48 protein-coding genes and 1 riboswitch are annotated in these 42,190 nt (G+C 64.5%); of the genes, 31 read left to right on the forward strand and 17 right to left on the reverse strand.

Going from position 1 to position 42,190, the window contains the following annotated elements; translation table 11 throughout:
- The first annotated feature begins 197 nt into the window (after positions 1-197).
- Positions 198-833 carry a lysoplasmalogenase family protein gene (locus CH251_RS16565; RefSeq protein ID WP_094614121.1) on the forward strand — a complete coding sequence of 212 codons (636 nt, stop codon included), beginning with the start codon at positions 198-200 and terminating at the stop codon, positions 831-833.
- Here CH251_RS16565 and CH251_RS16570 read toward each other — a convergent pair.
- On the reverse strand, positions 804-1,256 hold the full coding sequence (locus CH251_RS16570; protein WP_094614122.1) for a hypothetical protein: 453 nt from the start codon (positions 1,254-1,256) through the stop codon (positions 804-806). The genes CH251_RS16565 and CH251_RS16570 overlap by 30 nt on opposite strands.
- A gap of 89 nt (positions 1,257-1,345) precedes the next feature.
- On the opposite strand from CH251_RS16570, the gene CH251_RS16575 reads away from it, so the two are divergent.
- The 4 genes from CH251_RS16575 to CH251_RS16590 all read left to right on the forward strand — a co-directional run bounded on the left by CH251_RS16575 (position 1,346) and on the right by CH251_RS16590 (position 4,759).
- Positions 1,346-2,134, forward strand: a complete 789-nt coding sequence (locus CH251_RS16575; protein ID WP_218828310.1) for an SDR family oxidoreductase — start codon at positions 1,346-1,348, stop codon at positions 2,132-2,134.
- Between the two features lie 122 nt (positions 2,135-2,256).
- Positions 2,257-2,862, forward strand: coding sequence for a DUF6636 domain-containing protein (locus CH251_RS16580; protein ID WP_179273713.1), 606 nt, complete (start codon positions 2,257-2,259; stop codon positions 2,860-2,862).
- Positions 2,859-3,548 carry an RNA methyltransferase gene (locus CH251_RS16585; RefSeq protein ID WP_179273714.1) on the forward strand — a complete coding sequence of 230 codons (690 nt, stop codon included), beginning with the start codon at positions 2,859-2,861 and terminating at the stop codon, positions 3,546-3,548. Before CH251_RS16580 ends, CH251_RS16585 begins: the two co-directional genes overlap by 4 nt.
- A gap of 74 nt (positions 3,549-3,622) precedes the next feature.
- A complete protein-coding gene (locus CH251_RS16590; protein ID WP_094614124.1) occupies positions 3,623-4,759 on the forward strand; it encodes a glycoside hydrolase family 76 protein in 1,137 nt (378 codons plus the stop codon).
- 31 nt (positions 4,760-4,790) lie between these two features.
- Here the strand turns inward: CH251_RS16590 and CH251_RS16595 are convergent, their stop codons facing one another.
- Both CH251_RS16595 and CH251_RS16600 read right to left on the reverse strand, forming a co-directional pair.
- On the reverse strand, positions 4,791-5,486 hold the full coding sequence (locus CH251_RS16595) for a DedA family protein (RefSeq protein WP_094614159.1): 696 nt from the start codon (positions 5,484-5,486) through the stop codon (positions 4,791-4,793).
- 28 nt (positions 5,487-5,514) lie between these two features.
- Positions 5,515-6,219 carry a VTT domain-containing protein gene (locus CH251_RS16600; protein WP_094614125.1) on the reverse strand — a complete coding sequence of 235 codons (705 nt, stop codon included), beginning with the start codon at positions 6,217-6,219 and terminating at the stop codon, positions 5,515-5,517.
- 220 nt (positions 6,220-6,439) lie between these two features.
- Here CH251_RS16600 and fbaA point away from each other — a divergent pair, with 220 nt between their 5' ends.
- Positions 6,440-7,480, forward strand: a complete 1,041-nt coding sequence (gene fbaA, locus CH251_RS16605; protein WP_032380186.1) for a class II fructose-bisphosphate aldolase — start codon at positions 6,440-6,442, stop codon at positions 7,478-7,480.
- Positions 7,481-7,568: 88 nt separating this feature from the next.
- On the opposite strand, the gene CH251_RS16610 is transcribed toward fbaA, so the two are convergent.
- Complete coding sequence (locus CH251_RS16610) at positions 7,569-8,360, reverse strand: hypothetical protein (protein WP_143537950.1); 792 nt, start codon at positions 8,358-8,360, stop codon at positions 7,569-7,571.
- Positions 8,361-8,509: 149 nt separating this feature from the next.
- Between CH251_RS16610 and CH251_RS16615 the strand changes: the two genes are divergently transcribed.
- The 3 genes from CH251_RS16615 (at position 8,510) to CH251_RS16625 (ending at position 11,067) form a co-directional block, all read left to right on the forward strand.
- The gene (locus tag CH251_RS16615; RefSeq protein ID WP_032397398.1) at positions 8,510-8,926 is read left to right on the forward strand and encodes a DUF3151 domain-containing protein; all 417 of its coding nucleotides are present in this window, start codon (positions 8,510-8,512) and stop codon (positions 8,924-8,926) included.
- Positions 8,927-8,990: 64 nt separating this feature from the next.
- On the forward strand, positions 8,991-10,058 hold the full coding sequence (locus CH251_RS16620; RefSeq protein ID WP_094614127.1) for an aromatic acid exporter family protein: 1,068 nt from the start codon (positions 8,991-8,993) through the stop codon (positions 10,056-10,058).
- A gap of 79 nt (positions 10,059-10,137) precedes the next feature.
- Positions 10,138-11,067 carry a cation diffusion facilitator family transporter gene (locus CH251_RS16625; protein WP_094614128.1) on the forward strand — a complete coding sequence of 310 codons (930 nt, stop codon included), beginning with the start codon at positions 10,138-10,140 and terminating at the stop codon, positions 11,065-11,067.
- Here the strand turns inward: CH251_RS16625 and CH251_RS16630 are convergent.
- Positions 11,057-11,524: a pyridoxamine 5'-phosphate oxidase family protein gene (locus tag CH251_RS16630; RefSeq protein WP_179273716.1), complete on the reverse strand. Its 468-nt coding sequence runs from the start codon at positions 11,522-11,524 to the stop codon at positions 11,057-11,059. The genes CH251_RS16625 and CH251_RS16630 overlap by 11 nt on opposite strands.
- A gap of 53 nt (positions 11,525-11,577) precedes the next feature.
- On the opposite strand from CH251_RS16630, the gene CH251_RS16635 reads away from it, so the two are divergent.
- Entirely contained in the window at positions 11,578-12,519 is a 942-nt protein-coding gene (locus CH251_RS16635; RefSeq protein ID WP_094614129.1) for a YafY family protein, read from the forward strand.
- Between the two features lies 1 nt (position 12,520).
- Here the strand turns inward: CH251_RS16635 and CH251_RS16640 are convergent, their stop codons facing one another.
- Both CH251_RS16640 and CH251_RS16645 read right to left on the reverse strand, forming a co-directional pair.
- Positions 12,521-13,294 (reverse strand): site-2 protease family protein, encoded by a 774-nt coding sequence (locus CH251_RS16640; protein WP_094614130.1) that lies wholly within the window; start codon positions 13,292-13,294, stop codon positions 12,521-12,523.
- Positions 13,291-13,956 (reverse strand): hypothetical protein, encoded by a 666-nt coding sequence (locus CH251_RS16645; RefSeq protein ID WP_094614131.1) that lies wholly within the window; start codon positions 13,954-13,956, stop codon positions 13,291-13,293. Before CH251_RS16645 ends, CH251_RS16640 begins: the two co-directional genes overlap by 4 nt.
- A 202-nt stretch (positions 13,957-14,158) precedes the next feature.
- Here CH251_RS16645 and CH251_RS16650 point away from each other — a divergent pair, with 202 nt between their 5' ends.
- The 8 genes from CH251_RS16650 (at position 14,159) to CH251_RS16685 (ending at position 21,032) form a co-directional block, all read left to right on the forward strand.
- The gene (locus tag CH251_RS16650) at positions 14,159-15,448 is read left to right on the forward strand and encodes an adenylosuccinate synthase (protein WP_094614132.1); all 1,290 of its coding nucleotides are present in this window, start codon (positions 14,159-14,161) and stop codon (positions 15,446-15,448) included.
- A 420-nt stretch (positions 15,449-15,868) separates the two neighbouring features.
- On the forward strand, positions 15,869-16,465 hold the full coding sequence (locus CH251_RS16655; protein WP_094614133.1) for an alternate-type signal peptide domain-containing protein: 597 nt from the start codon (positions 15,869-15,871) through the stop codon (positions 16,463-16,465).
- Positions 16,466-16,525: 60 nt separating this feature from the next.
- A complete protein-coding gene (locus CH251_RS16660; protein WP_256979129.1) occupies positions 16,526-17,029 on the forward strand; it encodes a hypothetical protein in 504 nt (167 codons plus the stop codon).
- Positions 17,026-17,625, forward strand: a complete 600-nt coding sequence (locus CH251_RS16665; protein ID WP_094614135.1) for a signal peptidase I — start codon at positions 17,026-17,028, stop codon at positions 17,623-17,625. Before CH251_RS16660 ends, CH251_RS16665 begins: the two co-directional genes overlap by 4 nt.
- Positions 17,622-18,131 carry a hypothetical protein gene (locus tag CH251_RS16670; RefSeq protein WP_094614136.1) on the forward strand — a complete coding sequence of 170 codons (510 nt, stop codon included), beginning with the start codon at positions 17,622-17,624 and terminating at the stop codon, positions 18,129-18,131. The genes CH251_RS16665 and CH251_RS16670 overlap by 4 nt, the downstream gene beginning before the upstream one ends.
- Positions 18,131-18,775 carry a SipW-dependent-type signal peptide-containing protein gene (locus tag CH251_RS16675; protein ID WP_094614137.1) on the forward strand — a complete coding sequence of 215 codons (645 nt, stop codon included), beginning with the start codon at positions 18,131-18,133 and terminating at the stop codon, positions 18,773-18,775. The genes CH251_RS16670 and CH251_RS16675 overlap by 1 nt, the downstream gene beginning before the upstream one ends.
- A 3-nt stretch (positions 18,776-18,778) precedes the next feature.
- Entirely contained in the window at positions 18,779-20,503 is a 1,725-nt protein-coding gene (locus CH251_RS16680) for a signal peptidase I (RefSeq protein WP_256979130.1), read from the forward strand.
- An 88-nt stretch (positions 20,504-20,591) separates the two neighbouring features.
- Entirely contained in the window at positions 20,592-21,032 is a 441-nt protein-coding gene (locus CH251_RS16685) for an LGFP repeat-containing protein (protein WP_094614138.1), read from the forward strand.
- A 68-nt stretch (positions 21,033-21,100) separates the two neighbouring features.
- On the opposite strand, the gene CH251_RS16690 is transcribed toward CH251_RS16685, so the two are convergent.
- Positions 21,101-21,625 (reverse strand): methylated-DNA--[protein]-cysteine S-methyltransferase, encoded by a 525-nt coding sequence (locus CH251_RS16690; RefSeq protein ID WP_094614162.1) that lies wholly within the window; start codon positions 21,623-21,625, stop codon positions 21,101-21,103.
- A 91-nt stretch (positions 21,626-21,716) separates the two neighbouring features.
- Between CH251_RS16690 and CH251_RS16695 the strand changes: the two genes are divergently transcribed.
- A complete protein-coding gene (locus CH251_RS16695) occupies positions 21,717-23,198 on the forward strand; it encodes a PLP-dependent aminotransferase family protein (RefSeq protein ID WP_094614139.1) in 1,482 nt (493 codons plus the stop codon).
- An 84-nt stretch (positions 23,199-23,282) separates the two neighbouring features.
- Here CH251_RS16695 and CH251_RS16700 read toward each other — a convergent pair whose 3' ends face one another.
- A complete protein-coding gene (locus CH251_RS16700; protein WP_094614140.1) occupies positions 23,283-24,359 on the reverse strand; it encodes a CaiB/BaiF CoA-transferase family protein in 1,077 nt (358 codons plus the stop codon).
- Positions 24,360-24,453: 94 nt separating this feature from the next.
- Here CH251_RS16700 and purT point away from each other — a divergent pair, with 94 nt between their 5' ends.
- A complete protein-coding gene (purT, locus tag CH251_RS16705; RefSeq protein WP_094614141.1) occupies positions 24,454-25,650 on the forward strand; it encodes a formate-dependent phosphoribosylglycinamide formyltransferase in 1,197 nt (398 codons plus the stop codon).
- Between the two features lie 24 nt (positions 25,651-25,674).
- Positions 25,675-26,157, forward strand: coding sequence for a DUF456 domain-containing protein (locus CH251_RS16710; RefSeq protein WP_094614142.1), 483 nt, complete (start codon positions 25,675-25,677; stop codon positions 26,155-26,157).
- A gap of 13 nt (positions 26,158-26,170) precedes the next feature.
- On the opposite strand, the gene CH251_RS16715 is transcribed toward CH251_RS16710, so the two are convergent.
- Entirely contained in the window at positions 26,171-26,905 is a 735-nt protein-coding gene (locus CH251_RS16715) for an amidohydrolase (RefSeq protein WP_179273717.1), read from the reverse strand.
- 67 nt (positions 26,906-26,972) lie between these two features.
- Here CH251_RS16715 and CH251_RS16720 point away from each other — a divergent pair, with 67 nt between their 5' ends.
- A complete protein-coding gene (locus CH251_RS16720; protein WP_179273718.1) occupies positions 26,973-27,842 on the forward strand; it encodes an SMP-30/gluconolactonase/LRE family protein in 870 nt (289 codons plus the stop codon).
- Positions 27,843-27,909: 67 nt separating this feature from the next.
- Here the strand turns inward: CH251_RS16720 and CH251_RS16725 are convergent, their stop codons facing one another.
- Positions 27,910-29,295, reverse strand: a complete 1,386-nt coding sequence (locus CH251_RS16725; RefSeq protein WP_094614144.1) for an FAD-dependent oxidoreductase — start codon at positions 29,293-29,295, stop codon at positions 27,910-27,912.
- A 295-nt stretch (positions 29,296-29,590) separates the two neighbouring features.
- Between CH251_RS16725 and CH251_RS16730 the strand changes: the two genes are divergently transcribed.
- Genes CH251_RS16730 through CH251_RS16745 form a run of 4 tightly spaced genes read left to right on the forward strand, consistent with a single transcriptional unit; the run spans position 29,591 to position 32,683 of the window.
- Positions 29,591-30,451: a TauD/TfdA family dioxygenase gene (locus tag CH251_RS16730; protein WP_094614145.1), complete on the forward strand. Its 861-nt coding sequence runs from the start codon at positions 29,591-29,593 to the stop codon at positions 30,449-30,451.
- Positions 30,452-30,485: 34 nt separating this feature from the next.
- Complete coding sequence (locus CH251_RS16735; protein ID WP_094614146.1) at positions 30,486-31,013, forward strand: hypothetical protein; 528 nt, start codon at positions 30,486-30,488, stop codon at positions 31,011-31,013.
- A gap of 36 nt (positions 31,014-31,049) precedes the next feature.
- On the forward strand, positions 31,050-31,463 hold the full coding sequence (locus CH251_RS16740; protein WP_094614147.1) for a rhodanese-like domain-containing protein: 414 nt from the start codon (positions 31,050-31,052) through the stop codon (positions 31,461-31,463).
- A complete protein-coding gene (locus CH251_RS16745) occupies positions 31,460-32,683 on the forward strand; it encodes an O-succinylhomoserine sulfhydrylase (RefSeq protein WP_094614148.1) in 1,224 nt (407 codons plus the stop codon). The genes CH251_RS16740 and CH251_RS16745 overlap by 4 nt, the downstream gene beginning before the upstream one ends.
- A gap of 5 nt (positions 32,684-32,688) precedes the next feature.
- Here CH251_RS16745 and CH251_RS16750 read toward each other — a convergent pair whose 3' ends face one another.
- The 4 genes from CH251_RS16750 to CH251_RS16765 all read right to left on the reverse strand — a co-directional run bounded on the left by CH251_RS16750 (position 32,689) and on the right by CH251_RS16765 (position 35,996).
- Entirely contained in the window at positions 32,689-33,630 is a 942-nt protein-coding gene (locus CH251_RS16750) for a TauD/TfdA family dioxygenase (RefSeq protein ID WP_179273719.1), read from the reverse strand.
- 150 nt (positions 33,631-33,780) lie between these two features.
- A complete protein-coding gene (locus CH251_RS16755) occupies positions 33,781-34,854 on the reverse strand; it encodes an isochorismate synthase MenF (RefSeq protein ID WP_094614149.1) in 1,074 nt (357 codons plus the stop codon).
- Positions 34,854-35,612 carry an HAD-IIA family hydrolase gene (locus tag CH251_RS16760; protein WP_068053998.1) on the reverse strand — a complete coding sequence of 253 codons (759 nt, stop codon included), beginning with the start codon at positions 35,610-35,612 and terminating at the stop codon, positions 34,854-34,856. Before CH251_RS16760 ends, CH251_RS16755 begins: the two co-directional genes overlap by 1 nt.
- 63 nt (positions 35,613-35,675) lie before the next feature.
- Positions 35,676-35,996 (reverse strand): WhiB family transcriptional regulator, encoded by a 321-nt coding sequence (locus CH251_RS16765; protein ID WP_094614150.1) that lies wholly within the window; start codon positions 35,994-35,996, stop codon positions 35,676-35,678.
- A gap of 141 nt (positions 35,997-36,137) precedes the next feature.
- Positions 36,138-36,231, forward strand: a riboswitch (SAM riboswitch).
- A gap of 186 nt (positions 36,232-36,417) precedes the next feature.
- On the opposite strand from CH251_RS16765, the gene CH251_RS16770 reads away from it, so the two are divergent.
- Genes CH251_RS16770 through CH251_RS16790 form a run of 5 tightly spaced genes read left to right on the forward strand, consistent with a single transcriptional unit; the run spans position 36,418 to position 40,695 of the window.
- The gene (locus tag CH251_RS16770) at positions 36,418-37,314 is read left to right on the forward strand and encodes an amino acid ABC transporter permease (RefSeq protein ID WP_256979133.1); all 897 of its coding nucleotides are present in this window, start codon (positions 36,418-36,420) and stop codon (positions 37,312-37,314) included.
- Positions 37,311-38,108, forward strand: a complete 798-nt coding sequence (locus tag CH251_RS16775) for an amino acid ABC transporter ATP-binding protein (RefSeq protein WP_094614152.1) — start codon at positions 37,311-37,313, stop codon at positions 38,106-38,108. Before CH251_RS16770 ends, CH251_RS16775 begins: the two co-directional genes overlap by 4 nt.
- Positions 38,109-38,142: 34 nt before the next feature.
- Positions 38,143-39,120, forward strand: coding sequence for an ABC transporter substrate-binding protein (locus CH251_RS16780; RefSeq protein WP_094614153.1), 978 nt, complete (start codon positions 38,143-38,145; stop codon positions 39,118-39,120).
- A gap of 7 nt (positions 39,121-39,127) precedes the next feature.
- Positions 39,128-40,177, forward strand: coding sequence for an FAD-dependent oxidoreductase (locus CH251_RS16785; protein WP_094614154.1), 1,050 nt, complete (start codon positions 39,128-39,130; stop codon positions 40,175-40,177).
- Positions 40,174-40,695, forward strand: coding sequence for a GNAT family N-acetyltransferase (locus CH251_RS16790; protein WP_094614155.1), 522 nt, complete (start codon positions 40,174-40,176; stop codon positions 40,693-40,695). The genes CH251_RS16785 and CH251_RS16790 overlap by 4 nt, the downstream gene beginning before the upstream one ends.
- Positions 40,696-40,764: 69 nt before the next feature.
- On the opposite strand, the gene CH251_RS16795 is transcribed toward CH251_RS16790, so the two are convergent.
- On the reverse strand, positions 40,765-41,103 hold the full coding sequence (locus CH251_RS16795) for a TfoX/Sxy family protein (RefSeq protein ID WP_094614156.1): 339 nt from the start codon (positions 41,101-41,103) through the stop codon (positions 40,765-40,767).
- A gap of 162 nt (positions 41,104-41,265) precedes the next feature.
- Positions 41,266-42,190, reverse strand: a 925-nt coding sequence (locus CH251_RS16800; protein WP_256979131.1) for an HNH endonuclease signature motif containing protein, incomplete at its 5' end; no start/stop codon positions are given.

Below are 42,190 nucleotides of genomic sequence, written 5' to 3' on the forward strand. Positions count from 1 at the left end.
GGTTGGGGTGGCCTGCGAACGCGGAGCGGCCCGAACTGTCCTGCCCGGTGAGTTTGCGGCGCATGATGGTCCCCACTGCCTCGAAATGATCCGACCGACCTTTCCACGATGGCGACGCAACCTGCGAGTATCAAGCGATAGGGGTCAGCGTCACATGTGATGCTCACTGTGACGAGATTTTCGGGTGGAGGTCTGCGATGGTTGTCGGTCGGGTCAGGCGGGCTCGTGCGGCCGCGCTGGTGGCGGGTGCGGTGACCGTGGTCGGTGCCTGGACGGGGTCGATGCCGTTGCAGCGGATCGCCAAGCCTCTGATAGTCCCGGCACTGGCGAGCGGGCTCGATCCGACGCGAGATCGGGTGCTCTTGACGGGTCTCGCGGCCGCCACGGTCGGCGATGTGCTGCTGATCGACCCGGACGACGACTCCGCTCTGGAATGGGGTGCGCGTGCATTCGCCGTGATGCAGGGCAGCTATACGTACCTGCTGTTTCGCAGAGGTGCTCGGCCGGCACTGATCGACGCCGTTCCCCGGTACGCCGGATGGGCGGCCGCGGCGACGCAACTTGCCAGGCGTCAGCCCGCGGTGGCGTCGACCCTGATCGCGTACGGTGCGGTGCTCGCGACCACGTCGACCCTGTCTGCTCGTTCTGTTTCGCGCGGCGGCGATCGGCGGCTGATCATCGGCGGAATTCTGTTCACCGTCTCCGATGCGCTGATCTTGTTCAGACGACTGTTGCTCACCGACGACCGTCAGCGGCGGACCGCGGAGGCGATCATTCTGTCGACCTACGTCGCGGCGCAGGTCCTACTCGTCGAGGCCTTGGCTTCGGGGTAGCAGCAGCACCCGCTCGCGGTGGGCGGGGTCGACGCGAACGGCGATGACGGTGCCCGGCTCGAAGCGCGAGGTGTCCGAGCGGGGGATGTCGTAGACGATCTTGCCGAAGTAGCTGCTCGAGCCGGGCACTGTGAATTCGAGATCCAACTCGGCGGTGTTCTCGTCGATGCGTCGGATGGCATCCACTGTCGCCCACCCTTCCACGCCGTGTTCGATCAGCTCCTTCTGCTCGCGCGTCGGTCGTCCGGCGATCATCATGGCCAGGCCGAGAGCCGCGCCGAATCCGGCGACCAGGGCCGCCAGCTGGTACGGAAGCGTTCCGGGCGGAGTTCGGGGGTTCAGCCATCCGATCCAGATCGCCAGTACGAGTGCGTAGCCGATCGTCACCACGACGACTGATCGCACGATTCTCGCGTTGTTCACTACGGTGCTCCTGCGCCGCCGAAAGCGGCCGTTGGATATTCGACGATAGGGGGTTACCGGTAAGTAGGGTTACATGTACGGTGATCGATGTGACTCGACCAACTGTCTTCATCTCAGGCGCAGCTGCCGGTATCGGCCGCGCGACGGCTCTCAAATTCGCGGCCAATGGCTACCTCGTCGGTGCGTACGATATCGACGAGACCGGCTTGGCATCGCTCGGCAAGGAAGCTGCCTCGCTCAGCGGCCGCGTCGTCACCGGCATCTTGGATGTAACCAACTCCGACCAGTGGGAAACCCGGTTGAAGGAGTTCGTCGCCGAGGGCGACGGTCGACTCGACGTTCTGATCAACAACGCCGGAATTCTGGCCGCTGGTGCCTTCGAGGACATGCCGCTGTCGGTGCATCGTCGTCAGATCGACATCAACTTCAACGGCGTCATCTACGGCACCCTCGCGGCCTTCCCGTACCTCAAGGACACCGCAGGGGCGCAGGTCGTCAACTTGTGTTCCGCGTCGGCCATCTACGGTCAGCCCGAGTTGGTGACCTACGGCGCGACCAAGTTCGCGGTGCGAGGCGTCACCGAGGCGCTGGATCTCGAGTGGAGCAAGTACGACATCTCGGTCAAGGCCATGTGGCCGCTGTTCGTCCAAACGGCGATGACCCAGGGCGTGTCGACGGGCACCACGAGTTCGTTGGGTATCAAGCTCACCGTCAAAGATGTGTCCGACGCGATCTTCGACGCGACCCGTCCGGTCAAGCGTCGGTTGCACAAGGTGCATTTCCCGGTCGGCTTGCCGTCCAAGGCGCTCTCGCTCGGTTCGCGCTTCTCGCCCGCATGGCTCACGCGCGAGGTCAACCGGCGCCTGAGCCACACCTAGAACTCGTCGCCGGACGATGCCGGCACTGCGCCGGTATCGTCGGTCTTTCGAGCAATCGGTGTCGAAAGGTGGGTCGGGGTTTCTTCATGCTGAGTACGTGGGGTTCGAGCAGAGCACGGCAAATGGGTTGGGCACGAGCCTGGTTGGTGGGAATCGGAGCCTGTACGGCGCTCGTTCTCACCGGTTGCAGCAGTGAGTCCGCTGCCCAGCCTCCGCCGCCTGCGTCGACCACCACCCCGCCGCCGACGACCACGTCAACCACCACCCCTGCACCCGTGACGACCACGGAGGCACCACCGCCTCCGCCTCCGCCTCCGGTGGAGCCGCCGCCCACCGAGGAACCGCAGACGACGTACGCCGCCATCGGCGGTGCGTACTACTTCAGTTCCCCCGACGGTCTTTTCCAGTGCGGAATCGTGCCGTTGTCGAGTCGTACCGAGGCCGGGTGCCAGGGCACCACCACTCCGGTGCCGCCGCGACCCGAGGACTGCATGATCAACTGGGGCAACGGTATTCGAGTCACCAACGACGGCCCGGCGGCGTTCATGTGCTCCGGCGGCGTGGTCTACACCTCGGGTGGGGAAACGATCGACCCACCGCTCGCCGTCGGCGCGAGCATCGCCGCGAACGGATTCACCTGTACGTCCGCCGAGAACGGCATCTCGTGCGTCGACGATGCGACCGGACACGGCTTCCGCATCGCACCGGACAGCAACGAAGTCTATTGAGCGAGAACACGATCGACAGCGAACCGTCGTCGGACGATGCCGGCCCCACCGAGTGGGGTGAGAACCCCAACGGCGTCGGACCGTGGTCGGACACGCACACCGAACCGCCACCCGACGATCCACGATTGGACCCGGAACTACTCGCAGGCGGCGACCGCCGCAACGTCGTCGACGCCTACCGCTACTGGCGACGGGAGGCGATCGTCGCCGACATCGACACCCGACGGCATTCGCTGCACGTCGCCATCGAGAACTTCACCAACGACGCGAACATCGGGACGGTGGTGCGCACCGCGAACGCCTTTGCGGCGCAAGCGGTCCACATCGTCGGCCGTCGTCGGTGGAACCGTCGCGGTGCCATGGTCACCGACCGCTACCAGCACATCCATCACCACGACTCGGTGGAGGCGCTCATGGCGTACGCCGCGGAGCAGGGTCTCGTCGTCGTGGCGGTCGACAACACCCCGGGGTCGGTACCGATCGAGACCGCGGAGTTGCCGCGTCACTGCCTGCTGCTCTTCGGCCAGGAGGGACCCGGTGTCACAGCCAGTGCCCGCGAATCGGCCTCGATGACGGTATCGATCGCGCAGTTCGGTTCCACTCGCAGCATCAATGCAGGTGTGGCCGCCGGGATTGCCATGCACTCGTGGATTCGGCGGCACGCGGATCTCGATGCAGCGTGGTGAGTCGCAGCGCTCTCCGAGGGGGTTTCCGGGGCGGGATGTAACGAATCGGCAACGGTAGTGGCAGGATTGCGGCTATGCAGGAGTTGTGGTCGCAGCGTGCGGACGCTGCGGAGGGGGCCGTCGTCGCGCGGCACATGCGTCGGCTGTGGGGGCTGCCGGGCACGACGTTGGGAGTCGTCGCCTGGCCACCGGCGCGTGTGGAGCGGATGTTCCTGCGTTGGCACTACTGGTGGCAGGCCCACCTGCTCGACTGCGCGGTCGACGCCGCCGATCGCGATCTCACCGCCAAGCGCCGTCGGCGATTGAACAAGATCACCCGAGCACACCGAACCCGCAACGTCAGCGGGTGGACCAACAACTACTACGACGACATGGCGTGGCTCGGGTTGGCACTCGAACGCGCGCAGAGGCAGCACTTCGTCAGCAATCGCAATGGCATCCAGCAGATCGAGATGGAACTGTTCGACGCCTGGGCTCCGGCCGAGGGCGGCGGCATTCCGTGGCGCAAGAAGTCCGACTTCTACAACGCACCGGCCAACGGCCCGGCCGCGATCTTGCTGGCCCGCACCGGCCGGCTGTGGCGTGCCCAGGAGATGGCCGACTGGATGGACCGCACCCTCAAGGACCCGCGCACGGGTCTCGTTCTGGACGGAATGCATTCCACGCGCGCACTCGTCGACGCCAATAAGCCCGGCGAGATGGAACGCGCCGTCTACAGCTACTGCCAGGGCGTCACGTTGGGCCTCGAGACCGAACTCGCTGTCCGACTCGGAGAACCCCGGCACGCCGAGCGAGTCCATGCGCTGGTCGACGCCGTCGACAACCACCTGACCCGCAACCTCGTCATCACCGGCGGCGGAGGGGGAGACGGCGGCCTGTTCAACCCGATCCTCGCGCGCTACCTGGCGATGGTCGCGGTGGAGCTACCCGGAGACTCGGACGCCGACGACCGTGCACGCGAACTCGCGGCCGCGATCGTGCTGAACTCGGCCGAGTCGGCGTGGGAGAACCGCCTCGAAGTGGAGGACAACCCTCTGTTCGGAGCAGACTGGACCCGCGAAGCCCGCTTCCCGGGGCAAGGACTGCACATCGCCACCTTCACCGAAGGAACGGTCCGACCGTCCGATGTGCCCGAACGGGACTTCTCGGTGCAACTCGGCGGCTGGATGCTCATGGAAGCCGCCTACCGAGTCTCGGCTGCGGGTTTCTAGAACACTTCGTCGGAGCGGACCGACGCAGAACCTACTCGACGACCTCTTCGACCTCGATGGTCTCTTCGGGGCGTGCCATTTCCTTGCGGTACTGCCAGATACCGAGCCCGGTTCCGACGACGAGCAACACCACCATGCTGATGAGGACGGCAGGCATCAGCCAGGGGATGCCCTCGATGAACGAGCCGAAGTAGAACCCGATCAGCAGGAGCACCGGAGCCCAGATGATGGCGCCGAGAGTGCTGGCGATCGTGTACTTGCGGTGATCCATCTTCGCGGCACCCGCGACCAGCGGGCACAGCGTGCGCACCCAGGGAATCCACCGCGCGACCAGCACCGCCCAGAATCCGTGCTTCTCCAGCAGAAGATTGACCTTGTGCAGGTTCTTGGTGTTGAGGTACTTGCCGTTCTTACGCGCCACCAGCGTCGAGCCGGTCCGGTGTCCGATCGAGTACCCCACCTGATTGCCCGCGATGGCGGCGACCATCGCACCGAGCGACAGCGCCCAGATGTGACCGGTGCCCGACGCATGGGTCGCCATCACGATTCCTGCCGTGATCAGCATCGAATCCCCGGGTAGGAACAACCCGATGATCACCGCGCATTCGATGAACACGAAGGTCATCACGACGATCCACACGACGAGGGGGCCCGCTGTCTCCAGCGGACCGAAGCTGCCGACGGCCTGAACGGACACGGCCGGCAGCGCAGTGGTAATCGACGACATGGACTCGATCACTTTCGGAGGATCTCGATCAGGACCTGGTGTCCGGGGCGTCGGCCTCGATCACATCGGTTGCCTCGCCGAGCGGGGTCTTGCGGGCCTTGATCATGCGCTTGCCGACCTCGATGACGATGGGGAGGACGGAGACGGCGACGATGACGAGGAAGATGATGTCGACGTGTTCACGGATGAACGCGATCTGCCCGAGCAGGTACCCCAGCACCGTCACGCCCGCGCCCCAGAGGATGCCGCCGACGACGTTGTAGGTGAGGAACAGTGAGTACTTCATGTGCGACGCACCGGCCACGACCGGTGCGAACGTACGCACGATCGGCACGAAGCGCGCCAGGATGATCGTGATCGGACCGTGCTTCTCGAAGAAGATGTGCGACTCGTCGATGTACTTCTTCTTGAAGAATCGCGAATCGTTGCTCTTGAAGAGGGCCGCGCCACCCTTGGTCCCGATGAGATAGCCGACCTGATCACCGAGGATGGCCGCGATCGGGATCAGGATGACGAGCGTCCAGATGGATGCGAACGGCTCGATCTCGGTGGACTTCGACGCCGCGATCAACCCGGCCGTGAAGAGGAGGGAATCGCCTGGGAGCAGCGGAAACAGCAGCCCCGACTCGATGAAGACCACCAGCAGCAGCCCGATGAGCACCCAGTGCCCGAACGAGTTGAGCAGGTTCACCGGGTCGAGGAATCCGGGCAGCAGGGCCAGGTTCGTCGTCATCGTTTCCGAGGCAGCTAGGACACTCACCGCGCCCACACTACCGGCCGAAACTGGTATGTCCTGAACAGATGATGTCGCTCGGCTGTGAATGCGATGGCCTGTGCGTCGTTCTCGGTGCTCCTGCGGAATGACCTCAGGGATGCGGGTACGCACGACACCGGGCTCGGAGGTTGCCATACTGCACAGGACACAATCGAACTTTCAATGGAGGAATGACGCCGTGCCTATCGCAACTCCCGAGGTCTACGCCGAGATGCTGGGCCGGGCGAAGGAACACAAGTTCGCCTTTCCGGCAATCAACTGTGTGGGTTCCGAGTCCATCAACGCCGCCATCAAGGGCTTCGCCGACGCGGGTAGCGACGGCATCATCCAGTTCTCGACCGGCGGAGCCGAGTTCGGATCAGGACTCGGCATCAAGGACATGGTCGTCGGCGCTGTGGCGCTCGCCGAGTTCGCGCACGTGATCGCCGCCAAGTACGACGTCACCATCGCTCTGCACACCGATCACTGCCCCAAGGACAAGCTGGACACGTACGTTCGTCCACTGATCGCGATCTCGCAGGAGCGCGTCGACGCAGGCAAGAACCCGCTGTTCCAGTCGCACATGTGGGACGGCTCGGCCATCCCGATCGACGAGAACCTCGAGATCGCCAAGGACCTGCTGGCCCGCGCTGCAGCAGCGAACATCATTCTCGAGGTCGAGATCGGTGTCGTCGGCGGCGAGGAAGACGGCGTCGAGGCCGAGATCAACGACAAGCTCTACACCTCCAACGAGGACTTCCTCAAGACCGTCGAGGCCCTCGGCGCAGGCGACGCGGGCTCGCGCTACCTGCTGGCGGCCACGTTCGGCAACGTGCACGGCGTGTACAAGCCGGGCAACGTCAAGCTCAAGCCGTCGGTGCTGGCAGACGGCCAGAAGGTCGCAACGGAGAAGCTCGGTCTGGCGTCGGGTTCCAAGCCGTTCGACTTCGTCTTCCACGGCGGATCGGGATCGGCGAAGAGCGAGATCGAAGAGGCACTCGAGTACGGCGTGGTGAAGATGAACGTCGACACCGACACCCAGTACGCGTTCAGCCGTCCCATCGCCGGACACTTCTTCTCCAACTACGACGGTGTGCTCAAGATCGACGGTGAGGTCGGCAACAAGAAGGCCTACGACCCGCGCAGCTACCTCAAGAAGGCCGAGGCCGGCATGACGGCCCGTGTCGTCGAGGCCTGCAACGACCTCAAGTCCGCCGGTCGCAGCGTGAGTGCCGGCTAGCCGGCAGTGGCGTGGGTAAGTGCCCTCTGGGGCACATCGGAGCGGAGCCTGCGGAGCGACCCGCAGGCTCCTCCATGCCACTGCAGCGTCAGCTGCACACCTTCCACTGATCGCCCTCGAGGCGCAGGTCGAAGGTGCGCGGCGATCGGTCGTTCGGGTTGGCATCTGTGTGCGCGATGACCTGAGCGATCGCGGTGGTGTCGTCGCCGACCTGAATGGCGTCGATGCTGTCGAGAGTCGGTATGTTGCCCTGCTCGAGCGAGACGCGGTGCACCTCGGCGAATTCCGCATCCGGGATGTCTCGGTAGAACGTCGCCAGGTCGCCGCACGAGGTACTGCGCAACGTGGCGAGGTCGCCGCCGGCCAGGGCTCTGGTGAACGACTCGACGGTCGTTCTGATCCGTGCCTCCGGGGAGTCGTCGACGCTGGTGCGGTCGATCAGCAGGTATGCACCGGCGGCCACTGCCGCGATCACGACAACCGCGGCCACCAGTGCCGCCCACCACTTCTTGTGGCTCGGCTTGCCGGATTCCGTCGGCTCGGGTCCGATGCGTTGGGGGCCGACCTGCTTCGGCGTGGGGCGCTGCGGTTCGATCTTCCTCGGCCCGACCGGTTGCGGCACAGCGGCCGGTGATTTGTTCTCTGCCGCAACATCTTTCGTCGGATTCTCGGACGGGTTCCGCGGCGGGATACGACGCGGGGCTGCGGTGGGCTTTGCGACCGGCTTCGATTCCGGTGCGAGCGGTTCCTCGGTCGGAGCAGTGGTTATCTTCTCGGTCGGGGTGTCGGCCGGCGCGTCGACCTGCTTCTTCTTGCCGAGATCGATCTTCTCGGTCGCTGCGTCGGCCTCGGAGGGCGCATTCTTCTTCTCGTCCGGCATGCGTTCTCCCTCGTTCACCGAATTCTTGCAAGAGCGGTATGTTTGAAATTTCGTCAGCTGGCAGCCTATCGACCGTGTCGGCCGCTCGACGCGAGCGCCACCGGGGGTGTTCGGACACGATTCGGTGACGTAGGGGCACAATGAGCGCCATGACTTCTTTCGGTGATTTGCTCGGACCCCAACCCACACTGTTGCCCGGCGACGACGAGGCCGAATCCGCGCTGCTGAACCACGAGGCACCCGAGACCGTCGCAGCAGCGCATCCGACGGCGTCCATCGCGTGGGCCTACCTGGCCGAGGCCGCGCTCGAGTCGGGTGCCACCATCACGGCGTACGCCTACGCTCGAACCGGCTACCACCGAGGTCTTGACCAGTTGCGTCGTAACGGATGGAAGGGATTCGGGCCGGTCCCGTACAGCCATGAGCCCAACCGAGGATTCCTCCGATGCGTCGCAGTCCTCGCCAAAGCGGCCCGCGACATCAACGAGCACGACGAGTACGCCCGCTGCCTCGACCTCCTCGAAGACTGTGACCCCAAGGCAGCAGAAGCGCTCGGCCTGGGCTGATCGGGCCCGCGCGAGCCGGGCGCGAGGACGAACCCGGGTCAAGTCGGGCAGTGCTCGGCTGAAGTTGTCGCTGCTGCCGATCATTCAGTGCGCACTGGCGGCAGGTGTGGCGTGGTTCGTGGCGACGGACATCGTCGGTCACGAGAGCCCGTTCTTCGCGCCGATCGCCGCTGTCGTCTCGCTGGGCGTATCGCTCGGTGCTCGCCTGCGCCGATCGGCCGAGCTGGTCGTCGGAGTGACGGTGGGCATCGGCATCGGAGATCTGCTCATCTCGCTGATCGGTAGCGGGCCGTGGCAGATCGCTCTGGTCGTGGTGTTGGCGATGTCGGCTGCGGTGTTCCTCGACGGCGGGCCGATCATCGCGATGCAGGCCGGGTCGTCCGCGGTGCTGGTGGCGACGCTCATTCCGCCCGGCAACATGGGTGGCCCCAACCGCATGGTCGACGCTTTGGTCGGTGGTCTGGTGGGCATCGCGATCGTGGCGTTGATCCCGACGCATCCGGTGTGGCGGGCCCGCAAGGATGCGGCGAGTGTGTTGGCCACGGCTGCGAGTGTGTTGCAGAAGGTGGCCGACGGCTTGGTGGCGAACGATCCCAAGCCGATCGAGGAGGCGCTACGTAAGGCGCGTGCGACGCAGTCGGGTATCGATGCTCTGCGAACCGATCTCAAGGGCGGCCGGGAGATCGCGCGAATCTCGCCGATGTACTGGAATCACCGCAACCGTCTGGCGTCGCTGGCGGCGACGGCCGATCCCATCGACAACGCCGTCCGCAACATCAGGGTGCTCGCGCGACGATCGCTGACGCTGGTGCGCGACGACGAGATCCTCGATCCGCGCGTCGTCGACGAAGTGGAGAAATTGGCGCATGCGGTGGAGGTCCTGCGGCAGATGATCCTTGCCGATCCGGGTCAGAAGCCGGATGCGGCAGAGGCGGCGCGAGTGTTGCGGTCGGTTGCGGCCGGTGCCAAACCGGAGTTGATCTCGAACGCCGGTCTGTCGGCAACGGTGGTCCTGGCGCAGTTGCGGTCGATCATCGTCGACCTCTTGCAGGTCGCCGGGCTCAAGCGTATTTCTGCGTTGGCGACGCTTCCGCCGACGGTCAAGCACCCGCACGTCCCGCCGGAGTTGTGACCCGAGCACACCATTGCATATATGCGTATGTACGCATATGGTGACTTCCGGAAGTCGATATCGGTCACCAGGGGGAGTCATGGGCGCGGGTCACGGGCACAGTCACGGCGTTGGCGGTCACACGCCCGCAGGTGCGGGGCCGCCCAAGGCCCGCATTCGCAAGATGGTCGTGGCGCTGGCCATTCTGGTGGTGTTCCTCGTCGTCGAGGCGACCGTCGCCCTGGCGATCGGGTCGCTCGGCCTGCTCGCCGACGCGGGCCACATGCTCACCGATGTGCTCGGCATGTCGATGGGTCTGATCGCGCTGATGCTCGCCCGCAAGGGAAGTGCCGCAGCGGCAAGGACATTCGGCTGGCATCGGGCGGAAGTGTTGACTGCCATCGCGAATGCCGTTCTGCTGCTCGGTGTTGCGGCGTTCATCATGTACGAGGCCATCTCCCGCATCGGCGATGCGCCTGAAATCCCCGGCGTGCCGCTCATTCTCACCGCGACGGCCGGTCTCGCGGCCAACATCGTCGTCATGCTGCTCATTCGCGGCGACGCCAAGGATTCCCTGGCCGTCCGCGGTGCGTACATGGAAGTTCTGGCCGATGCGGTCGGCAGTGTCGGGGTGCTCGTGGCCGGCGTGCTGATGGTCGTGTTCGGGTGGACCTGGGCGGACATCGTCGTCGGTGTCCTGATCTCCCTGTGGGTGATCCCGCGCGCGATCAAGCTCGCAGGCTCGGCTCTGCGAATCCTCACCCAGGCCAGTCCCGGACACGTCGACGTCGACGCGTTGACCGGCGACCTGAGCGCACTACCGGGCGTGACGGGGGTTCACGACCTGCACGTGTGGACACTGACCACCGGAATGGATGTGGCGACAGTGCATCTCGAATGCGAGGGCTCGTCGTCGATGGTGCTCGACAGAGCCCGGTCGTTGCTGTCCGCCTACGGACTCGACCACGCCACGGTGCAGGTCGAGCCCGCCGCACACGGCCGAACCTGCAAGGAAGAGCTCACCTGGTGACGGTGCGCACCTCGGTGCCCGGTCGCCAGACGTCGATCTGCATGTGATCGTCCACCAGTGAGGTCAGTACGACCTCGGTGATATCGAGATCGAACACGTGGTACGGCACCAATTCACCCGGTGCCGCGTCGAATATCGGTTGCAGCACAGCAGGATCGGTGATCTCGACTGCACGCCCACCGATCTTCGCGTCCCCGCCCTCCATGGAATGGTGACCCGGATTGCTGTGCAGCGCGAACCGCCCGTCGCTTCGCAGATCCCGCGCTTTGACGGCACCGAGCATCGAACCGAGCCGCAGCACACCGCTGTCGTCGAACTCGACCTCGGTTCCGCTGACGCGCGGTGAACCGTCCGCCCGCAGCGTCGCGAGTACATGGTGTTTGTGGGCGGTGAATCTGGCCCGCACCGCCGAGGCCAGGTTCGGGGCGGCTGTCGAGAAGTCGTTCCACGTCGTCATGCGTCGAGTATCGACCCCGATCACTGACATCATGTGTCAGTAGTATCTGACAGATGCGTTCTGCACGATTGCTTCGGATCATGCTGTTGCTCCAGGAGGGGCGACAGGCGACCGCGCAGTCACTCGCGGACGAGGTCGAGGTATCGGTTCGCACCATCTACCGCGACATCGGCGCGCTCGGAGCCGCCGGCGTGCCGCTGTGGACCGAATCGGGCCCCGGGGGCGGCATCCGATTGCTCGACGGGTGGCAGTCGAAACTGACCGGCATGACCGGTACCGAAACGTCGGCGCTGATGCTGCTCGGTATGCCGTCGGTTGCGGCCGACCTCGGATTGTCCGACGCCACCGCCGCTGCCGAGAGCAAGCTCCTCGGTGCGCTGCCGGTGTCGCTACGGGCGAGTGCGCAGCTGTGGCGTGAGCGTGTGCACGTCGATGTACCCGGATGGTTCACCGCGCCCGTTGCGAACGAGTTGGTCCCGGTGTTGGCGCGTGCTGTGCTCGGTGGTCGACAGATCGAGATCGGCTATCGCGGCAGGAGTCGGGTTCTCGGGCCGCTCGGACTCGTGGTGAAGGCCTCGGTCTGGTATTTGGTGGCCACTCGCGGTGAGCGCATTCTGTCGTTTCGGGTCGATCGGATCGAGAGTGTGACGGAACTGGTGACCGAGGTGTTTCGGCCGGTGGGGTTCGACCTAGCGCAGTGGTGGGGTGCGTCGATGGCGGAGTTCGATCGGTCGCTGGCGAGGTTTCCCTGTCGAGTTCGATTGTCCGACAACGCGGTGCGTGCGCTGCCTCGGGTGATCGGCGTCGCGGCCACCCCGGATTTCGATCCGCCCGACACCGACGGGTGGACCGAGGTGGAGTTGATGCTCGAGAGCGAGGAGGTGGCTCTTGTTCAGCTGATCGCGCTCGGCGGGGGAGTGAGTGTGTTGGATCCCGCATCACTGCGTCGATCGCTGCGCGAGGTCGCGTCGAGCATCGTGCGTGAGAACAGTTGAGTCACAGCCAGAATCGCATCAAATAGTTTCCGTTACCGGCGAAGAACTCGGGAACACCGGACAAACCGAACAGGGTGTAGATCGCCCCGAAGAATGCGGAATTGACCGCGGGCACGAACAACAACGCGACGAGAACGAGGATTCCGTACCCCTTGAACTGGTCGAGGGATGCACGGGTGGCGGGCGAGAGCGAGGGTTCGAGTGCGGCGTATCCGTCGAGTCCCGGTACCGGAATCAGGTTCAGGATCGTGGCCATGATCTGCAGGAACGCCAGGAAGCTGAGCCCGTACCAGAAGGCTTGGTGGGTGCCGTCGGTGCCGAACATGCGAATGACGATCAGAAGTACCACGGCGACAACGGCGTTGGCGAACGGTCCGGCGAGGGCGATGCGCCGCTGCGTCGACGCCGAGAATCGGCCGGTTCGCAGGTACACGGCACCGCCAGGAAGCCCGATTCCGCCGATCGCGATGAACACCACCGGCAAGATGATCGAGAGCAACGGGTGGGTGTACTTCAGCGGGTTGAGCGTGAGGTAGCCGCGGAGTTCGACTTCCCGGTCCCCGGCCCGAAAAGCTGTGTACGCGTGCCCGAATTCGTGCAGGCACACCGAGGCGATCCACCCGGCGAGGACCAGCACGAACACTCCCAGGCGAGCGGTGAAAGAGGTGACGTCCTCCGCCGTCCACGCCAGCGCGCCGCCCACTCCTGCGACGGCGAGTACAGCCACGAACACCGGGCTCGGCAGAACGGGACTGCGGCGCAGCGGAACGGTCATCGGACCAGCAACCACTCTTCGTGATGACGGTAGAACGTCGACCTCTTCACTGTTCTGTCGCCGGCGATGCCGTCGCGCATCAGGTCTGCGGCGGGTGAGCCGAGCTGCATTGCGCGTCCGCTCACCCAGCGGCGAGGCAGAAACCGTCGACGGCTGATCACTCGCGCGCGCAGACCCGGCAACTCCGCGGTCGGTGCCACCTCGACGCCGGGTACGACGCCGGAGAACAATCGAGTGTCGTCGACGTATGCCTCGCCCTCCAGTTCCGCGCCACCGCCACCGCCGAGCAGTGCCCGACCGACCACGGCCTTGCCCGCGTCGTCGCGAATGAGGGGCGTGCTCGACGCTTTTCCTGTCAGTGCGACCTTGGCGGCGCGGGATCCGGTCCCGAGCTTGTAGATGTGAGCGGCGTTGGTCGCTGTCTCCGGTACGAACGCGACTTCGACGTGCAGGCGGTCGGTGCGCATCAACCTGGTGAGAACTGCGGCCAGCGAGGCGTCGTCGCCCAGCACGATGATGCGCGGTGCGGGGGCGGATTCGATGTCTGCGAACAGCGCGCTGCAATCGTCGTCGGTCGGCACGGCATCGGCGTTGCGCAGTGGGACGTCGGTCAGCGTGATCGGCAACGGCGGGTTTCCGCAGTGCAGAACGAACGGTGTCACGGCGCTCCTAGATCATCGGTGAACCCTCGAACGACCATAGTGCCCTCGTTTCGGTTCCACCGTAGCGGCATGCGGGCCAGCTCACCGCCTCGGCTAGACTGTTCTCCCGGCCACTGTCGCGCCTGCGACAAATGGTGACGGCTGCGTTCGATCGAGCAATATTTGCAGCACGTCCTCGCACGAAAGCAACGTAGGAGAGCACATGCCGGCGATAGTCCTGATCGGCGCCCAGTGGGGCGACGAGGGCAAAGGCAAAGCCACCGACCTTTTCGGCGAACGCCTCCAGTGGGTCGTTCGCTACCAGGGCGGCAACAACGCCGGCCACACCGTGGTCCTTCCGAACGGTGACAAGTTCGCGCTGCACCTGATCCCGTCGGGAATTCTCACGCCCGGCGTGAAGAACGTCATCGGCAACGGCGTCGTCGTCGATCCGGGTGTGCTGCTCACCGAGCTCGACGGCCTCGAAAAGCGTGACGTCGACACCACGAACCTGCTGCTCAGCGCCGATGCGCACCTGATCATGCCGTACCACGTGGCCATCGACAAGGTGACCGAACGCTTCCTCGGAGCCAAGAAGATCGGAACCACCGGCCGCGGCATCGGGCCGTGCTATCAGGACAAGCTCGCTCGCGTCGGCGTCCGCGCAGCCGATGTGCTCGACGAGAAGATCCTGACTCAAAAGGTCGAGGCTGCACTGGAATTCAAGAACCAGGTGCTCTCGAAGATCTACAACCGGCGGGCGCTGGACTCTCAGCAGGTCGTCGACGAGGTGCTCGAGCAGGCCGAGGGCTTCAAGCACCGCATCACCGACACCAGGCTGCAGCTGAACCTCGCTCTCGAGCGCGGCGAGACGATTCTGCTCGAGGGATCTCAGGGCACGCTGCTCGACGTCGATCACGGCACGTACCCGTACGTCACGTCCTCGAATCCGACTGCGGGCGGTGCGTCGGTCGGTTCCGGTATCGGCCCCAACAAGATCGGGACCGTCCTCGGCATTTTGAAGGCCTACACGACGCGTGTCGGCTCGGGCCCGTTCCCGACGGAGCTGTTCGACAATCACGGTGAATACCTGGCCAAGCAAGGCGGCGAGGTGGGCGTCACCACCGGTCGTGCTCGACGCACCGGCTGGTTCGACGCCGTCATCGCGCGCTACGCCACCCGCGTCAACGGCATCACCGACTACTTCCTGACCAAGCTCGATGTGCTCTCGAGCCTGGACACGGTGCCCATCTGTGTCGCGTACGACGTCGACGGCGTCCGGCACGACGAGATGCCGATGACTCAGACCGGGTTCCATCACGCGAAGCCGATCTACGAAGAGATGCCCGGTTGGTGGGAAGACATCTCCGGTGCCCGCACGTTCGAGGAACTGCCGATCAACGCGCAGAACTACGTCCTGCGTCTCGAGGAGCTCTCGGGTGCGTACATGTCGTGCATCGGAGTAGGACCGGGCCGCGACGAAACCATCGTTCGGCGGGACATTCTGCGGTAGACAGTTCTGCGAACTTCAAGCCCCGAGGCCCATGGCCTCGGGGTTTTTTCGTGCCCGGACATGCCGTCCGGATCCGATTCTCCACAATGCGAATAAACAGCGAGTTCAGTAGGAAAGTAGCGTGAAAAGACACTGCGTTCGCTGTAATCGAACACGTCGGCTGGGGAATCCGCTGCGAGGGAGCAGTTTTCGTAATTCAGGCAGCTTTACACACCGTGTTCATGTGTAAACCAAAAGTATGAAACGGGCATCGGAACATTCCTTCGGACTTTTACCATCACTTGGGTAACGAGTGAGAAGGCCGTGCCGAAACAATGGTCATCGCACCAGTTGCGGAGGCCTCTTCGGATGGCCGACGACCCGACCGGGTCACCTCCCCCTCGGCCTCGTGAACAAGGCCACCGAAGAAAGCGACAACGAATGAACAAGGCAACCAAAGGCGCCATAGCCGCGGGGGCGGCAGCTGTACTGCTGCTCGGCGGTTTGGGATCGCTTGCTGTGTGGAACGACAGCGAGACTCTCGATGGCGGAACGATCACCTCAGGAGACCTCAGTCTCGAGTTGGTCCCCGGCTCGGTCGCGTGGTTCGACTCATCGGACGACGTCAATGGTGGAGTCGACCTTCCGATCGCAGACATCGCGGCGTTCCGCATAGTTCCCGGCGACGTTGTTGCCTACACAGCCCAGTTCAACATCGAGGCCGAGGGCAACAATCTGACGGCCAACCTCACCGCAGACACCAGCAGCGTCGCGGCCGGACCGGGCTCGGCCGAGTTGCTCGCCGCGATCACTACTTCGGTCACCGCAGAGGGCGCGACCAGCGGCCCACTCCCGACAACCGGCGATGGTTCAGCAGTGATCACCGCACCGAACACGGCTGCCGAGAACCAGGTGCTCGATGTTCGAGTCGAGTTCGTATTCGATGTCGACACCGACGGACTGGACGCACAGAACCAGAGCATCGACCTCGCGGCCTTCACTCTCGATCTGACGCAGATCCGTCCGCTCGTTCCCTGAGTCCTGGTTCCTTTGAAGCACGGTCGGTACTGGGCGTTGGCAGCCGCGTCCGTCCTTGTGGTGAGCTTCGGCTCTGCACAGGTGACGGGCGCGCTGTGGCGCGATGAAGAGGTGATCGGGGGCGGCACCATCACCTCGGGCACCTTGGACATCAAGGTGGGAGAAGCGGGTGCGGAGGTGAACGATTTCACGATCACAGGGCTGGGGTCGTTGAACTTCAAGCCGAACGGGTTCGCTCAGGCACCACTGTCGATCCGCAACTCAGGCAGCACCCCGTTCCTCTTCCGACTTCAGAACACAACAGTGAGTGGAACGTTGCCGTTCACGCTGACCGCAAGCACCGTCGCCAACCCCGATGCGTGTCCCGCAACTGGTTCGCCAACCGGGGCGACTGTTCTGTACAACAACATCGCAGCAGGTGCTCAGGTGCCGGCCGCACCTGCAGCCCGTCCGCTTGCTCCAGGTGCGAGCGAGGTGTGGTGCTTTCGACTCACCACCTCCGATCAACCACCCCAGAGCGCTACTTCCCAAGTGACGTTCTCGTTCCGAGCGGATCAGGCATGACGACCGACGACACCGACGTCATCCCGGTCGTCCCTCCGCGCGAGGTAGACGACGAACACACGGGCGTGTGGTGGTGGGTGAGCCGCATAGTGTCCTACACCCTGCTTGCGGTGATGGTTCTGATTCTGCTGGCCACCGTCGTAGTCCCGCGAGTCACCGGGGCCACTCCGTACACCGTCCTGACTCAGTCGATGGAGCCGACGTATCCGCCCGGCAGCCTGATTGTCGTGCGTCCCGTCGAGCCTGGTGAGCTTGCCATCGGAACGCCGATCACCTACCAAATACGTTCGGGCGAGCCCGAAGTGGTGACGCACCGCATTGTCGCTACTCGGCAGAGCGGAGCGGGGGAGCTCACTTTCATCACGCGCGGTGACAACAACGGCGCCGACGACGAGAACCCGGTTCAGGTTGGGCAGATTCGCGGCGAGGTGTGGTACTCGGTTCCGTACATGGGGTACGTGAACAACTGGCTCAACGGCGAACAGCGCAAGATCACCGTCGCCGTCATCGTCATCGGCCTGTTCGGTTACGCCCTGGTTATGTTCGTCGGGGCCGGTGTCGATCGCTATCGGAGCCGGAAGGAGCAGTCGCGGTGAAGCACAGCGCGTTCGTCGCCTGCACCGCAGCTTTTGCCGGCATCGCGGTCGTTCTGCTCATGGGTGCCGGTCCGTCGCAGGCGGCGCAGACGGTGAAGTACAGCGACGATGGCGAGCGCTGGGGAACCGATTTCAGAAGCCCGTTGTTCGACAAGGACATTCGGTGGGTTCCGCAGGACTCTCGCAGTTCACAATTTCATGTATTCAACGACACCGATACGGACGGGCGGTTGTGGGTGTCTCTCGACAGTGACAATCCGGCATTCGTTCGCGCCCTCGATGTCTCGATCGGTGACGCCGTGACCGAGTCATGCGCACTGACCAGCGTCCCCGCCGGGGAGAAGAAACAAATCGACGTGGTAGTCGCGATGTCGGAATCAGCCGGCAACGACACCCGGACCTCCACAGCACGAATTGATCTGATTCTTCAGTGGGACAACAGTATGAGCGACGTGTGCCCGGAGCTGTCGGGTGCACGGATGGATATGGAAAGGGCGCAGCGGTGATGTCGCGTCACAAAGATGCAGTCGGTCCGAAGGCGATTCTCCGTCGGATCGGTGTCGCGCTCATCAGTGCGCGCGCTCGGGCCATCATGTCGATCGGCATCGTGCTCGGCCTCGGCGCGGTGGGAACCCTTGCTGCATGGTCGGATACGGCGACGGCGACGTCGGGTGTGTTCACGACCGGCCGGCTCGATATCAAAGTGGGAACGCCTGCCGTCGACAACGACCCCCCACTCTTCGCCACGACCCTTGCCAATCCTGCGATCTTCCCCGGAGACACTGTCTCGGCCGGGCTCCTGGTGACCAACGCCGAGGGATCCGTAGCCAACACGTTCACCATCGGGGTCCGGGCGAGCAACCCCACCTTGGGCAGTCTGCTCAGCACCGCGGTGCATTCGGGTGCCCCGGCAAACGGGGTGTGTTCAGGCACTCCTCTAGGGTCGGTGATCGGCCTCGTGACACCGGTCGGTGCTCCGACGAACTCACCGAAACCGATTCCGGGCGTGAACCTTCCACTCGCAGTCACGGGTATGCCCGGAAGTACACAACAGCTGTGCATCAGTGTGACCATGCTGCCCACTGCGACGCAGCCGGCCACCGCAATCAGCAGCACCATCACGTACACCATCACCGCGACGTCGAGTTAGCTCATGTCCGATACCCACGCCGCCTCCGCTGACCGCGTCCGATCTCGCCCGCGTCTGTTGCGCGAGATTGCTCTGACCGTCGGCGCTGTCGCCGGGTTGATCTGCGTGCTGTTTGCGCTCGCGGCCGTCTTCTTCGGTATCACCCCCTTGATCTTCCGTTCCGGGTCCATGGCCCCCGCCATCGACACCGGAGCTCTGGCACTGAGCAAGACGACTCCGGTCGCGGACATCGAGGTCGGCGACATCGTCAAGGTCACCAACGCGTCGGGAGCAGGAATCACCCACCGCGTGGTCGAGATCGGGGCGGTCGGAACCGATAGTGCACAGCTGTTCCTTCAGGGTGACGCGAACGCTGAGCCCGATGCCGAGAGCTACGTCGTGTCCGAGGCCGATCGCGTGTTCTTCAGCGTCGGGAAGCTCGGTTACGCAGTGACCTGGCTCAGCGGCCCAGTCGCCGTGTTCATGGGGGGCATCGCCGTCGGCGCACTTCTCATGACCGCGTTCGGATTTCGTAGGTCCGGCGTGGAGTCCACTGCGAAGCCCGACGACGATCGACTGCAGGAACCGCCCAGTGGGCGGCACAGCGCCCGAGGACGCGGGACGTCCACCCTCAGCGTGGTGCTCGCGCTGGCGGCCATCTCGGCCGTGGGTATCAGTGCCTCCAACACTCCGACAACCCTTGCGGCAGGACAGGATACGGCGACAGCCCTCAGCGGCACCATCACCACAGCGTTGCCGATTCCCGCGCCGCTGTCGCTGACTTGCACGAATGCCGAGAGGGGGCTTCTCGGTGCGATTCGCTTCGTGAATCTCACTTTCCCATCACGGGGGGCGCAGTACACCTACCAGTTGACATTGAAGAAGGCCGGCGAGAACGACCGTGAGTTCGCGGTGACCGGGACCGCTGCTACCGGGGTGGTCATAACTCAAGCTGTGGAAAACGGAGCACTCCTGGAATTGCTCCCACTGCCGCTGGCCCCGGTACTCGACGGCGTCTATACCGCATCGATCCGAACCAAATCGGGTACGAGGTTCTCGCAGCCGAGTCCGACTGTGAACTTGACCATGAGCAACGGCATACTCCTCGGCTTGGCTGCAAGTGCGCGGTGCGGAGGCACCGCGGCCGCCGCTGCCGCGGCCCGCAGTGCCCCGCAGGCGATCGTTCCCGAGGCGACCACTCCATCCGTCACGACACCAACCCCCACCGCTCTGGCACCGGAAGCCACCACGGCACCCGGCACGACGACTCCGTCAGTCACATCGCCCACCGAGGAAACTCCCACCCCGGTGCCGCCGGTCGAGGTTCCGCCGACCACGACTGTCCCGTCGTCCACCACCGACACGCCAGCGGCGTTGGCCCCACCGCCGACCACCACCACAACAACAACAACAACAACAACAACCACGACCACCCCGCCGGCCCCTGCGGCGTTGTCCGCACCGGTGACCTCGCCGTCGGGCGCGTCGACTGCCCGGGTCAACGAGATCGACGGCGCTCCGACCCTGCAGATCGTCGACACCACCGGAGCAGTCCAGTACAGCGCTCCCGCCACGTCCAGTGCGGCCTACGGCTACGGCGTGAACTGGTCGACGGGGGATCAGCTGTGGCTACTCGGTCCCGATCAGCTCGTTCGTCTAGACGGCACCGGCGGTTCGTGGTCGCGAACAACGATCGATCCGACGGCAACGGAACAAATTCCGGCGGATATTCTCGCGCTCTTGAATTAGCGACGTCACATATATGTCCGAATCGAACTGCGCATCTGCTCGCCTGCGTGGATAATTGCGACCAGGTAAAGCGACGGAAGGTCGAGCGATGACTGAAAATTACAACGGATTGGAAGTTTTCAGCTACCAATTCGATCGCTTCGCATACGAACATCCCTGGATCGGCGCTCAGGCCGGTGAATTCATGCTCGGTCCCGAAGGCGGGGGAATGCTCGAATTCACGCACGCTACGGTGTTCGCTCTTCCCGAGGGTGGCGCGCACGAAGTGCACGGTCCGATCCTCGACTGGTACCTCGGTCACGGGGGACCCTATGGCGCACTTGGCTATCCGATCAGCAACGAGCGTCCCACGCCCACCGGATCCGGTCGGTACACTCTCTTCCAGCGCGGCGCTATCGGATGGTTGCCGGATGTGGGAGCGTTCACCATCGGTGGTCGTCACGAGGAATCCGATGTCAGCCCGGGGCCGGAAGCTGCAATGGTGTCTGCGGTCGACGCCTCGGTCGCTACCCTCGGAATATCTGCCTGAAATCCTTTCTTCTTCCCGGTTTCGGGCGGTTTATTCGGTCGAGCGGTTTTAATCACTGGGGCAGTAATTCAGAACAACGTTGGCTCGTCGAATCCCGGAACTCCTTCGATGCCGAGTATTTTTTGTTTGGTATTCGTACCACCCGGTGCCGAGAAACCGCCGACTTCCGTGCCAGCGCCGAGTACCCGATGGCACGGGACGATGATCGGCACGGGGTTGCGTCCCAACGCACCGCCGACGGCCTGGGCTGCACCGGGGTGGCCGAGCCTGCGGGCAATGTCGCCGTAGGTGAGTGTCGCTCCCCGGGGAATCCCGCTACACACGGTGTACACCGAGGCGTCGAACTCCGAGATGTCCAGGACCAGCGGAATCGGACTCATGTCGACGGTCCGTCCATCGAGCAGGGCGACGATTCGCGCGATCGCATCGGCCGCCAGCGCGTCGACGGGTCCTCTCGTTGCGCCGAAGCCGGTCAGATAGTCCGACATCGCCTCGTCCGACGGCTCGGGCAGGGCGACGGCGAGCACGCCGTCGTCGGTCCATGCGATTCCGCAACGGCCGATGGAGGTGTCGAAGAGCGTGCTGCTCGGCATCGGTTCAGTATCCACCTGACCCCGATCGGCAGTCCAGTGGAATGCGCAATGGACTTGAATGTTCGATGCCAGTGGGCGAATACTGGAGCGCATGGCTTCGAGAGTCCTCAATGCAACGTCACTGGCCCGCGATCTCGGCAGCTGGCGCGGCGACGCGTCCTCGGATGGATCCGGTAGGCGCAAGGCGTCGCGTCCGACATATCGCGCGTTGGCCGATGGCGTTCGACTCCTCATTCACGACGGGCGAATTCCGCTCGGCGTCGGACTGCCCAGTGAGCGCGATCTGTCGGCGGCTCTCGATCTCAGTCGTACCACCATCACGTCCTCGTACTCGGTGCTGCGAGACGAGGGCTATCTGATCAGCAAGCAGGGATCACGCAGTACTGTCGCTCTCCCTGCTGCACCCACCCCCAACGGAATGTTGATTCAGTCGACATCGCCCTCGGGTCCGGTCGTGGACATGTCTCATGCAGCGATGGCGGCGGCGGACGGCACCATGACCGCGGCATACGAGTCTGCGCTGCAGGCACTTCCGACCTATCTGCCGACGCACGGCATGGAGCCCATCGGTCTGGCGGTGCTGCGGGAGGCCATCGCGCAACGCTTCGTCGAGCGTGGCCTGCCGACGACGGCCGATCAGATCATGGTGACTTCGGGTGCGCAGCAAGCAGTTCGGCTACTGCTGGGCACCTTGACCTCGCCCGGCGATCGGGTGCTGATCGATCACCCGACTTATCCCAACGCACTCGAAGCCATCAGGCGAGTCGGTGCCCGTCCTGTGCCGGTGCCGGTACGTCCGGCGGACGGTGATTGGGATCTCGACGGGATCCGCAGTGCCGCACGGCAAACGGCAGCCAAGGTCGCGTATCTGATTCCGGACTTCCACAACCCCACCGGGCAGGTGCTCGGTGCCGAGGGGAGGGCCGAACTCGCCCGCATCACCCGCGACACCCGCATGACGCTCATCGTCGACGAAACCATGGTGGACCTGTGGCTCGACGCGCCGCCGCCACCGCCGGTCGCGTCGTTCGGGCGGGTCTCGGGGTCCGACATCGTCACGATCGGCTCGGCATCCAAGTCGTTCTGGGGCGGCCTGCGCATCGGCTGGATCAGGGCGCATCCGTCCCTCGTCTCACAGCTGGCAGGCTCGCGGGCCGCGCACGATCTCGGCACCTCGATCATGGATCAGTTGGCGTCGTCGTTCCTGCTGCAGGACGCCGAACCCGCGCTCGAGCTCCGTCGATCGCAATTACGTGAGCGTCGTGATGTGCTCGAAGATGCTCTGGCCGAACATCTTCCGGACTGGCGCTACCGCCGCTCCGAGGGTGGCATGTCGCTGTGGTTGCAGCTGCCTGCACCGGTGTCGAGTGCGCTCGCCGCCACCGCGCCTGCATTCGGTGCGGTGTTGGCGGCAGGCCCGCGATTCGGCGTCGAGGGTGCGTTCGAGCGTTACCTCAGGTTGCCGTACACCCGTGAGCCGCAGGAGCTTCGGGCTGCAGTGATGGCCACGGCTGCTGCGTACCGCGCCCTGGCTCCCAGCGCCGAATCGGAACAGCCGGCGCTGGTGTTCTGAGCGGCCGTGTTCTGACCGCGAACTCGAAGTTATGGACGGAAATCAGCCGAAATGCGTCCACAACTTCGAGTTCGGCGCAAACAGTTACGCCCAGACCGACGCGATGTCGGTTGCTGCGGCGGGCGGTGGCGTCGGGACTCCGTTTTCGGTGCGGGAGAAGCGCGGTGCCGGGCGGTGCTGGGTGACGCCGCCGATGTCGATGAGGGAGTCGCGGTCCTTCATGTGCGGATGGTTCGGGGCCTCGGCGAAGGTGAGGACCGGCGATACGCAGGCGTCGGTGCCGTCGAAGATCGCGGCCCACTCGTCGCGGGTCTTGGACAGGAACGTCGAGGTGAATTTCTCGCGCAGTTCGGGCCAGCGTGACTTGTCCATCTGCGATGGCAGATCCGTGTCGGCGAGGCCCAGGCCGGTGAGCAGCTGGGCGTAGAACTGCGGCTCGAGCGAGCCGACTGCCATGTACTGGCCGTCGGAGGTCTCGTAGGTGTCGTAGAACGGTGCGCCGGTATCGAGCAGGTTGGTGCCGCGGTCGTCGCTCCAGGCTCCGACGCCACGCCAGGCCCAGATCATGTGCGAGAGTGCGGCGGTGCCGTCGACCATGGCAGCGTCGACCACCTGGCCCTGCCCGGAGTTCTGTCGCTCGTAGAGCGCCGCCATGATGCCGAAGACGAGGAACATCGAGCCGCCGCCGAAGTCGCCGACCATGTTGAGCGGCGGTACGGGGCGCTCGCCCTCGCGGCCGATGGCGTTCAGTACGCCGGTGACGGAGATGTAGTTGATGTCGTGGCCTGCGGTCTGCGCCCAGGGGCCTTCCTGGCCCCAGCCGGTCATGCGGCCGTAGACCAGGCGCGGGTTGCGGGCGAGGGCGTCGTCGGGTCCGAGGCCGAGGCGTTCGGTGACGCCGGGGCGGAATCCCTCGATCAGCACGTCGGCGCGTTCGACGAGCCCCAGCACCTTCTCGATGTCGGCGGGGTCCTTGAGGTTGGCCTCGACGATGGTGCGGCTGCGCAGCTGGTGGTCGTGGGGAGAGATCTGCCCGGCGCGCTGGACGCGTACGACGTCTGCGCCGAGGTCGGCCAACAGCAGTGCGGCGTGTGGGCCGGGCCCGATGCCTGCGAGTTCGACTACACGAAGCCCTGCGAGTGGTCCACCAGTGTTCGACACGTTGTTGCCTCGTTCCGACTCGTCACCTGCGAATGTGAATGGAGACTAACTTGTACTAGGTCGTCCAACCGATCGGGGTGTGGATAATAGGGCTGTGACTGCCCCAGATCCCGTCCGTATCGGTACTCCGCTCACTCCCGGGGCCACCCGGGTGATGCTGCTCGGCTCGGGTGAGCTGGGCAAAGAGGTGATCATCGCGTTCCAGCGCCTCGGCGTCGAGGTGATCGCCGTCGATCGCTACGACAACGCCCCTGGTCATCAGGTGGCCCATCACGCGTTCACGATCGACATGAGCAACCCCGAAGAACTACTGGCGCTGATCGATTCGCAGCAGCCGGACTTCGTGGTGCCGGAGATCGAGGCCATTGCGACCGATGCACTGGCCGAGGTCGAAGCGCGGGGCAGGAGTGTGGTGATCCCGACCGCTCGCGCGACGCAGTTGACCATGAACCGTGAGGGCATCAGGCGTCTCGCGGCCGAGGAGCTCGGGCTACCGACGTCGCCGTACGCGTTCGCCGACTCGCTCGACGACGTGCGAGATGCATTGTCCACCATCGGTTTTCCCGCCGTCATCAAGCCCGTCATGTCGTCGTCGGGCAAAGGGCAGTCCGTCGTGCGCAGCGAGGATGATGTCGAGGCTGCGTGGGACTACGCCCTGAAGGGTGGCCGCGTCGATCTCGGCCGTGTCATCGTCGAGGGATTCGTCGATTTCGATTACGAGATAACACTTCTCACCGTTCGAGCGAGCGACGGAACTTGGTTCTGCGAGCCGATCGGGCACCTGCAGGAATCCGGCGACTATATCGAATCCTGGCAACCACAACCGATGTCCGACGCGGCCCTGGCCGGTGCGCGCGACGTTGCCGAGCGCATCACGACGGCACTCGGTGGGCGCGGGTTGTTCGGCGTCGAACTGTTCGTGCAGGGCGACAACGTGTACTTCTCGGAGGTCAGTCCGCGGCCGCACGATACGGGCCTGGTGACGCTTCGTACGCAACGGTTCTCGGAGTTCGAGCTGCATGCCCGCGCAGTACTGGGTCTGCCGATCGACACGACGCTGCTCTCACCCGGTGCGTCGGCGGTGATCTACGGCGGTGTCGACGCGGACGGTATTCACTTCGACGGCGTCGCCGATGCGCTGGCTGTTCCCGAGACCGATCTTCGCCTGTTTGGCAAGCCGACCAGCTTCGTCCGGCGTCGGATGGGCGTTGCGGTGTCGACGGCCTCGGACATCGAGACTGCGCGGAGCAGGGCACGCGAGGCAGCGGGCAAGGTTCGCCCCACCGTCTGACCCGGGACAGGGCACACTGAGCCCATGAGCGCGCTCGGTGAGGTCCTGGTCGGCCTGGTGATTCTGGTCGGCCTCGTCGGTATCGTCGTCCCGATTCTGCCGGGCACCATCTTGATATTCGTTGCCGTCGCAGTGTGGGCGTGGGTCACCGGCGGAGCAGCCGCCTGGACGGTGTTCGCGATCGCGACGGTGTTGTTGGTTCTGAGCGGCGTCGTGAAGTACACCTGGCCGGGCCGGCGCATGCGGGAGGCCGGAGTGCCGATGCGATCGCTGATGATCGGCGGACTGCTCGGCATCGTCGGATTCTTCGTCATCCCCGTCGTCGGACTGTTCATCGGCTTCATCGCCGGCGTCTACGTGGCCGAGGTACCCAGGCATCGAAACCATTCCGAGGCATGGAGATCGACCGTGCACGCCACCAAAGCGGCCGGGCTGTCCATCCTGGTGGAGCTGTTCGGTGCCTTGCTCGCCTCTGCGGTGTGGCTCGGCGGAGCGCTACTCGTCTAAGGGCTCTGCTGATTCAAGAGACCCGATACCAGGCCCGGGCATTGCCGTCGAGCACCGCCGGGAGATCGCCGCCGACAGCGTGAGAAATGATGTCGATGTCGGTCTCCGAGAAGGGACGCGGGGCACGGGTGCCCGGCAGATCGGTGCCGAACATCAACGCCGCCGGATTCACGCGATGAATCTGCTGCAGAGTGTCGATGATGTCGAGGTCCACCCGGCCGAATCCCGTTGCCTTGACGCGTACTCCGCGGTCGACGAGATCGAGCAGATACGGCAGGCCCTGCGTCGACAGGCCCAGATGGTCGATGCTCACGGCCGGTAGCTTCGCGAGAATGGGTTCGAGCGAGAGCAGCAGGGACGCATCGACGTACAGCTCGGCGTGCCATCCCACCAGTTCGTGCACGCGACGCGCCTGGGTGGTGAGCATCTGGACGTCCGTCTCGCCGCGCTTGAGGTTGAACCGCATTCCGCGCACGCCCGCGTCGTTCAGCGCGACGATATCCTCGTCGGAGCACTCCGGATCGATCTGAGTGACGCCCACCCAGCCGCGCCCCAGGGTCTTCAACGCCGCCAGCAGATAGGTCTGGTCGGTGCCCTGGAACGATCCCGAGACCACCGCGCCGCCGGTGATACCGAGCCCGTCGACGTCGTAGAGGTAGTTCGAGACGGTGTACGGATCGGGCAGGAAACCGTGGTTCTCGATGAGCGGAAACGCGGGGTCGATGATGTGTAGGTGGGCGTCGAACACGGGCCCCAGCATGCCAGCTCGAGCATTCGGCGTCGCGGCCACCGTCCCCGGTGTTTGAATTCGAAACATGAAACCGGAGACCACAGTCGTTCTCGATGGATACACCTACTTCGAATGTCCGAGATGGCACGAGGGGAGGATCTGGGTATCGGACTTCTACTCCCATCGCGTCGTGTCCGCCCTCGAGGACGGCTCGGACGTACGAGTCGAAGCCGAGGTGCCCAATCAGCCGTCGGGCCTGGGATGGTTGCCCGACGGGCGGCTGCTGATCGTGTCGATGCGCGACTACAAGTTGCTACTGCGTGAGCACGACGGTTCGCTGACCGTGCACGCCGATCTGTCGACGTATGTTCGGGCGAATCTCAACGACATGCTCGTCGACGCGCAGGGCCGCGCGTACATCGGGAACTTCGGCTTCGATCTGATGAACTTCGCGCCCGTCGAGACGGCCGACCTGATTCGCGTCGACCCGGACGGTTCCGCGCACGTCGTTGCCTCGGATCTGTACTTCCCCAACGGGATGGCGTTCACCGCGTCGGGCGAACTGCTGGTCGACGAGACGGTCGGCAACCGGGTCAGTGCCTTCGACATCGCCGAGGACGGGTCGCTGGGGGAGCGGCGCGACTGGGCGACGTTCGGCGAACTACCGACGTCGACGGATATGGCGACGGCCCTGGGCGAGGTCAAGGTGGCCGCCGACGGATGCTGCATCGACACCGACGGCACGATGTGGATCGCCGACGCGCTGGGGCAGCGAGTGCTGCACGTTGCGCAGGGTGGGGAGGTTCTCGAGCAACTGGATTTCGATCTCGGAGTCTTCGCCTGCGGACTCGGCGGGTCCGACGGTCGCACACTGTTCGTCTGCGCTGCACCGGATTTCAACGAGCATCAGCGCAAAATCGAGACCGAGGGCAAGTTGTTGGCGGTTCGCGTGTAGTGCGCTTCGCGCAGTGGTGCGGTTATGCGCTCCCTGGGGCACATAACCACACCACTGCCGCAGGCACTCAGGCCTTGTCGGGCTCGGAAGCCTTCAGCATGTCCTCGCGCTCGACGACCTTCACGCGCTCGCGGCCCTCGGGTTCACCGAGTGAACGCTCGTGCGCGTCGAGGCGGTACCAGCCGTCCCACGTGGTGAAGGGCACCTGCTTGCCTTCGAGGAACGAGGTGACGGCATCCAGATCCGGCTCGGCCGCACCGACGAAGCTCGGTGCATCCTCGAGCAGGTTGGCGACGGTCTCGTTGGCGTCGCCCTTGGTGTGACCGATGAGGCCGACGGGTCCGCGCTTGATCCAACCGGTGACGTACGTTGCCGGAACAGGTGTGGTGGACGACGGGGACTCGACGACGCGTCCGGCCTCGTTGGGGATGGTGCCTGCCTGCTCGTCGAACGGGAGCTGGCTGATGTTCTGGCTGAGGTAGCCGACGGCGCGGTATACGGCCTGGACGTCCCAGTCGTTGTACTTGCCGGTGCCCTTGACGTTGCCGGTGCCGTCGAGCTCGGTGCGCTCGGTGCGCAGACCGACGACCTTGCCGTCCTCGCCGAGTACCTCGTGCGGGGACTCGAAGAAGTGCAGGAACAGCTTGTGCGGGCGAGCGCCGACGTCGCGGATCGCCCAGTCCTGCAGGGTGTTGGCGACCATGTCGATCTGCTTGGAGCTGCGGCGGGCCTGCTCGGAGCCCTCGTCGTAGTCGATGTCCTCGGGAGAGACGATGACCTCGATGTTGGGGGAATGGTCGAGCTCGCGCAGCTCCAGCGGGGTGAACTTGGCCTGAGCCGGTCCGCGACGACCGAAGACGTGCACCTCGACGGCCTTGTTGGCCTTGAGGCCCTCGTAGACGTTGGCCGGGATCTCGGTGGGGAGCAGTTCGTCACCGGTCTTGGCGAGAACGCGCGCGACGTCGAGGGCGACGTTTCCTACACCGAGGACGGCGACCTTCTCGGCCTCGAGCGGCCAGGTACGCGGCACGTCCGGGTGGCCGTCGTACCAGGAGACGAAGTCGGCGGCGCCGTAGCTGCCCTCGAGGTCGATGCCGGGGATGTTGAGGGCGCGGTCCGCGTTGGCACCGGTGGAGAAGATGACGGCGTCGTAGAAGCGACGCAGGTCGTCCAACGTGATGTCGGTGCCGTAGTCGATATTGCCGAGCAGGCGAACCTGCGGCTTGTCGAGCACCTTGTGCAGGGCGGTGATGATGCCCTTGATGCGCGGATGATCGGGGGCCACGCCGTAGCGGATCAGCCCGAACGGCGCAGGCATGCGCTCGAAGAGGTCGATGCTGACGCCCGGTCCGCTGACATTGTGGTCGGACTTCATGAGCGCGTCGGCGGCGTAGATGCCTGCCGGTCCGGCACCGACGATGGCGACGCGGAGTGGACGAGTCTGATCGGTCATGTGCAGCGAGCTACCTTCTTCGAGGGAAGTGCGGACACCCCAGCATAAATTAAGGACTACCTGAGCTGGGGCAGTGGGCAACTTGCCGGATTTCCCGGTTTCCGGTAGGAATTGCTCTGTGGAGACGACATACCTGGTCCGACGGTTCACCGTCGACTTCTGTCGTACCTGCACCAACATGTGTTGTCGGTGACAAGACCCGACGCCCTTCCCCTCCTCCAGCAGGACGGGACCCCTCTCTCGACGGCAGCGCTGCCTGAATCAGCCCTCTCGCCGTGCACAGATTCGAGGACACATGACCACTCTGGAACAGACCGCCACTCTCACTCTCGACAAGCTCGGCCCGTCGTTCGGTGCCGAGGTCATCGGCCTCGACGTCGCCTCGGCGTCCGATGCGCAGATTCACGCCGTTCGCCGAGCCCTCGTCGAACACAAGGTTCTGGTGCTGCGTGGGCAGACGCTCGACGACGCGGGACACATCGAATTCGGCCGCAGGCTCGGTGATCTCACCGCAGGTCACCCGGTGCACGACAGCGGACACGTCGCCCCCGAGGTCTACGCCCTCGACAGCCAGGACAACGGATTCGCCGACGTCTGGCACACCGACGTCACGTTCATGGAACGCCCGCCGATGGGCTCGATCCTGCGTCCCGTCGTCCTACCGCCGCACGGCGGCGACACCAACTGGGCCGACAGTCAGCTCGCCTACGAATCACTGTCCGCACCGGTCCGCCGAATGATCGACGGGCTCACGGCAATGCACGACGGCAACCGCGAATTCGGCTACTACCTCGCGCAGAAGCGCGGCGGAAAAGGCAACGTGTGGGACGGCAAGGAAGTCACCGCGCTGGTCCCCGTCGAACATCCCGTCGTGCGGGTCCATCCGGAAACCGGCCGCAAGGGGCTGTTCGTCAATCCGGGTTTCACCTCCCACATCGTGGGTGTGTCGGAAGCCGAGAGCCGCGGAATTCTGGATCTGCTGTACGCGCACCTGACCAAGCCCGAACACATCGTGCGGCACCGCTGGCGGTTGGGCGATCTGGTGCTGTGGGACAACCGCAGCACTTCCCACTACGCCAATCGCGACTACGGCACCGAGCACCGCAAGATGCACCGCATCACGTTGCGAGGAGACATTCCCGTCGGACCCCGATAGTGCCCGGCCCGTCGGATCGAGGAAGATTGGCCGCATGGCGTCGTGGAGTGAACGTAGGCAGCAGTGGGTCGACAGTCGTGAGGAAGCGCGCAACAACGCGTCCAAGGCGGCTGCCGACTCCGGTGAGCAGCGCCCGCCCAACGCGTGGCCGTTCATCCTCGCCGTCGGCGTCGTCGTGGTGTTGCTGGTCGGCATCTTCGCGGCCTCGAAGTTCGCACCTGCCGAGGACAACGTGACGCAGGCCCAGTTGCTCACCGACGCTGTCGACGGGTTCCTCGAAGCGCAGAACACCGGCGACGCAGACTTGCTGCGGCAGAACACCTGCTTCGATCAGGTCGAGCGCCTGATTCCGGGCGACGATGCGCAGTACCGAACCGATCGAGCAGGCGAGGTCGAGCGCAACGGTGAGACGTCCATCGACGGTGTGCCGTCCGACTATCAGGTCAACGGCGACCGCGGAATGGTCACGGTCCCGCTGAAGGAAGAGAAGTCCGGAACGCAGACCGACGACGTGTGGAAGTTCCTCCGCGTCGACGACAAGTGGCTGGTGTGCAATGTGTGACGTTGCCGGTGGAACGAATTGCGGAAGGCAGGAACAGTGACGTATGCAGGTGACATAACCCCCGAGGCTGCATGGGAATTGCTGCAGAGCAACCCCGAGGCCGTGCTCGTGGACGTTCGTACGCGCGCCGAGTGGCAGTACGTCGGAGTTCCCGACACCTCGGGCATCGACCGCCCGACGCACCTGATCGAGTGGGTCAGCTTCCCCGACGGAGCCCGGAACACCAACTTCGTCGACGACTTGAAAGCCGCAGGCGTGGACGGTGATCGACCGGTGGTATTCCTGTGCCGCTCCGGTCAGCGCTCCATCGGTGCCGCCGAGGCCGCGACGGCAGCGGGAATCGGCCCGTCCTACAACGTGCTCGACGGTTTCGAAGGTGCCGCCGACGCCGACGGCCACCGCGGAGCCACGGGTTGGCGTGCGGTCGGGTTGCCTTGGAGGCAGTCATGACGAACATTCCCAAAGGCGGGGGTTTCGACAAGCCGCTACCCGACGGTGTGGGTCTGGGGACGCTGGGAGTGCGCGGCGGCCTGATGCGATCCGGGTTCGACGAGAACGCCGAAGCACTGTATCTCTCTTCGGGTTTCGTGTACGAGAGTGCCGGAGCAGCCGAGCAGGCCTTCACCGGAGACATCGATCATTTCGTGTACTCGCGCTACGGCAACCCAACAGTGAAGATGTTCGAGGAGCGGCTGCGCCTCATCGAGGGGGCCGAGGCATGCTTCGGTACCTCGAGCGGAATGTCCGCAGTGTTCACCGCATTGGGCGCACTGCTGAAGGCCGGTGACCGATTGGTTGCTGCACGTAGCCTTTTCGGCTCCTGCTTCGTCGTCTGCAACGAGATTCTGCCGCGCTGGGGCGTCGAGACGGTCTTCGTCGACGGCGAGGACCTCGAGCAGTGGAAGCAGGCGCTGTCGGTGCCGACGACGGCGGTGTTCTTCGAGACCCCGTCCAATCCGATGCAGTCGTTGGTCGACGTCAGGCGCGTCTCCGAACTGGCTCATGCTGCCGGCGCAACGGTGGTGCTGGACAATGTGTTCGCGACGCCACTGCTGCAGCGCAGCCTCGAACTCGGTGCCGACGTGGTCGTGTACTCGGGCACCAAGCACATCGACGGCCAGGGTCGGGTGCTCGGCGGTGCGATCCTCGGATCGAAGGAATACATCGAAGGCCCGGTGCAGACCCTGATGCGGCACACCGGTCCCGCACTGAGCCCGTTCAACGCGTGGACGCTGCTCAAGGGGCTCGAGACGATGCCGGTGCGGGTGCGGCATTCGGTGAACTCCGCGCTGCAGATCGCCGAGTTCCTCGAAGCTCACCCGGCGGTGCGCTGGGTGAAATACCCGTTCCTGCAGTCGCATCCGCAGTACGAACTGGCGAAGTCGCAGATGTCGGGTGGCGGCACCGTCGTCACGTTCGAGCTCGACGCTCCCGAGGGCGAGGGCAAGAAGCGTGCCTTCGAGGTGCTCGACGCATTGCGCATCGTCGACATATCCAACAACCTCGGCGACTCCAAGACACTGATCACCCATCCGGCCACCACCACGCACCGCGCGATGGGGCCGGAAGGCCGTGCGGCAGTGGGCATCACCGACGGCGTGGTGCGCATCTCGATCGGCCTCGAGGACACCGAGGATTTGATCGGAGATCTGGATCAGGCGTTGAAATAGCTGCGTCAGAGTGTCACTTGTAGCGGCTTGTCGATGAGGGAGTAGTGCGCGGCATCGCCTGCAACCACGCGGCTCTTCTCTCCGTTGAGGTGTACCGGCACGTCGCCCGCCAAGGTGATGCGTTCGAGGCGACGGTACTGATCGTCCCAGTCGGCGACGGCGTAGTGCTGGGTGGCGCGGTTGTCCCAGATGGCCACGTCGCCCAGGCTCCAGGTCCAGCGAACAGTGTTCTCCAGCTTGGTCACTCGATTCTGTAGGAGGTCGAACAGTGTCTGCGACTCCTTGGTCGACAATCCGATGAAGTTCTTCACGAAGTGACCGAGTAGCAGAGTCTTCTCACCGGTCTCGGGATGCACGCGGACGACTGGGTGCTCGGTCTCGAAGTATGTGGACTGGAACTCCTTTCGGTACTCCTCGGTCTTGTCGTTCCTGATCTTCTCTGCAGCAGTCGCCGAGTAGTCGTAGTGGTTCGAGTGCGTGGCCCAGAGGTTGTCCACCAACGCCTTCAACGAATCCGGCAGCTGAGCGTAGGCGGCGGTCTGTGAGGCCCACGTGGTGTTCCCGCCGTATTCCGGTAGGCTGACCGCACGCAGGATCGAGGCCTTCGGGATGCGGTCGACGAAGGTCACGTCCGAGTGCCAGCTGTTGGCCTTGCCGTATTCGGAGTCGATGGCCAGTGTCCTGGTGCCACGAGAGGTGACCGTCGGGTGCGGGGTGGTCGGCGACCCGAGCAATTCGGCGAACGCATACTGGCTTTCGTCGTCGAGATGGTGCTGGCCGCCGAAGAAGATGACCTTGTGCTCGAGCAGAGCCCGCCGAACGAACTCGACAGTGTCGGCATCGAGATCGCCGCCGAGTCGCACGCCTTCGATGCGGGCCCCGAGGTTGCCGCCGATCTTGATCGCACGCAGAGCTGTCGTGTTCTCGACAAGAGTGTCCACCGACATGTCGATACCTTTCGCTGGTCGAAGATTGCTCGAATTGCACCGGTGCAGTGCGGAATTCAACAAGCTGACCATTCTCGATCCGAGATGTACACAGTTCGATTCACCGTGATCTCAACACCACGATCGATCGGGAGCGGTGTGAGGTAGACGTCAGTGCTCGAACACGCTGAGCACGGTGCGGAACTTGGCCGTGGTCTCGTCCAGCTCGGCGTCGGGGTCGGAATCCGCGACGATGCCCCCACCCGCCGTGGCCGTTCCCGAAAGTCCGTCTGCTGCGAGCTCGATGCAGCGGATCGTCACCATCCACTCGCCGTCGCCGCTGCCGTCGGTCCAGCCGACCGCTCCAGCGTAGAAGCCGCGGGAGCCTTCGACGTCTGCGATCGCAGACATCGCTGCGGCTCGAGGAACGCCGGCGACGGCAGCGGTGGGATGTAGTGCCAGTGCGAGGTCCAGCGCGGAGGTCGCGGGATCGGCCAGGGTGCCGACGATGGGCGTCGACAGGTGCCACAACTGCGGAGTGCTGCTGAGCTGGGGTGACGCGGGCACATCGAGCGTCTCGCAGAACGGCGTCAACGCAGCCCTGATCTCGTCGACGACGAAGCGATGCTCGGCCTGATCCTTCGCACTCGCCGCCAAGGCGGCGGAGATGCGCGCTTCTTCGTCGGGATCGGTCGATCGTGCTGCCGTGCCCGCGAACGGATGGCAGGTGACGATGTTGCCACGCTTGCGCACCAACAGTTCCGGGCTCGCGCCGACGATGTGCTTACCCCGCTGCGTGGCAGGGGTCAGATCTGCGAGAAAGCCGTTGCCCATCGGATCGCGTGAGACCAGAGCACTGAGCACCGAGGCGGGTTCGATCGGCGAATCCGCGGTCACCTCGATGGCCCGCGCGAGCACGATCTTCTCGGCCACACCGGCTTTCAATTGCTCGACGACATCCCGCACTCGCTGCACGTGGACGTCGGGATCGGGAATCTGCCGTGCGACGGTCACCGTGGGTAGCGGCGGTTGAGCATCGACCGTCGACCACGGCCCGTCGAGGCGGTAGAACTCCTCCGGCTCGATCAGGGCGGTGGCGTCGGACATGTCGAAAGGGATTGCGCCGACGACGTTTCGGCCGTCCCGCACCGCAGCGACCGCGTCGGCGATATCGGGAAACGCGTGCCGGATGCCCAGCCCGACGACATGGTGATCCTGTCGGGAGAGAACGAATTCGAGTGTCATCAGAACGGGTTCTGCGTGCGGCCCACCAGGTCTGCGACGGAATCGAGAACTTTGGTCGGCCGGTACGGGTACTGCTCGACGGACTGGACCGTCGAGATCCCGGTGAGAACCAGGATGGTCTGCAGACCGGCTTCGAGGCCCGAGAGCACGTCGGTGTCCATCCGGTCGCCGATCATCAGCGTGTTCTCGGAATGTCCGCCGATCGCGCGCAGAGCAGAACGCATCATCAACGCGTTGGGCTTGCCCACGTAGTACGGCTCCTTGCCGGTGGCCTTGGTGATCAGCGCGGCAACCGAACCGGTCGCGGGCAGTGAGCCCTCGCGGGACGGGCCGGTGGCGTCGGGGTTGGTGGCGATGAAGCGCGAGCCCTTCTCGACGAGACGAATAGCGGTGGTGATGGCCTCGAACGAGTACGTCCGAGTTTCGCCGAGCACCACGTAATCGGGGCTCGAGTCGGTGAGCGTGTAGCCGATGTCGTGCAGGGCCGTGGTCAGACCCGACTCGCCGACGACGTAGGCACTGCCGCCGGGGCGCTGATTACCGAGGAAGGTCGCGGTGGCGAGGGCAGAGGTCCAGATCGATTTCTCCGGAATGTCCAAACCGGTGAATGCGAGGCGCGCACGCAGGTCACGAGGGGTGCGAATCGAATTGTTGGTCAGCACGATGAACGGAATCTCGTTGGCCTGCAGCTCGGCGAGGAACGTGTCGGCACCGGGAATCAGATGATCCTCGTGGACGAGCACGCCGTCCATGTCCATCAGATACGTCCACTGCTGAGGCTTCTCGGTTTCGCTCACTCGTCCATTGTCTACTACCGCTACTCAGCTCGCCTGCAGTTCTTCGGTACGTCGGGAGTTGACGCGGTGCTGTTGTCGCTCGCGGGCAGTCGTTCCGCCCCAGACTCCGAACGGTTCGTTGGCGGCCAGTGCGAATCGGCGGCACGCCTCGATGACCCCGCAGCCCGCGCACACCTGCTTCGCGCGGTCCTCCCGTGCGCGGCGTGCGGACCGCCCCTCACCGGACGGTGAGAAGAAGATCTCCGAGTCCTGACCGCGGCATAATGCGTCGACCTGCCAGCCCCAGGATTCGGCGGCGGGGGACACCCCGCGTTCGATCACGGCAATTGCGTTGCTACTCGACATCGCCTGCCCCACTTCCTTGGTCGGTGACCTACCGATGGTCGACGAAAGCGGGCCGACCGCACAAGGGTTCAAATCAGTGTGATTCCAACCCGAACCGACACGCGCACTTGACTTTTCAATCCGAAGGGCTATACATTCCTGGCACCATCCAGAGCGACCGAGAGACCTTGGCTCGACGACGTCGCAGCAACCCCGCCCGATGGCGTGTGGGTGCTACCGCCAGGACCGATGGAGGCACGCCTGATGAACATCTGTACCTGTACGCACGCTTGACCGATTCGCGTACCCACAGCTCGAATTCTCCGAAAGGCAAGACGGCGATGATCGCTGCCCATCCGACCCGGCGGCTCCGGTGACTCAACTACAAGCTCGGCCTGCGGCCTCGAACCCAGGTGACGATGCGCAGGTCCCCGACGAGCAGCTGGTCGTAGCGAAGAAGTGGCATCCGTGGCGGTGGGTGATCAGCATCGCCACCCTGGTCGTGGTTGCACAGTTCCTGCATGGCTTCGCCACCAATCCGGGATGGGACTGGGGCACGTTCGCCCAGTACTTCACCGCGCAATCGGTGCTCTCGGCGTTGTGGCTCACCATCCAGCTCACGTTCTGGGGAACTCTGATCGGCTTCGCTCTCGGTATCGCGCTTGCAGTAGCCAGGCTGTCGAACAATCCCGTTCTGCAGGTGATTTCGTGGTTCTACATCTGGGCGTTTCGTTCCATTCCACTGATCGTGCAGCTGCTGTTCTGGTTCAACATCGCGTATCTCTACCAAACCCTGTCGGTGGGAATTCCGTTCGGTCCCAGCTTCTTCGAGTTCGACGTCAACAATGTCATCAGCGGCTCGACGGCAGCGATTGTCGGGCTGGCCCTGCATCAGGCTGCATACTCCGCCGAGATCGTCCGCGCCGGAATCATCTCGGTTGACCAGGGGCAGCTGGAAGCATCTGCAGCACTGGGTATTCCGAAGCGCCGAGAGTTCTTCAGGATCGTCCTCCCACAGGCGATGCGAGGCATTCTCCCCAACGCCGCCAACGAGGTGATCAGCCTGTTCAAGGGCACCTCGATCGTCTCCGTCATGGCCATCGCCGAGCTGTTCTACCAGGTTCAGGTCATCTACGGCCGAAGCGGCCGAGTGGTACCGCTGCTGATGGTGGCCACCGTCTGGTACATCATTCTCACCTCGATTCTGTCGGTGGTGCAGTACTACGTGGAACGGCACTACGCCAAGGGGGCAGTGCGCACCATCGAGCTGACTCCGATCCAGAAGCTACGGAAGAAACTGGCCGAGATCACCCTGGCCCCGCGAGGAGCAACACGATGACCACGCTCGATGCCAGCACGTCCAGATCGGAAACGAAGTACGCCGTCGAGGTGCGCGGGGTGCACAAGTCCTTCGGTGCTCTCGAAGTTCTCAAGGGCGTGGACCTGACCGTCCGCCCCGGTGAGGTCACCGTGATCATCGGCCCGTCCGGGTCCGGTAAGTCCACGCTGCTTCGTGCTCTCAACCACCTCGAGAAGGTCGACCAGGGCACCGTTCGCGTCGACGGAGACCTGGTGGGATACCGGCGCAAGGGTTCGAAGCTGCACGAGCTCAGCAATCGCGACATCCTGCGCCAGCGTTCGCAGATCGGTTTCGTATTCCAGAACTTCAACCTCTTCCCGCACCTGACGGTGCTCGAGAACGTCAGCGAGGCACCGATCTCGGCGCAGAAGCGCAAGCGTGCGGACGTCGAGCCCGAGGCGCTGGTATTGCTCGAGCGGGTCGGTGTCGCCGCAAAAGCGCACGACTACCCTCGTCGGCTCTCCGGTGGACAGCAGCAGCGAGTGGCCATTGCGAGGGCATTGGCGCTGCGCCCCAAAGTAATTCTGTTCGACGAGCCCACCTCGGCACTCGATCCGGAGCTCGTGGGCGAGGTGCTCGAAGTCATCCGTGGACTTGCGCGCGACGGTGCCACTCTGGTGATCGTCACGCACGAGGTGGGCTTCGCCCGCGAGATCGCCGACACCGTCGTGTTCATGGATTCCGGTGTGATCGTCGAACAAGGACCTCCTGTAACACTTCTCGATTCGCCGCAGCACGAGCGGACCAAAGCTTTCCTCTCCCACGTTCTGTAAACCACCTCACTTCAGCGAAAGACGGACAACACCCATGTCGAAACCATCACGCAGGCTGACGGTCATGGCCGCAGCATTGGCCATCGTGGCGCTCGCTGCGACAGCCTGCAGCGAACCCGCGGCCGAGTCGCAGGTCGTCACCGAGGAGGGACAAAGCTTCGACCTCTCGCCCGAGCAGACCGAAAGAGTCCGGGTCGACAAGGTCGACGAGATCGCAGCGAAAGTGCCACAGGCCATTCGGGACCGAGGAACCCTGATCGTCACCGGCGCGGGCGGAACTGCGCCGCCGCTGCGCTTCTACGCCACCGACGACACCACCATCGTCGGATCCGAGGTCGACTTCTCCTACCTCGTCGGCGACATTCTCGGGCTGGACGTCGATCTGCAGGTTGCCGACTGGTCGCAGAACTTCGTCAAGATCGACTCCGGTGAGAACGACGTGTTCATCTCCAACGTCACGGTCACCGAGGAGCGCAAGGACAAGTACGACTTCGCCACGTACCGTCTCGACAACCTCGCATTCGAGACCCAGAAAGACACCGACTGGAAGGTCGAGAAGCGTCAGGACATCGCCGGCAAGAAGATCGGCGTCGGCTCCGGCACCAACCAGGAGCAGCTGCTGGTGGACTGGAACGAGGCCAACGTGGCCGAGGGTCTCGCGCCGGCAGAGCTCGCCTATTACCAGAACACGTCCGATTACTACCTGGCGCTGGGATCGAAGCGAATCGACGGCTATCTCGGGCCGAACCCCTCTGCCGTCTACCACGCGGCAACCAGTGGGGAATCGAAGGTCGTCGGGACGTTCTCCGGGGCCGGCGATGCGTTGCAGGGCGAGATCGCGGTCCTGACCAAGAAGGACAACGGTCTCATCGAGGCCATCCACGAGGCACTGCAACACGCCATCGACGACGGCAGCTACCAGCGGGTCATCGATCGGTGGGGCCTGCTCTCCGAGGCCGTGTCCGAGTCCGTCATCAACCCGCCCGGGCTGCCGCGCAAGCCTGCAGCGTAGGTACACGGTGAAAGTAGTGGTCGTCGGCGGCGGCATCGTCGGAGCGTCGTCGGCGTGGCAGATCGCCGAACGCGGGCACGACGTCACCGTGCTCGAGCAATTCGGTCCGGGACACAAGAACGGTGCCTCGCACGGCAGTTCGCGGATCTTTCGGCATGCCTACGCCGACGACCACTACGTATCACTGGCCGCTCGGGCGCACACGCTCTGGCGAGATCTCGAAACCGCGACCGACACCGACTTGTTGGACATCACAGGGGCTGTGGATCATGGAGATCCGGCGACGGTGAATCCGAGGATCGACGCACTGAAGCGAGCCGGGCTCGAGTTCGAGGTTCTCGAACCGGTTGCTGCGCAGCGGCGGTGGACCGGACTTCGATTCGACACCACTGTGCTGTTCCATGGTGCGGCGGGGCGACTACACGCCGATCGTAGCGTTGCTGCGGCAGTAGAGGCAGCTCGCTCACGTGGGGCGACGGTCGAATACGGGACGCCCGTGCGTGAGATCTCCGGCTCCGAGGTGGTGACGGACACCCACACCTACGTGGCCGACGTGGTCGTCCTCGCTGCCGGAGCGTGGACCCCCGAGTTCGTGCCGCAGGGAGTGATTCCGCCTTTGGTCACCACCCAGGAACAGCCGGCGCATTTTGTGCCGCTGCGTCCAGACATGGAGTGGCCGAGCTTCATTCATCATCCCGGGGCGCTCCTCGATACCGCCGGCATCTACGGCTTGTCCTCGCCCGACGGCATCAAGATCGGCGAGCATGCCACCGGACCGGTCATGGGTCCCCGAACTCGCGACTTCGTGCCGCACCCGGATGGGGTGCAACGATTGATCGACTACGCCGCCAAGTGGCTGCCGGGAGTGGACGCGACATCCGCGGACCCATCGACGTGTCTGTACACCAGTACGCCGGACTCCAACTTCGCTGTCGCGCGCAGCGGCAAAACCATAGTAGCGGCGGGGTTCTCGGGCCATGGCTTCAAATTCGCGCCTGCCGTCGGTGAGGTGGTGGCCGATCTCGTCGACGGATCACGAAGGGAGGGGAGAGTATGAGTGCGACGTTCGATGACAATGCCAGCATCGCCGCCGATGCTGCACGGCTGCAGTTCGTCAGGATCGAGCAGGACGATCCCCTTGCAACGCCGTTGCTGCAGGAACTGGCGCTCGAGTACGCGTCGCGATACGGCCGGTCTCCTGGGGAGCAGTATCGAGAGCTGAAGTCGTATCCCGGTGAGGAGTTCGAGCCGCCCGGTGGGGTTCTGCTCGTGGCCCTGTGCGGCGGCGTTCCTGTTGCCGGCGGCGCGTACCGGCAGTACGACGAGGACACCGCCGAGCTCAAACGAATTTGGACGGCGCAATCAGAGCGGGGTCGTGGCTTCGGCAAGCGTGTCGTGGCCGAGCTGGAACGCAGCGCACGCGAGCGTGGATATAGCCGGGTGTATCTGACGACGGGCTCGAATCAGCCCGAGGCTGTTGCCCTGTACCTGGCAGCCGGATACACCCCGCTGTACGACCGAAGCTTGCCGTCCAAGACTGTCGGATCGCATCCCTTCGAGAAGAGGCTCGGATGAGATCGCGGCAGTGAGTGCCCCGTACGCCGTCGCTGCGTTCGGTAGTGCGGGGGAGTGTTGCGGAGGCGGTCAGCCGGCTCGGTTGCTGTTGTACTCCAGCGCTGCGGCGACCCAGAATTCCAATCCTGTGTCGCTTGTCAGCGCATCCGCGTCGACGGTGATCCACCCTGTGCCCATCGACCGGTCTCGACCCATCACGGCGTGGTGGGCTCCGTCGCGGTGGAGGTATTCGGGTTCACGGACTCCATCCACCCGAACCAGCAGCGCACGGCTGCCTGTGCCGACACACACCACCATCTTGTCCCGCACCATGAACGCCAGACCGCCGAACATCTTCTGCTCGCGCAGACTCGCTTCATCGGCCAGAGTGGCGCGGACGCGGTCTGCGAGTAGCTCGTCGTACGGCATGTCCTGCCTCTCCGGTGGTCGCTGCACTCATCGAAGACCTGTTCCGCATCGGACGCAACCGTGAATCACCCCGTGTGTGGACTCGCTCGTCTGAAACAGGTTGTGCAGAAAGCAGAGCGGTGTCCTCGAGGCAGGGCTGTGCCCTGACGGCGGTGTGGGTCGTCAGGCGGGTTGTCGTGGTTCTTCGTCGCCGGGGTCGACGATGTTGTTGTGGTTGTCGGGTGGGTAGAGGACTTCTTCTGGGTGGTGGGCGTGGTTGATGAGTCCGCGCCGCTTGGGGTCCATCCCCGCCGGTGGATGCCACAGGGTGCGACCCGGATAGCGATGTCCTGCTCCGGTTTTGGTGGTGGCCCATTTGCCGGGGCCGGTGCCGACGAGTGCGTGGTGCATGTCGCAGCCGAAGGTCAATCCGTCGATGTCGGTGTTGCCGCCGTCGACCCAGTCGGTGACGTGGTGGGCTTGGGACCAGGTTGCGGGGCGGGTGCAGGAGGGGAAGCTGCAGCCGCGGTCGCGGGCGATGAGCACGATGCGTTGGTCTGCGGAGGCGATGCGTTTCGAGCGGCCGAGGTACAACGCCCTGCCGTGGTCGTCGAAGATCGTCAGGTAGTGGTGGGCATGCGAGGCCATGCGGATCGCGTCGCGGATCGACACCCGTGATCCGGTGGCGGTCATCGCGTAGCCGCAGCCGGCTTCGAGGTCCTTCAGGGTCATGGTGACGATGGCGGTGACGGGTAGGCCCCGGTGGGTGCCGAGGGTGCCGGAGGCGAGGGTCTGCCGGAGCGCGAGTTTGAGGGCATCGTGCTGGCGTTCGCGTTGGGTACGGATATCCCGCGCGGCGGCAGCGTCGCGTGCTGCAGCCTTACCCAAAGCTTCGTCGCCGTCGCCGTCGCCGTCGCCGTCGCCGTCGGTATCGGTCTCGGATTCGGAGTCGGCAATGTCGTCGGGTTCGGCAGTGTCGTCGTGCCCTGTGCCGCAACCACAGTCGGTACCGTCGCCGCACCGGCCGTCACCCTCGCAAGGTCCGTCGCCGTCGCATGGTCCGTCGCTCCACAGTCCCGCATCGCTCGTCGGACCGTCGTCCGGCTCC

The sequence above is a fragment of the Rhodococcus sp. 06-462-5 genome (assembly GCF_002258315.1).
Classification (GTDB): domain Bacteria; phylum Actinomycetota; class Actinomycetes; order Mycobacteriales; family Mycobacteriaceae; genus Rhodococcoides.

What these genes read in the sequence shown, in the direction of transcription:
- CH251_RS16790 (WP_094614155.1), top strand. Translation starts at nt 40,174, where the DNA reads ATGAGTGCGACGTTCGATGACAATGCCAGCATCGCCGCCGATGCTGCA.
- CH251_RS16765 (WP_094614150.1), bottom strand. Translation starts at nt 35,996, where the DNA reads ATGTCGAGTAGCAACGCAATTGCCGTGATCGAACGCGGGGTGTCCCCC.
- CH251_RS16595 (WP_094614159.1), bottom strand. Translation starts at nt 5,486, where the DNA reads ATGTCGTCGATTACCACTGCGCTGCCGGCCGTGTCCGTTCAGGCCGTC.
- CH251_RS16610 (WP_143537950.1), bottom strand. Translation starts at nt 8,360, where the DNA reads ATGCCGGACGAGAAGAAGAATGCGCCCTCCGAGGCCGACGCAGCGACC.
- CH251_RS16735 (WP_094614146.1), top strand. Translation starts at nt 30,486, where the DNA reads ATGGCGTCGTGGAGTGAACGTAGGCAGCAGTGGGTCGACAGTCGTGAG.
- CH251_RS16745 (WP_094614148.1), top strand. Translation starts at nt 31,460, where the DNA reads ATGACGAACATTCCCAAAGGCGGGGGTTTCGACAAGCCGCTACCCGAC.
- CH251_RS16565 (WP_094614121.1), top strand. Translation starts at nt 198, where the DNA reads ATGGTTGTCGGTCGGGTCAGGCGGGCTCGTGCGGCCGCGCTGGTGGCG.
- CH251_RS16725 (WP_094614144.1), bottom strand. Translation starts at nt 29,295, where the DNA reads ATGACCGATCAGACTCGTCCACTCCGCGTCGCCATCGTCGGTGCCGGA.
- CH251_RS16590 (WP_094614124.1), top strand. Translation starts at nt 3,623, where the DNA reads ATGCAGGAGTTGTGGTCGCAGCGTGCGGACGCTGCGGAGGGGGCCGTC.
- CH251_RS16750 (WP_179273719.1), bottom strand. Translation starts at nt 33,630, where the DNA reads ATGTCGGTGGACACTCTTGTCGAGAACACGACAGCTCTGCGTGCGATC.
- CH251_RS16780 (WP_094614153.1), top strand. Translation starts at nt 38,143, where the DNA reads ATGTCGAAACCATCACGCAGGCTGACGGTCATGGCCGCAGCATTGGCC.
- CH251_RS16600 (WP_094614125.1), bottom strand. Translation starts at nt 6,219, where the DNA reads ATGACGACGAACCTGGCCCTGCTGCCCGGATTCCTCGACCCGGTGAAC.
- CH251_RS16680 (WP_256979130.1), top strand. Translation starts at nt 18,779, where the DNA reads ATGTCCGATACCCACGCCGCCTCCGCTGACCGCGTCCGATCTCGCCCG.
- CH251_RS16690 (WP_094614162.1), bottom strand. Translation starts at nt 21,625, where the DNA reads ATGCCGAGCAGCACGCTCTTCGACACCTCCATCGGCCGTTGCGGAATC.
- CH251_RS16710 (WP_094614142.1), top strand. Translation starts at nt 25,675, where the DNA reads ATGAGCGCGCTCGGTGAGGTCCTGGTCGGCCTGGTGATTCTGGTCGGC.
- CH251_RS16615 (WP_032397398.1), top strand. Translation starts at nt 8,510, where the DNA reads ATGACTTCTTTCGGTGATTTGCTCGGACCCCAACCCACACTGTTGCCC.
- CH251_RS16640 (WP_094614130.1), bottom strand. Translation starts at nt 13,294, where the DNA reads ATGACCGTTCCGCTGCGCCGCAGTCCCGTTCTGCCGAGCCCGGTGTTC.
- CH251_RS16755 (WP_094614149.1), bottom strand. Translation starts at nt 34,854, where the DNA reads ATGACACTCGAATTCGTTCTCTCCCGACAGGATCACCATGTCGTCGGG.
- CH251_RS16655 (WP_094614133.1), top strand. Translation starts at nt 15,869, where the DNA reads ATGAACAAGGCAACCAAAGGCGCCATAGCCGCGGGGGCGGCAGCTGTA.
- CH251_RS16580 (WP_179273713.1), top strand. Translation starts at nt 2,257, where the DNA reads ATGGGTTGGGCACGAGCCTGGTTGGTGGGAATCGGAGCCTGTACGGCG.
- CH251_RS16775 (WP_094614152.1), top strand. Translation starts at nt 37,311, where the DNA reads ATGACCACGCTCGATGCCAGCACGTCCAGATCGGAAACGAAGTACGCC.
- CH251_RS16695 (WP_094614139.1), top strand. Translation starts at nt 21,717, where the DNA reads ATGGCTTCGAGAGTCCTCAATGCAACGTCACTGGCCCGCGATCTCGGC.
- CH251_RS16665 (WP_094614135.1), top strand. Translation starts at nt 17,026, where the DNA reads ATGACGACCGACGACACCGACGTCATCCCGGTCGTCCCTCCGCGCGAG.
- CH251_RS16650 (WP_094614132.1), top strand. Translation starts at nt 14,159, where the DNA reads ATGCCGGCGATAGTCCTGATCGGCGCCCAGTGGGGCGACGAGGGCAAA.
- CH251_RS16795 (WP_094614156.1), bottom strand. Translation starts at nt 41,103, where the DNA reads ATGCCGTACGACGAGCTACTCGCAGACCGCGTCCGCGCCACTCTGGCC.
- CH251_RS16635 (WP_094614129.1), top strand. Translation starts at nt 11,578, where the DNA reads ATGCGTTCTGCACGATTGCTTCGGATCATGCTGTTGCTCCAGGAGGGG.
- CH251_RS16760 (WP_068053998.1), bottom strand. Translation starts at nt 35,612, where the DNA reads ATGGACATGGACGGCGTGCTCGTCCACGAGGATCATCTGATTCCCGGT.
- CH251_RS16630 (WP_179273716.1), bottom strand. Translation starts at nt 11,524, where the DNA reads ATGACGACGTGGAACGACTTCTCGACAGCCGCCCCGAACCTGGCCTCG.
- CH251_RS16675 (WP_094614137.1), top strand. Translation starts at nt 18,131, where the DNA reads ATGTCGCGTCACAAAGATGCAGTCGGTCCGAAGGCGATTCTCCGTCGG.
- CH251_RS16730 (WP_094614145.1), top strand. Translation starts at nt 29,591, where the DNA reads ATGACCACTCTGGAACAGACCGCCACTCTCACTCTCGACAAGCTCGGC.
- CH251_RS16720 (WP_179273718.1), top strand. Translation starts at nt 26,973, where the DNA reads ATGAAACCGGAGACCACAGTCGTTCTCGATGGATACACCTACTTCGAA.
- CH251_RS16625 (WP_094614128.1), top strand. Translation starts at nt 10,138, where the DNA reads ATGGGCGCGGGTCACGGGCACAGTCACGGCGTTGGCGGTCACACGCCC.
- CH251_RS16685 (WP_094614138.1), top strand. Translation starts at nt 20,592, where the DNA reads ATGACTGAAAATTACAACGGATTGGAAGTTTTCAGCTACCAATTCGAT.